Origin of the sequence: Arsenicibacter rosenii (genome assembly GCF_001870735.1) — a bacterium.
Classification (GTDB): domain Bacteria; phylum Bacteroidota; class Bacteroidia; order Cytophagales; family Spirosomataceae; genus Arsenicibacter; species Arsenicibacter rosenii.
The window spans coordinates 57672-115342 of sequence record NZ_MORL01000005.1 but is presented as its reverse complement, the minus strand read 5'-3'; the positions used below and the strand labels follow the sequence as shown (position 1 = coordinate 115342).

Below are 57671 nucleotides of genomic sequence, written 5' to 3'. Positions count from 1 at the left end.
GTCCGAATGTGATGCGGGGCTATGAACTCTATGTTATAGACGGGCAGCATATGGGCCTTATGCGGAACAGCCTGCGCTACCAGCTGTTCAACGTCCGTAAACAACTGTCCTGGGTGCCTGTCCGTCAGTTTAATACCCTGCCGCTTGCTGCTTACCTGACCTTATTCGGTGATCTGGGCTACATCCGCAGCAATGTAGCGGCGCAGTACGAAAGCCGGCTGGCTAATAAACTGTTGTATAGCACAGGGCTCGGTCTGGATGTGGTGACGTTCTACAATGTAGTAGGCCGGTTCAGTTATTCCGTTAACCGGCAGGGGCAGACCGGTATTTTCTTCAATGTAACGCGCTCGCTGTAGTTTACCATTCATCATGGCCCGGCTGCCAGTCCGGCCTGACGGGGGCCAGTCATCCTAATTTCGTGGAGGTGTGTTGGCGGGTCTGCTACTTTTGATCCGTCAATCAAGCACAACTGCCCTGCACCGATGTAGCCGCTCGCTAAAACACAGAGCCTCAGGCTCGTTTCTGATTCTCCGAATGCCGAATTTGCTTTTGCTCAAACAGTAATCACCGGATTACTGATCATTGTTGCGCGCACATTTTCCAACTAAACCACAAACACAATTACAATGGATTTTTTAGCCTTTGGCGGCATCCTGATCTGGTTGCCTGTCATTCTTATTGCCCTTGTGCTGTACAAATGGGTATTACGCTTTTTGTTCGGGATGGTCATTGTCCCGCAGGACCGGATTGGTCTGGTCACGAAAAAATACGTGCTGGTAGGCCCGAACCGGGAGTTACCCGACGGCCGGATTATCGCGACGAAAGGCGAAGCCGGTTATCAGGCGCAGACGCTGGCGCCTGGTTTATACTGGTGGATGTTTCCATGGCAGTATGGCGTCGATATGGAACCGTTTACGGTGATACCGGAAGGGAAAATCGGCTTAGTACTGGCGAATGACGGGGCCGAACTACCTACCGGTAATATTCTGGCCCGGAAAGTGCCCTGCGATAATTTCCAGAATACCGAACAGTTTCTGGCGAGTGGCGGGCAGAAAGGACGCCAGACCGGTGTACTGACGCCCGGAACATACCGCATCAACACCTATGCCTTTGCGGTAACGGTGGCGCCGATGACCGACATTAAGGAAAACATGGTCGGCATTATTACCACGCTGGATGGGGCTCCGCTGATGCCGGGGCAGATTGCCGGAAAACAGGTTGAGGGACATAATAACTTTCAGGATATTGACACATTTTTACAACATGGCGGTAATCGCGGCTTGCAGCCGCAGGTAGTTCTGGCGGGTTCTTATTACATCAATCAGTGGGCCGTACAGATTGAACAGATTCCGATGACACAGGTCCCGATTGGCCATGTGGGGGTGGTTATCTCCTATATCGGTGAAGAAGGGGAGGACCTGACCGGCGATACCTTTAAGCACGGGAATATTGTACAGAAAGGCTTTCGCGGGGTCTGGATGGAGCCGCTGGGCCCCGGCAAATATCCGGTCAATACATACACGATGAAAGTCGAAGAAGTGCCGACCACGAACCTTGTGCTGAACTGGGCCAATGCCCGGTCAGAAGCCCACGCACTTGACCGTAACCTGTCGACCATCACAGTCCGGTCGAAAGACGGTTTCCCGTTCAATCTGGACGTGGCGCAGATTATCCATATTCCGGCTAATGAAGCCCCAAAAGTAATTGCCCGTTTCGGGAGCATGACCAATCTTGTGTCGCAGGTACTGGAGCCAACCATCGGTAACTATTTCCGGAACTCAGCGCAGGATTCGGATGTGATATCGTTCCTCAGTACGCGTAAAGAGCGGCAGGAATCGGCCCGGGAGCACATCCGCAGGGTATTGGAAATCTATAACGTAAACGCCGTTGATACGCTGATCGGCGACATTGTGCCACCGGAAGCGCTGATGAAAACCCTGACCGACCGGAAGGTGGCGCAGGAAGAAGAAAAAACCTACGAAACACAGCGGATGGCGCAGGAAAAACGGCAGGGGTATGAACGGGAAACAGCCCTGGCCGAAATGCAGCGCGAAATCGTGAAGGCTCAGCAAAGTGTCGAAATTGCTGAGCGGACAGCCAATGCTTCGGTGAAGAAAAGTGAGGGTGAAGCCCGCAGTATGAAACTTCAGGTAGGAGCGGAGGCCGAGGCTACGAAGCTGCGCGCCGAGGCAGAGGCCGAAGCCACGCGCCGTCGTGCGGCCGCCGAAGCCGAGTCGACTAAACTCAATGCAGATGCCGAGGCCGAGCGTATTGCCAAAACCGGTACGGCCGAAGCGGAGAAGATTCTGGCCATTGGCCGCTCAACTGCCGAAGCCTACGAGTTGCAGGTGAAAGCCATGGGCGAAGAAAACTTTACGCGCTTTAAGATTACCGAAGAAATTGCCAGAGGACATATCCGCATCATTCCGGATGTGGTCATCAACGGCAGCGGCGGCAGCTCAACCGACGGGTCGCTGAGCGGTTTGCTGGGCATGAAGTTGCTGGAGTTGACGGAGACCCGTCAGCAAACGGCTGACATTCGCCGTGTCCCGATTGTACCGGCTTCGGAAAAGGAACCGAAAGAATAATATATCCACCCATTCTGGAGCGGGTTGGCCGGTCGGCAGCGATTGGTCAGCCCGTTTTTTATGGATACCGTCCTAACTGGATTAGTAGCTGTCTTAAAATCACTAAATCGGGATGATTAAACCGGAAGATTTTTATACTCGCAGTCCCTATTTTAGTGTGAGAAGCGATTAGCCCGTTAGTTACCTGATAATGCTCATCCCAATTGTCTGTTCTTGGATTAAACAGGCGGACAATATCATTCTCCAAAATAGTCGCAAAATCGGAACCTTTATGTTGGTTACAGTGAGGACAGGCAAGTGCAAGGTTGTCGAGGTCATTGCTACCGCCATGTTTAACCGGAATAATATGATCTATCTCAAAAGACAGAAATAAATCATCACTGTGAATACGACAGTACTCGCATCTTGAACCTGCACGTAATACAACCTGTTGCCGAACCTTTTCCGGAATAGATTGTCTCATTGATGTAAAATAAGCCGCGCTCTTGCTTTAGCAAGGCTGATGAAAATGTCCAGCCCTAAAAATCGTTCTAGTTCAGCGGATTCATCCGGCGTTATGCTACCTTCCTTTTTTTTAGAAATTAACGCCTCTACCTGAGCGGACATAGTAGATGAGGCTTTCAAATTAATTACTTTCTCTGGAGCCATCTGAGCAATCAGACTGGCAATATCTCCAAATGCTTCTGTTACACTCATGTATTTCACTTTGAGGGTCTACACAAATATACAACTATTGGAATGCGGATTGAATAGTGTATTTGCCTGATCCGGATTTAAAACCGTGCGATCCACTGGAGAAGTGACTCGGGTTTGAGGAAAAACCAGACGCTCAGCAGGGCCAGGCCGACAGCCAGGCCGGTCGCTATTGGTGAAACCGTTACAACAGGTGTCTCTTCAACAGGCGATGGCCGGAAAAAGAGCAGAAACGGAATTTTGAGGTAGTAAGCCAGCGAAATGACGGCATTCAGCAGACCCCAGCCAAACAGCAGGGCCAGCCATTTATTACCCGAAGCCTGAAAGGCTTCGTAAAGGGCCGAAAAGACCAGCAGTTTGGCCGTAAAGCCCACCGTGGGCGGAAGTCCCACCAACGCAATCATAACCACTGTCAGCGCAATGGACAGCAGGGGCTGACGGGCTCCTAATCCTGCCAGATCGGCAATGGCCAGGCGGCCGTTGTGTTGCCGGCTCAGTAAATCGATCAGGAAAAAGGCGGCCAGGTTGATGAACAGATAGGTGGCCATGTAAAAGGTTGTGGCTTCAAAACCGGTTTTGTTCAGGGCCACAATCCCCACAATCAGGAAACCGGCCTGGGCAATGCTGGAATAGGCCAGCAGGCGTTTGGCGTCGGTCTGCCACAAGGCCGAGAAGTTACCCAGCGTAATGCTGGCAATAGCCACAAACGCCAGCGGGCTCTGTATATCAAAGCCCAGAGCGGCATCGGGCAGGGCCGTAACGATACGCATCAGCACCAGCACAGTTGCCGCTTTTGGGGCAATTGAAAAGAAGGCCGCTACCGGAATCGGGGCGGCGTCATAGACATCGGGTGTCCAGACGTGGAAAGGCACCAGCGAAAGTTTGAACAGAAAACCCGCCATCGTGAGCAGTCCGACCGCCGCCACTACCAGCGGCTCGTTCCTGGCCAGCTCAATGCCGAAGGCAGGGCTGGTGATGTCGAGTGTGCCGGTGATGCCGTATAACAGCGACATGCCATAGAGCATAATGGCCGAACTGATGGCACCAAAGAGCAGGTATTTGATTCCGCCTTCGACGGCTTTGCGGGTTTTGGTAAGCGCCGTCAGCAGGTAGGAACTGATTGAAATTAATTCCAGGCTGAGATAAATCGACAATAGGTTGACCGACATCGTCAGCAAAAACGACCCGAGAACCGTGGCTAGCAAAAGCGGATACCATTCGGCCGGTAAACGGTCTTTCCGGTCCGGACTATCCGTAAGCTGATCGTAGCCGATAACGAGAACAGCGGCCAGTAAAACGATCAGTTTGTAAAAAGCGGCCTGATCGTCGGAGAACAGTAAGTGGAGAAACAAAAATCCCTGACGCGTGCCCTGAATGACCAGAAAACCGGCAATCAGTAAAAAAACGATGGTCAGACTGCTGAGCCAAAGGCGGACTTGCGCGGTTTTCAGGCGGAGCAATACCAACTCGGCAATCAGAATAGAACAAAAGGCAATAGTGAGCCACAACTCGGGCCGAAAACCACCGAGGCTGTTTAAAATGTCTTGTAGTTGGCTTAACAGCGGCAATGTATGACAAGTGAAACGTGAAAAACGAAGAGTGGTTTTTCTGCCACCACTCTTCGCCCACGAAAGTTAGAGAATACCTTCCCGTTTCGCCTGCTCTTCGTATCCGTGAAGTTGAACTGGTTTCTGCGATTTACGCAGCTTCATATTCAGGAATTCGACCATTAGCGAGAACGCAATGGCAAAATAAAGATATCCTTTCGGTACTGTACCAATTTCGGAGTTGAAAATAACAACTTCTGACAGGTGAGCCCCTTCGGCTATCAGCATAAAGCCGATCATAATCAGGAAGGCCAGCCCCAATACCTGAATACTCGGATGCTCATTGACGAACTTACCGACCGGGCCGGCAAAGAACATCATGATACCGATCGACAGAATTACGGACACGATCATGATCGTAATATTCTGGGTCAGACCTACGGCCGTCAGGATCGAGTCAATCGAGAATACGATGTTGATGATCGCGATTTGGGTAACCACACCCGAGATGGTGGCTTTACCGCCGGTTTGTCCGGGCTCCGGGGTTTCTTCGTGCCCTTCGAGCTTGTGGTGAATTTCGGTGGTTGCCTTATACAACAGGAACAGCCCGCCAACCACCAGAATAACGCTTTGGCCGGTGAAGCCGGCTTTGAACCAACCCAGGTCAACGTGTGTAAACGGCTCTGAGAGGGCAATCAGGTACGAAATACCGAACAGGAGCACTACGCGGAAAATCATGGCCAGCAGCAGGCCGATGTTCCGGGCTTTGGGCTGATCGCCGGCAGCAAGCTTATTGGCGGCGATGGAGATGAAAATGATGTTGTCGATACCAAGAACGATTTCCAGAAAGGTGAGCGTCAATAAACTGACAATGCCTTCGGCGGAAAAGAGATGGTCCATGTGTTTAGATGTTTCTTTATGAAAGGTTGAACGCCTTTTGTGTTGTTTGGACTGCAAACATCCGTTTAAATCGGATTGCCTGCAAACGTTTTAGATGAAAGAATCACCTGTAATGAAGAAAGGTTTGTTTATGGCCTGAGCGGTAAGGAGACCTCTGGTGGTAAACTATACTTACGTCTACGTTTCCTGTACCGTATATCCCCGAATTTGAGGATACAAAATCATAGAACTTCGGGAGGGAAAAACGCGGCATAAAGGTGGAGTTTTACAAAAAAAACAACTGTTATCTAACATACCCGGAGGATAAGGGTCCTGTTTGCTTTTGTTGATGTAACTATGGGATTGATCATTAACTATTAGTTTATCATCTTGCAAATCAATGAAATATATTCATCTTTATGCGCATTCTTGTTGCCGAGGATCATCGGATTTTACTGGACAGCCTTGCTTTGCTTTTAGCAAGTATCGAAGGCATTGAGGTCATGTCGAAACATACCAATGGCCGGCAGGTACTGACCGCCCTGGAGATTGAACCTGATATTGATTTAATCGTTTCTGACCTGCAAATGCCCGTTATGGGTGGTATCGAACTCACACTACAGCTACGGCAGCAGTTTCCGCACGTTCGTATCTGCCTGCTGACCGTTGCCGACGAGCCAAATGCGATTAAGGAGGCGATCCGGGCAGGAGCCGACGGGTATGTATTGAAAAGTGCCGAACGGGAAGAACTGGAAATGGCGCTGACCATGATCAGCAAAGGCGGTAAATTTTACAGCGACCAAGTGCTGAGGCTGCTGGCCAGTGAACCTAGTATAGAGTTCTCGCCTGATCTTGATAAACCGGCAACCATCACCTTAACCAAACGGGAACTGGATGTCTTACGGCTGATCGCGCAGGAGTATTCCGGAACCCAGATTGCCGATAAGCTCTTTATTGCCCCCTCGACGGTTGAAACACATCGCAAGCACCTGATGCAGAAGCTCGGCGTGCAGTCGACCATCGGTCTGGTGAAATACGCCATTAAATTTCAACTTATTTAAATAAATAATTCACTATTAACTCACTACAAAAATGCAAAACGAAGAAAATACGCAGGAAGAGACAAAACCAGAAGAAAAAGACGAAAAGTATGTTTATGTGAAGTTTCAAGGGCCTGCACGAATAGGAGTCGGCGAGAAAGGTATTTTAACCGCTACCTTACTTGATTATGATTCTTCAGGGAAAACGGTTGTGCTGCCATTGACCATTTCTTTCGCGGAAAATAACTATCCGGAAAACAAAGGTCAGAACAATGGCTGTTTTATTGATATTGAAAACTTAAGTCTGCATGCCCGACTAGAGGAGCATGTGGATTTTGATGCTTTCAGCAGACAATTTAGAGGCTCAGCCAGTAATCATATTTTAGAAAAGGTTGAAGGGGAGCAGTTGTTTTGTATGAATGCAACAAACCCTCCTACATGCAATAAAATTGAATCAGTACAGCAAGATTAACGGCACCATTTTACTCCTCCCCATTGACCTGAAACGTTTCAATGGGGATTTTTATATTTATCCAGGTCCCTTTTTCCAGAGGCTGTATAAAGGTAAGTATACCCCCTAATGTATCTAGCCTGGTTTGAATATTTTGTAAACCAATGCCCCGTTTAGGATGGTGCTGCCCCATGCCTATGCCATCGTCTCTGACTGATAAGTCGAGGCCTAAATTGCTTCTGATCAGGCTAATGATAATCCGGGTAGCCTGTGCATGTCTGATGGCATTGTTAATGAGCTCAAAGACAATGATATAAACATTGTACTCAATTTTTACAGGTAATCGGTCGTGAATACCAGTGATTGTCAGCGAAAACCGGAGTGGGGTACTCTGGTTAAGCTTATCAATCAGTGTTGTCAGCGTAGCGGGGAGTCCTTTTTGTTCGAGTTCGGCGGGTAGAATGTTATGAGAGATATTGCGTACTTCGGTGTAGGCGTTTTGAATGAGGTGTTTGACGTTTTGATAGATAGCTATTTCTGACTCAGGCAGATTTTTGGGGTTAATAGATTGCATACTCATATTTACAGCGCTGAGCAGACTGCTTAAGTTATCATGAAGCTCCAGCGCAACCCGCTTCCGTTCAATCGTTTGTCCTTTAAAAAGAGCGGCTTTTATTTCTTCGTTTTTCTGAATCAGTTCCAGGTTAGCATTGACCAGTTCTTTGGTGCGTTCGTCAACCCGGTTTTCCAGTGTTTGGTTAATGTCGGCCAGGTCTTTTCGGGCAGCTTCAATCAAAACCCGCTGCTGCTCGATTTCACGGTTTTTGGCCTGTAACCGTCTGTTGTTCCATAAGAGCAGAACTGCAAGTACAAGAATGATGATCAGGCCTGCCACAAGGCGTCTGTTACCGGATGCAAGCTGCTCGTTGTGGATTTCTGTTGAATAAAGCTTGTTTTGTTTCAGTAACAGTTCGTTCTGGCTTTGTTCATATTTATACTGAGCGCTCAGTCGTTCAATCCGTTGGTCGGTTGTTTCTTTAGCCAGACTGTCTTTCAGGACTATATAATGTTCATAGGCTGTGAGTGCGTTGCCCAACTGACCTGTGTTTTTAAAGATTTTATACCGTTGTTCTTCACTTTCAGCCAGTACTGTACCATTCCGTGTGTTTAGTGCAGTTTGTTTCGCTTGTCGGCAATAGTCCAGTGCCTGTGGCCATTGTTTCATACGAATGTACACGCCGGCAATATTGGCCAGAATATTAGCTTCTAAATTGGTACGGCCTGCAAGGTCAGTACCCCGTTGCTGGCGTATTACCAGCAATCCTTTTTTGTTGTAGGCAAGGGCTTGAGCCATATCCCCCATTTCTTTATAGACCCATCCGATTGCTTGTAACCCCTGGGCTTCATGCCACTGTAAGCGCTGCTTTCGGGCAAAGGAGTATAAGCTGTCATTGACTTTCAGCGCATCGGCCAAACGCCCTTGTTCACGATATATAGCGCCAAGGTCGTTGAGAATCGATGCCTGCGTATCGGCGTCAGGATGCTCACGTAAAACGACTAATCCCTGTTTACCAAACCTCAGGGCAACTTCATATTTCCCCAGTCCTAAGTACGCATGGGCTAATCCCCCGTATGACCGGGCTAGCCGTGTATACTGCTTTAATTTTTTGGCTAACGTCAGGGCTTTATAGTGTATGTCAATGCTTTGATAGAAGTTCCGGTTTGAGGAGTACAGATAACCGGCGTACAGATAGGCATATAGCAGGCCCCTGTCAAGCTTTTGGTGTTGACAGAATTTGATTAACTGATCGCTGTAATGCAACGAGGAATCCATGTTCAGCTCGTCATAGTAGATCATGAGCTCCTTCATGGTCAAATACAGAAGGGTATCACGGGTATGTCCGGGGCGTTGTTTGTGGAAGGTGGCTAAAACTCGTTTGAGACTGTCAGGACGGGGTGTTTTGGCAAATCCGTTGAGGGTCAGCAGGCAGAAAAAAAGTAACAGTTTTTTCATGAGCATGTGGGTTTCAGCAAACATACATGCTATCATTTATTTACCAAACAGAATATCCTTAAATTATAGGATATAAAATACTTATAATCAAGGATTAAGGTATGCAGGTAAGGTGATGAACTTTGAGGTAGAGTTACACAGCGGGTTTAGCGGCCTTCCGCCTTAATTGATACTACGTCAGGCGCTGATAAAAAACGGTACATTCTGCTTCTAACCTTTTATAGCTATGGATCAAATTTTAGTGAAACTGTTATTATACGGACTGCTCGGCCTGCTTGGGCAAGGCATTCGGGTGATTGTCGGGCTAAAAAAGCTACAGGAGAAATCCGTGGCTAATACGGCGGGAACGGTCAATGATGCCAAAGCTGAATTTGATCAGCACTTTGACAGCAAAAAAATATGGCTGTCGCTTTTTGTCGGATTTGTGGCTGGCTGCCTGGCCAGTTTATCACAGGATAATGAGCTGCCGACGAAAGAAGTACAACTGGCGATTATTACTGCCGGATATGCCGGTACCGATTTTATAGAAGGCCTGTTGAAAAAAGCTTTACCGAATCAGTAACTCCCAACGCAAACCATTGATCCCATGTTAAATCAATTTGACCCGCAACACCAGACCCTGCTCGAGGGCATTCAGGGCAATATCCTGAAATCACATGGCCGCCATCATACGGCTAACCTCTTTATCCGGTTTGCCGGGATGCCTGCATCAACACCTGAACTTCGGAAAGAGGCTAAAAAGTGGCTGAAAAACCTGGTGGAATCAGACACCGTAAAATCCGCTTATGAGCAACTTCGTACGAATGCGCTTTTCAAAGACAGCGGTGGCAAGATAGATACCGGACTTTTTGCCTGTATTCACATCAGCGCGGCTGGTTATCGGTTTTTGTTTGCGGACGATCCTGATTTAGATACTAAGCTGGTTTCAATTGATCCATCGTTTGCCATCGGTATGAAGGCACGCGTCGCTGAACTTAGTGATCCGGAGATCAATCAGTGGGAGGCTGGCTTTCAGCGTGATATTCATCTCATGCTACTACTGGCACACGCTAATCCGGAAGAACTGGATGTAGCGGTAGCAGCCGTTCAGGAAGATATTCAGTCGTTTGGTATTGTGGCAACCATTGAAACAGGAGAAGCAATCTTTAATGATGAAGGGGCAGGCATTGAGCACTTCGGATATGTTGACGGTGTCTCGCAACCTTTATTTTTTGAAGACGAGTGGAATGCCTATAAGGAAAACCATGGTATTTTTAAAAGTGACGATGAACTGAAGAATACCGCACTTATAAAATTTGACCCGCGGGCAGACATTGAGCTTGTCTTAACACAAGATGTCTTTGCGAACGACAAACACGCCTTGGGTAGCTGTTTTGTTTTCCGGAAACTGGAGCAAAACGTAAAAGGCTTCAAACAGGCCGAAGCAGATTTGGCAACCGGGTTAGGTTTGACAGATGAGGATCGGGAGCGGGCCGGTGCCATGCTGGTAGGCCGTTTTGAAGATGGAACGCCGGTTGAGGTTCGTGGCGAAGAGAAACTGATTCATGGGGCGGTATTTAATAATTTTGATTATGACCCGGCTGATGCATCACGCTGTCCCTACCATGCACACATCCGTAAAACCAATCCGCGATCTGGTATGCCTGCCGGTGCTGGTGGCATGCAACAGTCAAAGACACATATTATGGCTCGACGCGGCATTCCGTTCGGTAAGCGGAATGATGATCCGAATGACGGTATCATTTTTACCAAACCTGAAAAAGAGGTTGGCTTGTTGTTTATGAGCTATCAGGCAAGTATTGCCAATCAGTTTGAATTTATTCAGCGCTCCTGGGTAAATAATGAAGGCTTCCCGAACTTCAACCCCGATCCGCAGCATGCAGATGGTATTGATCCGGTTATCGGTCAGGGAAAGGGAAGCCGCGAAGGCGTATTATTCACCCAATGGAGTAATCCTGCCAGTGATAAACGAGCCTCATTCGGGCAGTTTGTGCACCTGAAGGGGGGCGAATACTTCTTCACTCCGAGTATGCAGTTTTTGAAAACTATCTTACCCCCTTGTTCATCAATTGAACTCCCTGCCTAAGTGCAGACAATTCTTGTATGCCATGAAAAAAATATTGTTATCCATATTCCTTATCTGCTACACGATTCTGTACGCATCAGGGCAATCATATGACTTCCAATCGCAGAGGTTCCAGAACATAGGACCTGTAAAAAATGGTAGTAGGGTTGTCTTTAAGGTAGAGAATATTAACACATTTCGCTATAAGGTAAACATAGAAGGTGCTAACGTGATATATGTAACATCAGTGCCTGTTGTGTTACAGCAATTATTCGGGCTTGAAGAATCGACGGAAAAAGCCGCTAAAACAACGGAAGGGGTTGCTGAAGCCACGGGTGCGAAAGAAGATATGGCAAGTCTTGCCAATAGCCTGGCTGGAGTGGCACCTGCTGCCGGTTTAAAGCGGGAAATGGATGTGTTGGTGAGTCTATGCAAAACTTTCATTGATAAGGCGTCGGCGGTTAATAAGATTATACTCAGAAGAAACGAGTTAATCATGGTCTCAAAACAAAAATGGCAAACCCATACTGATTTGTTGAGTGCAATGCCAGGTCCTGCTTTCTCCATAAGTAGTATGCACAACAGTATTCAGGAGTTCTGGAATACATATCAGACAGCCGAAACGCAATATGAAATAGCACTGGAAGAGGCTAAAGCTACTCCGTCTGAGGCGGATGATAAACGTATTGCAATGGCGCTGGAACGTTTTGAAGAAGGCTATCACAAAATAAATGATGACGAAAACCTGCTGAAAATGGCCAAAGATGTAGCCGTCTTACAAAACACACTGATCAATCCGGCAAATTTTATGGTAAGTTCGGCTCCTATCCAGGCAACGGGCGACTTTTTGACGTTTAAAGTTACGATAGAGCCCGTGGAGACTAATGCATTATTGCCCTACGAAGCTAAGCAGGTGGCAGAAGTTGAGATTCCGGTAAAAAGTGGATTGAAGATTGATTTCAGTGTAGGACCGGCGTTTTCTTTCGGCAGGAGAGCAAATTCTGAAAGTTATACGTTAACTGCAGTTGAAAGTAATACCTCGTTGAATACACTGAGAGATGCCACAACACAAAACAAAGTGGTGCCCGGGTTAGCGGCCATGATGCATATGTGTAGCCGGATAGGCAAAAACTTAGCAGTCGGCGGTATGTTTGGGGTTGGGACGAACTTTACAACGGATAATATCAAGGTGAGTTATTACGTCGGAATCTCGGCCGTTTTAGGAAAAGCGCAAAAGCTGATATTTAGCGGGGGAGCGAGCTTATTATGGGTAGATAAGCTAAAGGATTACTATAAAGCGGGAGATAGCTATGATCGTTCGCTTTCTACGGCTGATTTTGTCGAAAAAGTCTATCGTTTTTCTCCTTTTTTGTCTATTTCCTACAATCTTGCTAAAAAGGAGCCAGGAAATTAGGGGACTTTGGGGTTATTCAGGAAGACGAATTGATCGTGTGCTGCTTTGCAAAATAAGATCAATTCGTCTTCTACAACTACGTAAGAGCCGATTACTTTAAAATCGGCTCCAGCGCCGCGCGGTTTTCGTCGAGCCACGCGTGAATATCGGTGACGATCTCTTTGATACCGAGTTCGGGCTTCCAGCCGGTCAGGGCCGTAACCTTCGTATTGTCTGTGACGTACAACCGGATGTCGGCCGCCCGGTTTTCGGTTACCGATTTGATCGGGATGGTTTTACCCGTTACTTCCTGGCAGATTTGCGTCAGTTCCTGTAGCGAAGCACTGCTCTCAACACCGCCACCGGCATTCAGAATTTCACCGTTGATCGCGTCGATGTTGTGCAGCTGCCAGTCGATCAGGCGGTACAGGTCGGCTACGTGGAGCATGTCGCGGGTTTGTTTGCCCGTTCCGCCGTATCCGATGTAAGCCAGCGACTGTTCGAAATAATGCTTGGCAATCCAGAGTACCATGACGCCCTGATCTACTTTCCCCATTTGCCACGGACCCGTGATCACACCACACCGGTTGATGACCGTTTTCAGTCCGTAAAACTCATTGTATTCCTGAATCAGTAACTCCGAGGCCAGTTTCGTAGTACCGTATAGCGAACGCGCGCCGTCGAGCGGGAAATTTTCGGCAATACCTTTCGAAGAAACACCCGGCACCGGCTGATCATCTGTCAGTACAAAACGGGTATCCGCCTCTGAATAATTCAGGGTTTCAATCGTTTTGATCGGATAAATCCGGCTGGTCGACAGGAAGATAAAGTTGGCTTTATGCTTCAGGGCGTAGTTCAGGCAGTTGACCGTACCAAACAGGTTGGTGTTGATGAGATAGTCAGGGGTACCGTCCAGACCCGCCAGTACCGACGGTTCGGCCGAGGCTTCAATGACTGTGTCAACTGCCGGCAGTGAGTCAAAATCTTCTTTGCTCCGGATGTCGCCGTGCACAAACTCAACCCCGGCCTGTTTCAACCGCGCGATATTCAGCTCAGAGCCGCGGCGCTTCAGGTTGTCAAGCGCAAAGATCTGATAGTCGGGGTAATTTGTTTTCAGCGAGATCGCTAACGAAGAGCCCACAAACCCGGCCCCACCTGTGATTAGAATTTTCATACGATTATTGGGCAATTGAGCAATTGAGCGATTGAGCGAAAATGGTTTACCAGGTCACTCAATCGTTCATTCACTCAATCACAATTAGCTTTGGATGCGTTTGAGTTTAACATTTTCGACAGGGCGGATGATAAGCGGCACTTTCTCGATCTTCACGGAGCTGCTGTCGAGCCCGAACCAGCGGTCTTCCGACGTTGTAAAACTCTTGATAAAGAAATAAAGATTCATGATGATCTGCTCGCTCCACGGCAGGTCGTTTTCAAAAGAGAGGAATTTCTCCAGTACCACAAACCGGAAATCGCCAATGACGTTCTGACGGCTCAGCGACTCATACCGGCTGGTAATGTCTACCTCCTTGTTCCGCACCATGTCTTCGATTACTTTCCGGAAGAAGAGGTTAATCCGCTGTTCGACCCGGAAGCCCAGCCGGAAAGTGACCTTATAGGCATCGTCGGGTGCCAGAGTATTGACTTTATACTCCATCGTATACGGATCGTCGGTTGTATCAACGTGGACAAACCAGTAAATATCGGCCCGTTTCGGCCGTTTCTGGAAGATGGAGTAAATGATTTTTGACTCGATTTCCGATTGCCGGGCAGCGTTGCTCATAAAGACCAGGTGCGTCGCGTATTTCGGAATGCTGATGTCGCGGCTCAATTCCTTGATGGTCTGCAGATAGCTGTCAATCCGGACATATTCGGTCAGACGCAGCTTAATCTGGAACGAGCGCAGCCAGATGTACATGACGGCAGCAATCGTGGCCCCGATCACCAGCGACACCCAGCCGCCGTGCGGGAACTTAATCAGGTTGGCTACCAGGAAAGAGCCTTCAATAGACAGATAAACGGCCAGGAACAGGACAATGCCCCAGGCTTGAAACTTCTTCACATAGAGGTAGTAGGCCGTGAGCAGGGTCGTCATCAGCATGGTCAGTGTGATGGCCAGACCATAGGCCGCTTCCATGTTCGATGATTCGCGGAAATAGAGCGTAATGCCGACGCAGCCCATCCACAGTAACAGGTTTACGCTCGGTACATATAGCTGTCCTTTCTGAACGGACGGATACCGTAACCGTACTTTAGGCCAGAAATTCAGGCGGATGGCTTCGCTGATGAGGGTAAACGAACCGCTGATCAGGGCCTGGCTGGCAATAACGGTGGCCGATGTTGCAATAACGATCCCGAAGATCAGGAACCATTCCGGCATCAGTTCATAGAGCGGAATCCGGCCGTTTAGGTTTTGACCGTTTTGGGTAATCAGCCAGGCGCCCTGACCAAAATAGTTGATCAATAAACAGATTTTGACAAATACCCAGCTTACCCGGATATTGCCCCGGCCACAGTGACCCATATCCGAGTAAAGTGCTTCGGCCCCCGTCGTACAAAGAAATACCGAGCCTAACAGCCAGAACCCTTCCGGATGGCCGGTAAGCATTTTGTAGGCATAGTAAGGGTTGAGCGAATACAGAATGGTAGGGTCATCGAAGATGTGTATGACACCCAGCGTGGCCAGCATAGAAAACCAAACCAGCATGATCGGGCCGAATGCCGTACCGACAACGCTGGTCCCAAAGGCCTGAATCAGAAACAGGAATGTCAGAATGCCGATAACGATTGGTACTGTCGGAATATCAGGATAAAGAATTTCGAGACCTTCGACAGCGGAGGAGACGGAGATCGGCGGGGTAATGATGCCATCTGCCAGGAGCGCGGCTCCGCCGATCATGGCCGGTACCGTGAGCCAGCGGGCATGTCGCCGAACGAGCGCATAGAGTGCAAAAATACCACCTTCACCACGGTTATCGGCCCGTAAGATCAGGACCACATACTTGATGGTTGTCAGCATGGTAAGTGTCCAGAAGATGCAGGAGACGGCGCCCCGGACCACATCTTCATCAACAACATTGTTTGGCCCGACAATGGCCCGGAGGGTGTACAGTGGGGAGGTACCGATGTCACCGTAAATGATGCCCAGCGCAACCAGAATGCCCGCGCCCGATACGGTATCTAAATGTCTTTTATCTTCCATATTAGCGGATAGAGCCGGTCCCTGAATTGGTTAGGGCTACTGAAAAACGGGGCAAATATAGAGTTTGTTTAGATTATTAGAACGGGAAAGGGCGAAAGAGTATGTACAGGGGGTCTATTTTCTGTATGTCAATGTGTTGTTTGGCTTAAAAAAGGGTTTGCCAGAGCAAATACCCGTTCAGAACGATAATCACAACGGCGACAACCCACGCGATTACGGTCATCCATTTCGGATTGACGAACTCGCCCATTTTCAGGTGGTTACCCGTAAACTGAACGAGAGGAACTACCGCAAAACTCAGTTGCAGCGACAGGATAACCTGGCTGAATACCAGCAGTTCGGCCGTCCCTTTTTCGCCGTAAAGCAGGGTAATAACAAGGGCCGGAACCACAGCAAGCAAGCGCGTAATCAGCCGCCGCAGCCACGGTTTCAGCCGCAGATTCAGGAAACCTTCCATCACAATCTGACCCGCCAGCGTACCCGTCAGTGTCGAATTCTGACCCGATGCCAGCAAGGCTACCGCAAACATAATACTGGCCAGCTTAACCCCCAGCAGCGGGTCAAGCAAGTGGTAGGCGTCGGTAATATCGGCAATGTGCTGGTTACCGCTGGTATGAAAGGCCGCCGCCGACAGGATCAGAATCGCCGCGTTGATAAAAAACGCCAGGAGCAGCGAGACCGTTGAGTCGATAGTCGCGAATTTGATGGCTTTCCGCCGTCCGTCAACCGTCCGGTCGTAATCACGGGTCTGTACGATACTCGAATGCAGATACAGGTTGTGGGGCATTACGGTGGCACCCAGAATGCCGATTGCGATGTAAAGCATACCCGGGGTTGTTACGACTTCAGGGCGAGGCAGCAGACCACCGGCAATTTGTTGTAGGTCGGGCTTTGAGACGTAAATTTCGTATGCAAAGCAAAAGAAAATCAGGAAAATAAGACCGGCAACGATGCTTTCAATCACCCGGAAGCCTTTGTGTTGCAGGTAGAGCATCAACAGCACATCCAGTACGGTAATGCTGACACCGATAGAAAGTGGTAAGCCGAAAAGCAGGTTTAGGGCAATGGCAGAACCAATCACCTCGGCCAGGTCGGTAGCGGCAATGGCGATTTCGGCCAGCAGCCAGAGGATGATGGATACCGGTTTGCTGAAACTGTCGCGGCAGGCCTGCGCGAGATCCCGACCGGTAGCAATACCGAGTTTAAGGGCCAGATGCTGAAGCAGAATGGCAAACAGGTTGGAAATCAGAATAACTGACAGCAGCTTATAGCCGTACCGGGCGCCGCCGGCAATGTCGGTGGCCCAGTTCCCGGGGTCCATATACCCAACGGCAATCATCAGCCCGGGTCCGAGATAAGCCATCAGTGTCTTGAGAAACCCTGCATTCCGGGGAACCCGAATCGTACTGTGCACATCTGGCAACGAATGCATGGCATTATCTTGCCGCCAAGGTTTCATAGAGGTAAATACTAACTTTTAGAGTGCTTACGAATAATTGTCCGAAATATAGAATATTAAATTTAGACGCGCCTAAATTTTTTGTATGATTTTCTTAAAAACTAACTTTGTCAGCGAATTGTTTCAAAACGTTCCTAAGCAAGTAACAACCAATGCATTCGTTCACCGAAGAAAATTATTTAAAAATCATCTATGCCCTGTCGACGCGGCAGAACGGCGAGGTTACGACCAACGCCCTGGCAGAGATGACGGCAACCAAAGCAGCTTCGGTGTCGGATATGCTCCGCAAACTGGCGGATAAGCAGCTGATTCATTATAAAAAGTACCAGGGCGTACGGCTGACGGCAGAAGGCGAGCGGCAGGCCTTGCGGGTAATCCGTCGTCATCGGCTGTGGGAAGTGTTTCTGGTGCAGAAACTGGGCTTTGGCTGGGATCAGGTACACGATATTGCCGAAGAACTGGAACACATCCGGTCGGAGGAGCTGGTTTCGCGCCTGGATACCTTTCTGGGGAGCCCGCAATTTGACCCGCACGGTGACCCTATCCCAACCCCCGCCGGAACGATGCCTCAAATCGAATACCGTAAGCTGTCGGATGTCAGCGTAGGCGAGGAGGTAACCATCATGGGCGTCCTCGAACACTCGCCTGAATTTCTGCAACACCTCGACCGGAGCGGCCTGACATTGGGCTGTGCTGTTAAAGTTTCTGAAATAAGTTCGTTCGACAAGTCGGTTCAGGTGCACTTATCCAGCGAAAAATCGTTATTTGTCAGTTGCGAAGTAACGAGAAACCTCTTAGTCAATTAGGCTGATACACAATTCATGAAATTATTAGACTGGTATATACTCAAGCGTTTTTTACAAACGTATGTCTTTGTGGTGTTTGTGATTGTGCTGGTTGTTGTCATGATCGACTACACCGAAAAAATCGAAGATTTCCGGCAGCATAATGCCCCGTTCAGCAAGATTGTTTTTGACTACTACCTGAATTTTATACCCTATTGGGCGAACTACATCAGTCCGCTTATGGTCTTTATTGCCACGGTTTTTCTGACCTCACGGCTGGCTGCCCGTACGGAGATCATTGCTATTCTGAGTAGCGGGGTCAGCTTTGTGCGGCTGCTGGTACCTTACCTGATCGGGGCGCTGGTGCTGAGTGTTGTGACCTATTTCATGGTTAACTACCTCATTCCGAAGGCTAACAAGGTACGGATTGCCTTTGAATTACAGTATACCAAAGACCCGTATAACTTCTCGGGCCGGAACGTGCACATCAAGATCGCCCCGGATGTATATGCGTATCTGGAAAGCTACAACAACTACAACCGTACCGGCTATAAATTTACGCTGGAACGGATTGAAGGCAATCAACTGAAACAGAAACTGACCGCCGACCGTATTGAGTGGGACACCACCCGCCGGAAATGGGCAATGTATGACTATCAGATCCGGACAATCGATGGTATCAGGGAAACACTGCAACCGGGTACCCGCGCCGACACAACGCTGAATCTGAAACCGTCTGATTTTGAGAACGACTTCAACCTGTTCGAAACCTTTACCTTGCCGGAGCTCAACAGTTATATTGATTTGCTCCGGAGCCGTGGTGCCGACGGACTCGAAATTTATCTGCTCGAAAAATACGCCCGTGATACCCGGCCACTGGCCATTGTGATCCTGACCGTTATCGGCGTAATTGTGTCAGCCCGGAAAAGCCGGCGCGGGGTCGGCTGGCAGGTAGCCCTTGGGTTCTTTCTGGCCTTCGTTTATCTGCTGTTTTTCATGCTGGCCAAGGGCGTGGCCCAATCGGGGAATATGGACCCCTTGCTGGCGGTCTGGCTGCCTAATATTGTATTTACCTTCATTGGTGTAGTTTTGTACAAAACAATTCCAAGGTAACTCCTTTGTGCGGAGTGGCTGGTTGCGCCCGAACGGGTCAGCTACTCTGTATCACCCCTTAACCCCGTAACCCGTAAAGCTGTGAAACCAAAACTACTCGATTACCTGCATCTGCATTTTCTGGTTGTTATCTGGGGATTTACAGCTATTCTGGGCCTGTTGCTGGATCCGCTGAATGCACCGGCTGTCGTTGCTTACCGTACGTTGCTGGCTTCCATCGGCCTGGGGCTGGTTTTGTTTTTCCGTAAAAACGGAGGCTTTGCGGTGGCAGCGTCTGACCGCTGGCGGCTGCTGGCTACGGGAGCCATTATCGGGCTGCACTGGCTGGCCTTTTTCGGGGCGGCGCGGCTGGCCAACGCGTCGGTATGTCTGGCCGGCATGGCAACGGGGTCAATCTGGACCAGTCTGCTGGAACCGCTCCTGCTGCGGCGGCGCGTCCGCCCGGTCGAGGTGATTCTGGGTATTGTGGTGATGATCGGCCTTTATCTGATTTTCCGGTTTGCCTTTGACAAGGTTCTCGGGTTGTCGGTCGCTATTTTTTCAGCGATGCTGGCCGCGTTGTTTACGATCATCAACAGCCGGTTTGCGCAGCGTATTCCGGCACTGACTATGTCGTTCTACGAAATGACGGGCGCTTTCCTGACCTCCGGCCTTTTTCTGCTGGTGTTTTACGTAACGGTTATCCAGGATACGGGTAGCGTTAATAATGGTTCTGTAAATCAGCAGTTTGTGCCGATATTTGCCAGCCAATGGCTATGGCTGACGGTGCTGGCAGGGGTTTGTACGGTATACGCTTATACGGCCTCCATGAGCCTGTTGCGTAAATTTTCGCCTTTTGCTGTGAATTTGACCGTAAATTTGGAGCCGGTTTATGGGATTTTATTGGCTGTCCTGATTTTCAAAGATAAAGAACGGATGACACCGGGGTTTTACATCGGTACACTCGTTATCTTAGCCGCCGTTTTAGCCTATCCAATTATAATGAAAAGTGGAAAGCCGACCGCCGCGCATACCGACTGATCTGTTGCTGCGGGCTTTTCCATGACTAGATATGAAGCATCCGATTGTGCGCCTGCTGATGCAACTTGGCGCAGTGTTCCTGTTTCTGTTTGCGTACCTTCCGCTGCTGGTACTATCGTTCTATAACCATCCGTCTGCTGCCGATGATTATTGCTTTGCCGACACCGCAATCAAACATGGATTCTGGCAGGCACAGATTTTTTACTATGACGGATGGACGGGCCGTTATTTCTCCAACTTTCTCGTACATGGCACGCCACTGGTATGGGGCTGGTACGATGGATTCCGGCTCATTCCGTTGCTGGCGGTAACCGGCTTACTGGCATCCGTCTATTCATTGTTGAGCGAACTCCTGCGCGGGCAGTCAAAACAAACGCTTATTCTGTCGACTGCCATCCTGTTTTTTATCAGCATTGTCTCTTTACAAAGCAGTGTAGAGGCTTTTTTCTGGACAGCGGCGGTGGCTTCCTACACCGTACCGACCGCTCTGACGTTTTACCTCATTGCTGTTATTATCCGCTGGTACCGGCTGCGCGACGGGCTCATTAAGTCATTAACCGTTGTCTGGGCCGGGTTTCTGGTATTCGCCATTGTGGGGTCCAGCGAAACCAACCTGATTGTACTGGTGCTGTTCTTACTGGCCATTGTTGGTTATCGGTTACTGTTTCAGCAAAAGCTGGACTGGTTTCCTGGCATACTGATTATCGTATCCTTTATCTCGAGCTGGTTGCTGTTCCGGGCGGAGGGTAATGCCGTCCGGATGGGAGGAAATCCCCACGGCGGTGAGTTTATTAATTCCCTGGTGTCCTCGTTAGGCTGGCTGGGAATGTCGTTTGGGATGTGGCTGGTCAAAACGCCGGTTATACCGCTCTCGATTTTGTATGTACCGCTGGCATTGCGGCTGCTGCGGCCGGGTAGTCCGGTACGCTACTTGTTTCAGGTACCGGCCGGTGTTGTTACGCTGGTGTATGTCGGTCTGCTGGGTGCGCTTATTTTTCCGTCGTACTACGGCATTGGCCTGCCACCCGCTTTCCGGACCATGAATGTGTTTTATTATTTCGCTCTTTATGGCTGGTTCTATGTGCTGACAACCTGGATTTACTTTGCCAACCGGCAGAGCTGGCAGGTTGAGCGGTTTACCGTACCGGTCGGCGTACCGGTACTGATGGTAATCTGGGTCGGGGTGGCTATCTGGTTCAGCCAGCCGCTGAAACTGATGTATAATGACCTGCTGCGCGGGCATGCCTCTGCCTTCAACCGCGAAATGAACGAGCGCCACGAACGGTTGCTGCAGCCGGGCAAGGAAGTTAAACTGAAACCACTCAGCGTGCAGCCGCCGAGCTTATTTGTGGATGACATCAAAGAAGACCCTGAGTATCTCTGGAATCGTTGCCAGGCAGGTTATTACGGACATCAGAAACTGATCTTAGAGTGAAAACGTGTATCATTGTTCCCTGCTACAACGAGGCCGAACGGCTGCCAGTAACTGCCTTTCAGGAATATCTGCGCGATAATCCGGGCATACACATCTGCTTTGTGGATGATGGAAGCCAGGACAATACCAAAGCCGTATTGCAGCAACTGGAAGCAGCTATGCCGACGCAGGTAACGGCGCTTATTCTGCCGCAGAATCAGGGGAAAGCCGGTGCGGTCCGGGCGGGCATGTTACACAAGGCACCGGAATTATACGATTGTCTGGGTTATCTGGATGCCGACCTGGCTACTCCCCTCGATGCGATACAGGATCTGGAGGCGGTTCTGGCCGCTCAGCCTGGCCTTGACCTGGTTATGGGGTCCCGGATCAAGTTTTTAGGGACCGATATTCAGCGTGATACTTTCCGGCATTACACCGGCCGTGTCATTGCAACGTTTATCAGCAATATTCTCCGGCTTCCGGTTTACGACAGCCAGTGCGGAGCGAAACTGTTTCGCCGGCGGGTAGTGACAGCTCTTTTTCAGGAGGCCTTTTTAAGCCCGTGGCTCTTTGATGTTGAATTACTGGCCCGCCTGATTCAGATGCACGGGCGTCAGCACCTGTTGCGTGGTCACGTGGCCGAAATGCCCCTGCGGCAGTGGATCGAACAACATGACTCACGGGTGAAAATGAGTTATTTTTTCCGGTTGTGGTACGAGATGTACCGTATCCATCAGAAATACCGAACTTAACGTAATTACTTAACCATGAATCGTATTTACCGGACGCTTACCTATCCATCGATAACCTGGTTGCTGATCCTGTTGCCGGTCGCCGGATTTTTTGCCTATTTCTTTACCCTGCGTTTCGATATCCCCTGGTTCGACGAATACGAAAACATCCCTTTCTTTTTACAACAGTTTCTGGATGCAGACTCCTTTCAGGAGCGGATCGCTGCGTTGATCCGGCCAAACAATGAACACCGCGTTGTGTATGCCCGGCTGGTAGTGTTCGGGCAATATCTGCTCACAGGCGGCATCAGCTATAGCGGTCTGATGCTCTGGGGCAATCTGGGGCTGGTGGTAATTCTGATCCTGCTTTACAGTACCATCCGGCGGCTTGGGTTGCCGGTGGCTTATCTGCTGCCTGTCCCGCTCATGCTTTTCTCTGCCCAGAATTACCTGCTGACCTTTACCGCCATTTATACCCTGCAATATCTGGCCATTATAATGCTGGTTCTGGTGACGTTCTTTCTGCTGGCGCAGGACGGGACACGGCTGTCGATATCGCTGACCCGTCCGAAAGAGCGGCCGGTCTATTTTGTACTGGCCCTTGTGATGGGTTTTCTGGCTACGTTTAGCATGGGAAACGGTATTCTGCTTTGGCCGGCAGGGGCCGCTATGCTGTTCATTCAGCGCCGCTGGGTTCAGCTGGTCATCTGGCTCGTGATTGGTGCCGCCAGTATTTACCTGTATTTTCTGGGGTATCCGGTACAGCAGGGCAATGCCGAAGGCTTTGCGTATGTACTGAAACACCCGTTCCAGACCATCGCCGGTTTCCTGATTTTTGCGGGTAGTATTTTTGATTTCTTTCCGGCCTGGCCTATCGAAAAACGGGTACACCTGCCTTTTCTGGCGGGGTTGCTGGTGATTGCCTTCCTGGTTTTCTGGACTGTCCGGGTGGTTTTCCGTAAAGACCGCAACACGTCATTTTCAGATGTATTCCTGCTGGGCTGCGTTTTGTTTCTGCTGGCCAATATGGGGCTGATTGCTTTCTTCCGGATACGGTTCTATTTCGGCATGGTGCTGCATAGCTCTTACCGGACTTATTCGCTGGTGTTGTGGGCAGTTGCCTATGTTGCGTTGCTGCATACTGTGGCCACCTCAACCCGTATCAGTATGCAGCGGCAGGCACTCATCAACCGGTATTTGCTGGTAGGGCTGTTTGCGGTTTTTGTCTTTGTGAGTGGCTTTACCTACAAAACATACATTCCGGAAGCCGTGCAGCGCCGGTTACACATGCAGGGGCTGACGTATAACCAGCAGCATAACCGGATTGGTCTGGGTGGTACCCGTAATTCGGCACTGGCCAAATGGATTATCGAACTGACGGATGTCATGACGCAGCGGAAATGGTATACCTTACCCGAACCGGCCATTACCGCCGATGAAAAGAAAATCAATGGCATGGTGCGCGATACCATCAAGGCAACGCCGTATACAATCGAATATAAGCCGGATTATGTGGTCATGAGTAGTGATGAGGCGGGCTATACCGTTGACCGGCATACGGGGACGTACCTGATATTCCGTTCTGATCAGCACGCCTATGTTATGTTTGCCGAACCCAATAAACCCAAAGGCCGACACCCGTTCAGGGCTTTACCAGGCTGGTCGGCAGCCATGCCGAAAGCCTTGATTGAGCCGGGCCGTTACCGCATCGGGCTGTTCCGGATGGACAACGGAAAAGGATCTGTTCAGTACACCAACAAATTTGTGTCGGTCGATTGAGCAACGACCGGACTATTGTTCAGTCGGTAACTCATTGACCAGCAGAATCATAGTGTCTAGCATGTTGTCGATCTGCTCCGCACCGGCAATGGCATCGAATTGTTGCCGTAACTCCTGCATGCACTGCGTCAGCGCAATAAACAACGATTTGCCGCGGTCGCTCAGGTAGATGATACTTGAGCGGCTGTCGTTTTCATTCTTCTTCAGGTATATATAGCCGGAGGCTTCCAGTAAGCTTACCGTCTTACTCATCATCTGCTTGGTTACGCAGGCATGACGAGCCAGTTCGCTGTTTGTAATGCCCGCCTCTTCAATATGCGAAAGAAAAGACAGGTAACTTACCTTAAAGTCATCAAAGCCCAGTTCATGTAGCTTGCCTTCCAGAAAATTCGCCATGTAGCGCTTCAGACGCATCATTAAGCGGCCGAACGAGCGTTCGCGCAAAGACCGGTAATGCGCGAAATCATAGGAAATATTGGCTTCTTCGGAGATCATGGCCGAAAGATACTGTTTTAATGAGTTTTTAATTCAATTGTGCAACACAAAAGTAGTCAATTTGGTTGACTTGATAGTCAACTTGGTTTACATTTGCACCACAATAGTCAAACGAGTTGACTACCTATTAAGTTGCATAAGCATTAAAATTACTCGTATCAAACCAGCATAAGTAATGTCAACCGAACAAGCCAATCCTGTAAAGAAATATTTGCCACGGCTTATAGGGCTCATCGTTGTGGTCGCTGCCGCTTTTTATGGATTTCAGTCGTATCGATATAACCAGAAGTACGAAACTACCGACAATGCGCAGATAGAAGGCAATACCGCCCCGGTTCTGGCCCGGGTAGCAGGGTATGTACAACAAGTGTCTGTCGATGATTACGCGAACGTTTCGAAAAACCAGACACTGGTCGTGATTGATCCGCAGGAGTATGATGTCGCCTTACAGCAGGCTGAAGCTGATTATCAGCAGACACTGGCCGACATCCGGACGGCTCAGGCAGATTTGCAGACGGCTCAGGCCAATTTGCGGAATGTATCCCAGAATATGCGCGTCGCTCAGTCAAATGCCAGTGTGCAGGCTTCCCGCCGTGATAAAGCTCAGAAAGACCTGCAACGTGACCAGAACCTCTACAACGAACAGTCATTAACCCAGAAACAGTTGGAAGATACCCGCAGCAATGCCGATGTGCAGGGCCGTCAGTACGAAGCCAGTCAGCAGCAGATTGCCTTAGCCCAGACGTCGGAAGGCGTTGCCAAAGCAGGTATTGCCAAAGCACAGGCGGCCATTCAGAAAATGCAGGCCATGCTGAAAGTAAAGGAAGCCGCCGTGCAAAATGCCCGTCTCCGGGTTGGGTATACTAAATTGATGGCACCCATTTCGGGTAAAATCGGCCGGAAAAATGTGGTGGTTGGTCAGTATGTACAGCCGGGCCAGAACCTGTTCACCATTGTCGCCGACTCAACGTTCTGGGTAGTCGCTAACTTCAAGGAAACGCAGCTCGAAAAAATGCGGGTTGGTCAGCCGGTCGATATCAAGCTTGATGCGTACCCTGACCTGGACGTTAAAGGCAAAGTGGTTTCACTTTCAGAAGCAACCGGCTCTAAGTTTGCGTTGCTGCCTGCCGATAACGCCACCGGCAACTTCGTGAAACTGACACAGCGTGTGCCGGTGAAGATTGAAATTGAACATCCTGAGAAATACAAAAGCCTGCTCCGGGCTGGTCTGAGTACCGAAATCGCTGTACAGGTAGCCCAATAACCGATTGCGGCTATACAATTAACAGGCCGCAGGCTTCGGACTGATGGCTGAGAAAACACAACAACATGGCTCAACAAGGATTTCGCCGGTGGATTGTCGTACTGACGGTTGTATCGGCGGCTATCATGGAGTTGATCGATACGTCGATTGTGAACGTCGGGCTTACCCAGATGGCGGGCAACCTGGGCGTAACGATTGAAGACATTTCGTGGGTGGTAACCTCCTACGCTATTGCCAACGTAATCGTCATTCCGATGACCGGCTTTTTTCAGAACTATTTCGGCCGGAAAAACTATTATATCGCATCCATTATCCTGTTTACCCTTGCCTCGTATGCCTGCGGAATTGCGGATGACCTCTGGACATTAACCTTTTTCCGGTTTGTGCAGGGGGTAGGCGGGGGGGCGCTGCTTTCGACTTCGCAGGGGATTATGTATGACTCCTTCCCGCCCCAGCAGCGGCCGATTGCCTCGGCAATTTTCGGGATGGGTATCGTTATGGGGCCAACCCTCGGCCCGACACTGGGTGGTTTTATCATCGATAATTACCACTGGAGCTGGATGTTCTTCATCAACGTACCCTTCGGGATTTTAGCCACATTCCTGTGCCTTAACTTCATCGAAAAACAACCGCAGGAGCATAACATTGACCGCAGCAAAATCAGTATCGACCAGCTGGGGATTCTGTTGCTGGCCGTCGGGATCGGTAGTCTGCAATATGTGCTGGAGCGGGGTGAGGCCGACGACTGGTTTGATGATCATACTATTCTGATGCTGACCATTATGGCAGCCATTTCTATCCCGATGTTTATCTGGTGGGAGCTGAAAACCAAAAATCCGGTCGTTGATCTGCGCGTACTGAAAAACCGCAATCTGGCCATCGGATCAATTCTGGTATTTATCATCGGCTATGGGCTGTTTACGTCCATTATGCTGTTTCCGCTGTTTGTACAACGGATTATCGGCTACACGGCGACCAAAACCGGTAACCTGCTCATACCGGGTGGTTTCATTACCATCTTTATTTTCCCGGTTGTAGGCCGGGCGCTGGCCAACGGGGTGTCGCCACGGATTTTTGTCGCCATCGGCTATATCGCCTTCATTGCGTTCTGTTTTATGATGGCAGGCTATAACGAAAATGCTACCGAGGGCCTTTTTACAATTGCCCTGCTCGTTCGCGGGGTCGGGATGGCGTTTATCAACGCACCGCTGATCAATCAGTCGATTTCGACGCTGAAGCCGCAGGAACTGCCGATGGGGATTGCCTTTACCAACATGATCCGTCAGTTGGGCGGGGCGTTCGGGGTGGCCGTTACCAACACGTACATTACCCAGCGTTCGGCTGTTCATCGGGGAGACCTGGTGTCACACGTGCAGGCCGGCGACATGCTCACAACCGAGCGGCTTAATGCCCTCACGCAAGGTCTTATGTCCCGCGGCATGAATGCTTTTGACGCCGCTACGGCCGCATACCGTAACCTCGATCTCATTATTCAGAAACAGGCACTGATGATTTCCTATCTGGATACCTTCCGGCTGGCAGGTACCTTTTTTATCGTCACGTTTCCCCTGTTGTTTTTCCTGCAAAACCGGAAAATGGATCCGGCTGCCGCTAAAGCTGCGGCTGATGCAGCTCATTAAACAGAACTAACAGTTATGAACCGAATACACATAATCATAGTGTTTGCACTCAGTTCGCTGACAGCCGTCGCCCAGACACTGCCGGATGACTTACGGACATTGATGCAGCAGGCAAACACAAATTTTCCCCGCCTGAAAGAGCAGGAACAGCAGGTGAAAGCGGGTGAAATCCGGCGCGATATTGTCCGGACAACCTTACTGCCGACTATTCAGGGTAATGGCAGTTACCAGTACATCAACCCTGTACCACAGGCTACGTTTCCCATCAACGGACAGGATGTGGCGCTGAAGTTTGTGCCGCATCATAACCTGAACGCCAACATCGGCATCAACGTGCCGATCTATGACTGGGGGCGTACTAAAGAAGCAATCCGCAAAGCGCAGGATGATATTCTGCTGGCCCGCCATAGCCTGGAGCTGACGCAGCATAACCTGGGTTTCCAGGTGGCAGCGGCCTATTACGGTGTCGGTTTTCTGCAGAAAAGCCTCTCTGTTCAGGATTCGGTGATTCAGACGGCTTCGGCCAATATCCAGACCATTGTTAACCGCCTGCGGAACGGAGACGCGCTGGAGTTTGACGTACTGACCCAGAAGGTACGGCTGGAAACGGCTAAAAACCGCAAGGTAGACATCCAGAATCAGCTGGATCGCCAGTTGGCCCTGCTGACCTACCTGACCGGCAATCCGTCGCCGGTAATCGGACCGGATGCCAGGGAGTTCAGTACCATAACGGGGCCTTTGCCGATTGCAGATGCCCGGTATCAGGCAGCTTTGTCGGGTAATAAAGACCTCGTGATTGCGCAGGACCGCGTACGGCAGGCCGAATCAGAAATCCGGGCCAGCGAGCTGAATGGCCGGCCAACGCTTGGTTTCGGAGGAAATGTCGGGTTTAAAAACGGGTATATCCCCGACGTAAATACCCCGAAGTTTAATCAGGCCGCCGGGGTTTCGCTGGTTGTGCCCATTTATTCCGGCAAGCGTAATGCGTTGCAGACAGAGGCCGCACGGGTTAACCTGACGGCGAGTAAATACGCGGTCGAAAATGCAAATGCTCAGCTGAGACAGAGCCTGGCTCAGATTAATGCAGATATGAAAGCGTATCAGGCGCGGCTTCAGAACCTGGAAACACAGTTGTTACAGGCCGGTAAGGCGCTGGATATTGCGCGGGCCCGCCTGAAAAACGGCGTGATTACGGCAGTTGAATTAGAGAGTGCCGAAACGGGGGTCGAAGAAGCTCGTCTGACGCAATTGTCGGTTCAATACCAGATTTTGTTGTCTCAGCTGGAATTAAAACGATTGCTGGGCGAAGGTTTGTAAGTTTGTTCTGCTAAGCTCAACACGCAGCGGTTCGCTTAAGCCGTAACAGTATATTCACAAAATGTATGCTGTTACGGCGCGCTTGTTTTCGGGGACGCCAGAAGGCTCCGGAAGTCAGAATGCGGTCAGTGTTTTGTTAAAAAAGCTAAAATATACCTTTATACAGTACAACAAAGCACCGCATTTTCCTGTTACAGAATTAAAAGGTACATCAATAAAATACTAAAAACGGGAAAGTTATGAAAGAGAAGGTTATTGACATATTGTGCAATTTCGGAATTAACCGTAACGCTATAACTGATAATGTACATTTCACCCGTGACCTTGGCCTTGATAGTTTGGATACGGTTGATCTGATCATGCAATTGGAGCAGGAATTTGGATTGCGTATTCCGGATGAAGATTACCCAAAGTTAACGACATTGGCTGGTGTAACGCACTATCTGCAGCACGAGCAGCAAGTGGCCGAAATGGCCTGATATACCTGAAAGGGAGTCAAAAAGCGGCTGATGTTCCGAACGTCAGCCGCTTTTTGAGTTAAGGGAGACCGGTTCTCAGATTTCCATATTGACAAGCGTGTTGCCCCGCAGCACCGGAACCACATCATACAGGTCATGCTGTAAACAATAAGCAATGTCTTTGGAGATGCCAAGGCGCTGCAACCGGCGGATGTGTGAAGAGTTGGCGAGGTAGCTTAACAGGTCGCCTTTGCCCTGATTATACAATCGCCAAGCCATGATGGCACTGTCTTCCGCAATCATATAGTTTTCTTTCAGCCGCTCAATCAGTGCACCGGCAAACAGCGTGTCTTCCATGTTAGGGCGGCCTTTCCAGCCAGCACACAGCACAATAACGTCGTAAGGCTGTGATTGCAGATAATGGGCAATGGCGCCCAGATTCAGAAAGGAGCCCACCAGCACCTTTACTGCCGACCGTGATTTGGTAATGGCCAGAGTCCCGTTGGTGGTCGTCATGGCTACTTTCGTATTTTCCATCCAGCTTTCCATGTAGCTGAACGGAGAGTTATCCAGATCAAACCCGTCGACCTTCATGGCGTTCCGTTCGGCAGCGGCCAGATAACCGCGCTCCTGTAGCGCCCGGCACTCTTCTACCGTTGCCACCGGCACGATGCAGGAAACACTATGTGCAAATGCCGTAACCATACAGGAAGTTGCCCGGAATACATCGGCGACAACTACAATTGCATTATCAATTTTATGAAGGTGTAATAAGTCCGGAGTAAGACAAACGTCAATGTTTTTCATTCAGAGGGAGACAGTAATTGTAGGCGCTGATCTGCTTGTTTAGCCGGACAGCGCCTGGTTTTCGTCAACAAAATTATCTAAAATCGGCTGAGGTTCCTACGGGCCAACCGCCCTTTTATACGGCTGAAGTCCGGTTCTTGCCAACTGAAGGATAGCCTGGTTGTCCGGTTAGCCGATTACGTGTATTTTTAACAAAGACTCAGACTTGTAGAAACCTGTACTCTTGGAAAAACTGAACGATAAATGGCTGCGTTTAATCGGTATACCGTTGGTTGAACTGTCGACCAACCTGCTGTACCTGGAGCAATACCACTATGACTGGCGCATCTACCTGCGCACCAGTTTCTGGGGAATGGTGTACATTTCGCTGCTGTGGGAATGCTTTACCCGCTGGCTGCGCTTTGTCCGGTTACGGTATACGCACATTGATCAGACGCGGCAGCGCATTCTGATTACGTTTCTGGGCTATTTCATGATCGTTACCATTGCCCAGCTTGGTGTGGTGTCGCTGTTCGGGCTGCTGGGAATTGCCGGTGTACCGATTACGATCGATGTATACCTGCAACAGCTGATCGGCGGTTATCTGGTGCTGCTGGTGGTTGGGGTCGCCTACGAGGTATTGTACTATTTTGCCAAACTGAAAACCGCGCTTGTAGAAGCCGAAATGGCCAAAAAAGTCAGTTTACAGCATCAGTATGATACGCTGAAGGCTCAGGTAAACCCGCACTTCCTGTTCAACTCGCTCAACTCGCTGTCGATTCTGATTGAGGATGAACCGGCAAAAGCGTCGGAGTTTCTGGATGAACTCTGTACGGTTTACCGGTATCTGTTACAGGCCAACAGCAAACCGACGACATCCGTACGGCAGGAAATCGGGTTTATCACATCGTTTTATAAACTGCTGCAGGTACGGTACGGGGAGGCTATTCAGCTCCACATCGCCGTTGATCGTACCGTACAGGAGGCCGGGCAAATGCCGCCGCTGACATTGCAGACACTGGTCGAGAATGCTATCAACTACAATGTAGTGACCCCGAAAACGCCGCTGGTTATCCGGATCAGGAGCGATGAAGCCGGGCAACTGATTGTCGAAAACACCATCAACCGGAAGACCCTCCGCATGAATCCGGGCCGGAATAGTCTGGTCGATTTAATTTCGCAGTTCCGGTTGCAGGAGTTGCCGGATCCGGTTATTATTGACAATGAGTTTATTTTTTCGGTCACGATCAATCCGGGCCTGAACCGTAAAACCAGTACGCTGTTCAAAAACCAAACATCCATGTTTCTGTGAATGCTGCTTCTGCGCTGAGGTATACCCGTCTGGACACCATCATGCAGGTGGTTGTGCTGCCTGTTTATGTGATTGGCATGAACTGGCTGCTATTGGGTGCCGTATACTGGCAGAGCTGGCGGGTATGGGCCGGCGCAACCGTGCTGGCAGGGATGTTTTCGTTCGGCAACTGGCTGCTTAACAATATACAGGCCAACTGGGTACGTGACCGCTTTTCGGCCTATTCACAAATTCTCGGCCGTAGTATCGTTATGGCCATCTGGCTTTGTCTGCTGGGAGCTGGCTTTACGGTCGGCATGTACAAAACCTTCATTTGGTTTGGTTTTACAGCTTACGACGGGCAGCGGCTTCAATATAGTATTTACTTTCAGGTGATTGTGATCCTGATCATACTGGCCATACATGAAAGTATTTTTGCCTTCGATGAGTGGCAACAGACAGTAACCGAAACCGAACGGCTGAAAAAAGCACGGCTGCAAAGCCAGTTCGAAAGCCTCAAGCAACAAATTAACCCCCATTTCTTATTCAATTCGCTGAACACCCTGTCGGTGCTGATCGAAGATTCGCCGAAAACAGCATCGCGGTTTCTGGACGAAATGAGCCATGTATACCGTTACCTGCTGCGGGCAAATGAAGAGGAACTGACTGAACTGAGAACTGAGCTGGCGTTTGTACGTTCGTACGTATACCTGTTGCAAATCCGGCATGGTGACGGGTTTGCCGTTCGCGAACAGATTAGTGATGCCTGGATGGACTACCGGATTGCTCCCCTGACGCTTCAACTGTTAGTGGAAAACGCCGTTAAGCACAACGTGATTCTGCCGGAACAGCAGTTGGTGATCACGATGACCGTAGGCGATGACGGCCTGTTACGGGTGCAGAACAACCTTCAGCGCAGAGCCGTGCCGGTGGTCTCTGATCGTGTCGGTTTATCCAACATTGTGGCCAAATACCGGTTACTGGGCGATCGGGAAGTGCAGGTGGTTGAAGCCGAAGGGAATTTCAATGTCGTTATTCCGCTGCTGGAGCCGGAAAAACACTGAAGCCGGCCCTACAGCCGGCTTCAGTGAAGGATTATCGTCCGGCACGCCGCCGCAGTTCATCTCGTTTGAGCGTAATCAGATGGCCGATCGGATTCCCGTTGCGGTAAGTGACCACCCGCAGGGTAACCGGCCCCTCGGGCAGCTCAACCGGTTGTGTAAATTTAGCCGAATGGCTGTCGGGCATTGTATCATCGATGGTATAGTAGATGTCCAGTCCCGGAATTTCTGACTCCAGAATCAGAGTCAGTTTTTCATCCTTAACCGTTGTCCGGACAATCGCGTCGTAAATGGCTTTTGAGTAGTTGATATCGGCTATATCGGCGCGCTCAAAGCGGTTTTCAACGCGCTGCACAAAGTTTTCCCAGTTCTTCACGGCTTTTGGTGACCAGAATACTTCGGACAGGGCCCAGGCGCGCGGATAGGTCATATACTCAGCATAGCGGAGGGTCGGGATCTGCTCCGTCCAGAGGTTCCCCTGACCACCCAGAATGTATTTCGGATCAACGCCGTCTGGGACCGGATCAAAGCTGTATGCCCGTTTCATCCGCAGGCTGGCATAAATCGGCGGGTCAATGGTATTCTCGCCCTGGTTATAGTCGAGGTAAGCAAAGGTGGTCGGTGTCATGACTACATCATGTCCCATCTGGGCGGCCTCGATGCCGCCTTTGATGCCCCGCCAGCTCATGACCGTTGCTTTCGGCGAGATACCGCCTTCCAGAATTTCGTCCCAGCCCAGCAGTTTTTTGCCTTTGGCATCCAGAATTTTCTCGACGCGGCCCATAAAATACCCCTGCAGGTCTTCTACGTGGCGGATACCCAGCTTTTTCATCAGGGCCTGGCAACCCGGATTCTGTGCCCAGTACCCTTTATAGCACTCGTCGCCCCCAACGTGAATATAGGGGTTCGGGAATAAGGCTGCGATTTCGGTAAAGACCTTGTCCAGAAAGATATAGACATTTTCATCGGACGGGTTCAAGGTGTTTTCTATGAGCATTTTAAACGTACCGTTGCCATACCATTCCGAGAAGGCTGATCCCGGATTTACGCGTACGGTCGTATCCTTTGTGCAGCTAAGTTCGGGGTATGCTGCCAGAATGGCCATGCTGTGGCCGGGCACATCAATTTCCGGAATAATCGTTACGTTGCGGGCCTGCGCATACTGAATGATTTCCTTTACGTCGTCCTGGGTGTAGAAACCACCGTAAGGCGTTGGTTCACCGGCTTTCGGTCTGGCCCGTTCGCCGAAATGCCCGGCCCGGGCTACCCGCCATGCACCAACCTGCGTCAGTTTCGGCAACGATTTAATTTCCAGCCGCCAGCCGTTATCATCCGTCAGGTGCCAATGGAGTGTGTTGAGCTTGAGCTGGGCCATCTGGTTGATGTACCGTTTTACTTCTTCTTTGGTAAAGAAATGGCGGCTGACATCCAGCATCAGGCCCCGCCAGCCAAAGCGGGGATAGTCGGTGACCGTAACGGCCGGTACGGTCCAGCTGGCTTTGGTCAGTTTGTTGCTTTCAATTTCTTTTGGCAACAGTTGCACCAGCGTCTGCATACCGTAGAAAAGCCCCGCCGGTTCGTTGGCCGAGATGGTAATGTTTTTAGGGGTTACTGTCAGCGTGTACCCTTCCTTTCCTAGCTGAGCAGCAGGCGTGCTGTTCAGGTTGAGGTGAATGTGGCCTTTATTACCGGCCTGTGCCCTGAATCCGTAGCCGGTAGGGGTATTGAGTTTTTCCGTCAGCATGTTGGCTACCACCTGCGCTTCAGGTTTGTTGTAGCTGATAGCCGAGGTTTTACTCAGCACAAAGGAACCCGTTGCGGGCTGAACCGAAACGGGTTGGGGAATGAGAGAAATGGAACTGGTTTGGGCTATGGCCTGAAAGCCGGTAAGCACAGAGGCCAGCATAAGGGCAATGATACGCATAGGCTGCACGTGGTTTTGTTGTGTTAAGGGATAGGAAGAAGATACGCTTCCTGGTGTCGCCGAAAATAGATTGAGGAGCTAATTTACAGTTTTCAGATGTAGAAAAGGCCGGTTGTCTCTAACGGACGATCATAAAAAAGCCCCGGCTCAGTGCTGAGCCGGGGCCATATCTGGATAAGGCCGTTAATAGGCCCGGACGAGTTTTCCTTCCATGAAGTTGACAAACGCCTTGTTTACCACCCGGTTACCGCCCGGTGTCGGGTAGTTGCCGGTGAAATACCAGTCGCCCGAATGGTTCGGACAGGCTTTGTGCAGGTTGTCAACGGTTTGGTAAACCACGGCCAGCTCGGCTTTCAGGTCTTTCGGGCGAACGATGTCGGCAATCTTCTCCGAAATCTCTTCGTCGGTAAACGGCTCAAACAGGGCGTTTACGTAGTTGTTCGCTTCGGCATTTCCTGATTCGATGGCCGCTACGCATTCCGCATACACTTCATCCATCAGGTGTTCCATGCTGCGTTCTTTCAACAGGGCCAGTACCGCGCGGAACGCCACAAACTCCTTCACTTTCGACATGTCGATGCCGTAGCAGTCAGGGAAGCGGATTTGCGGAGCCGACGACACAATGATGATCTTTTTAGGGCCTAACCGGTCGAGCATCCGCAGGATACTCTTTTCCAGTGTTGTGCCCCGGACAATCGAATCGTCCATGACCACCACATTATCCTTGCCTTTCTTGATTACCTCAAACGTAGTATCGTATACATTCGACACCATGTCGTCGCGTTGGGCTTCGTCGGTAATGAATGTCCGCAGCTTGACGTCCTTCGACACCAGCTTCTCAATACGCGGGCGGAAGGTCAGAACCCGGTCGAGTTCCTCTTCGAACAGGATACCGTCCATAATCGCCTTCTTACGCTGCTTCGCCAGGTGATCTTCCAGTCCTTCGACCATCCCGAAAAATGCGGTTTCCGCCGTATTCGGGATATACGAGAAAACGGTGTTTTCGAGATCGTAGTTGATTTCTTTCAGGATCTGGGGCACGAGCAGACGACCCAGTTGTTTGCGCTCGTTATAAATGTCCGGATCAGTTGCGCGGGAGAAGTAGATGCGCTCGAATGAGCAGGAGCGTTTTTCAATCGGCTTGATGAATTCGTACTCACCGTATTCGCCATACTTGTCAATGATAAGCGCGTGGCCGGGCTGAATCTCCTTAATCTGACTGTAATCGATGTTGAACGCCGTTTTTATAGCAGGTTTTTCGGAAGCTACCACCACCACTTCGTCGTCGGCGTAGTAGTAGGCAGGGCGGATCCCGGCCGGATCCCGTGCAACGAAGGCGGCTCCGTAACCTGTCATACCCGCCATCGCGTATCCTCCGTCAAAATCGCGGCAAGACCGGTGAAGGACACGCTGCAGGTCCATGTTATCTTCGATGATGTCCGACAGGTCGGGATTTTCGTAGATACCTTTGAACCGGTCAAAGACGCGTTGATTCTCTTCGTCGAGGAAGTGCCCGATCTTTTCCATCACGGTCACCGTATCAACCACTTCTTTGGGATGCTGTCCGAGTGAAACCAGCTTATTGAAGAGCTGGTCAACGTTTGTCATATTGAAGTTCCCTGCTACGACCAGATTCCGGCTTCTCCAGCTGTTTTGCCGAAGCATAGGGTGACAGTTCTCTATCTCGTTTGCGCCGTGGGTTCCGTAGCGCAGGTGTCCCATCCAGACTTCGCCGGTAAACGCCACGTTATTCTGCAACCACTGAGCATCCTTAAATTGTTCTTTGCCTTCTTTGGATGCTTTCTTAAACTTTTTGTTAATCTTCTGAAAGATTTTCGCAACGGGCTGTTGATCAACGGATCGGTATCGGCTAATGTACCGGTGACCGGGTGAAACGTCAATCTTGATATTGGCTACTCCCGCTCCATCCTGGCCCCGGTTAACCTGTTTTTCCATCAGCAGATAGAGCTTATTGACAGGATAAAGCGGGGTTTTGTACTTATCGATGTAGTACTGGTACGGCTTGCGGAGCCGGAGGAGGGCAATACCGCATTCGTGCTTAATAGCGTCGCTCATGAAGAAGATCGCCGAAGCGAAGTTGGTTTTCGTTGTTAGAGAATGAACGCTTCCGTTCGTCCGATAGTTCGGGGAACATTAAGACAAAGTTAGGTAACAGGCGGGATTTATCGCTCTTTCGGTAACAATAACCCGGGGCCGTTCCCTATTTTTTTTATTGTTACCGGATGGAGGAAAATTCTATATCCGAAAAATCCAGTAGTTAATTTCCGGGGGAGCTTACAGTTTACTTAGTTTTTCACCGGCGCGCAATAATGTCTCATCATCCTTGGCAAAGCAAAACCGCAACAGCTTATGATCGGTCTGGTCGTGGTAAAAAACCGATACCGGAACCGATGCCACGCCGATTTCGTGCGTGAGGCGGATGGCAAGGTCATAATCGTATTCATCCGTAATCTGCCGGTAGGAGAGAAGCTGGAAAAAGCTCCCCTCGGCGGGGGTGTAGGTAAACCGTGAACCCTGAATCGCTGACAAAAACAGATCCCGTTTGGCTTCATAGAAGGCGGACAGGCTTTGGTAAGGCTCCGGGTGCTTCAGAAAGTCGGCGAGAGCGTACTGAACAGGCGTAATGGTGCTGAACGTAACATACTGGTGAACCTTCCGGAACTCGCGCGTCAGCTCGCGGGGGGCCAGGCAGTACCCGATTTTCCAGCCCGTAACATGATAGGTCTTACCAAACGATCCGCAGACGAACGTGCGCGCCTGTAAGACGGGATGAGTCATCAGAGAATGGTGTACCCGGCCGTCAAACAAAATGTGCTCGTATACCTCGTCGCTCACAAGGAAAATATCCTTATCCTGTACAATCGCTGCCAGCTCCTCCAGGTCAGCGCGGGTCCATACGCGTCCGTTCGGGTTCTGGGGCGTATTAACCATGATCAGCCGTGTTTTATCCGTAATCCTGCTCCGGACCTCCGCCCAGTCGACCGAAAAATCGGGCGGACTCAGCGGGATGTAAACCGGTATGCCGCCCGCCAGCTCAATGGCCGGGACATAGCTGTCATACACCGGTTCGAACAGAATGACTTCGTCGCCCGGCCGGATTACCGTCGTAACCGCCGAAAAAATAGCCTCCGTTGCGCCTGAGACAATCGTCACTTCGTCGTCAGGATGATAGGCTATACCGTAGCAGTCCGCTGTTTTCTGCGCCAGTGCCTCACGTAGTTTGGGCACGCCCGACATCGGGGCATACTGGTTGTGGCCGTTCAGGTAATGACCGACCAGGGCCGTCAGTTCAGGCGAGCAATCAAAGCTCGGGAAGCCTTGCGAAAGGTTTAGTGCGCCGGTATCGAGCGCCAGTTTCGACATAACCGTAAAAATGGTTGTGCCGACGTTAGGGAGTTTAGATTGCATTGTATCGGTAGCGCGGAACAGGACTCCGCGCCGTCGGTAAAAGAAGAATAGTCAGTTATTGGTCAGCAGTTCGAAATCTATGGAGTCGGAAAATCAACGGCATAGTACAGGTTCTCCAGCAGGATTGCACAATCGTCGATGGCAACATATTCTTCTTTGCCTGTATAAATATGTGTCAGCCACTCGGATTCATTGAGCTTTTTGTGGACGTCAACCCGCTTTTTATCTGAGGAAATCAGGATATACTCGCGGAAAGACGGAAGGGTACGGTAGCAGTCAAATTTTTCTGTACGGTCATAGGAAGCCGTTGATTCGGAAAGTACTTCGACAATTATCTCAGGGTTAAGCAGTGCATTAAGACCGTATGCGTTTTTTTCATAAACAGGTTTTCCGCATACAATGACCAGATCAGGGAACGTGTATTTGTCACAATCTTCAATTTTAATGAGTTGATCACTGTTGAATAAGACGCAGCCTTTTTGCATCAGACAATCCATTAGCCGGTAGGTAACATTGCTGATGATAATATTATGAGCGGGTTGTGCGCCGGCCATAGCTACAATTTCGCCTGCGTTGTATTCCAGCTTTGTGCCTGATTGGTGGAGTAAGCTGAAATAATCGGCCAGTGATGTAAGCGTCTGCGTCGCCATGATGGATGGGGTTTAATGTTTATCAAAAATAACGCTTTGGGTAAACGTGTAAAACAGGCTTTCGCCTATTGCACACGTTTACGTCGCGGAATATATGCCACGCTACATAACTTACTGCCGTGCGGTACCGAATTTAGTGCCGAAAAAGTCATCTTTATTCCAAACCGGGCGGGTCGGCGACTGACTGGTCAGGTAGCCAATCAGGAACTGAAGCTGTACGTGCCGGGCAGCGGCCGAAAAGTCAAACGGCTGGTTCATGTCGTCCTGCGGCGAGTGATAGATCGTAGCCCGCCAGTCGAGATTCAGCTTCAGGCCATCCAGCTGTGGATTGCCGGTCTGCGAGCCGCTTTTGACAAATAAGGCCGGAATGCCCTGCCGGACAAAGCTGAAATGGTCACTCCGCATAAAGACGACCTGCTCAGGCATCGGATCGGGTGAAACGGTGATCCCGAGGTATTTCGCAGCAGCCGTTACTTCGTTGTTCAGGCTGGAGTGTTGCGCTCCATAGGGCACAATGTCGAGCAGCGGGTGGAAAAAGAACGGCATATCGAGCGTCAGGTTGGCCACCATTTTGTCTTTGGGCACGGTCGGATTACTGGCGAAATAGTCAGAACCAAGCAGGCCCATTTCCTCACCCGTTACGCCTACGAACAGAATTGACCGCTTCGGGGCTTTCGGGAGCAGCGTAAACAGCCGTGCGGCTTCAAGATTAATGGCAATCCCCGATGCGTTATCATGTGCACCGTTATAGATCGAGTCACCTTTGACCGGCCGGCCGATGCCCAGGTGATCGAGGTGGCAAACGTAGACCACATATTCATTTTTCAGGACCGGATCGCTGCCAGGTAACAGCCCGATTACGTTATAGCCCATAATCGTCTGCGGACTCAGGGTTTCAGTATGCATCCGGACGGTCGCGTTGAGGGGGAAGGCCTGCGGCGTATTCCGGTGGGCAATGGCAACGGCTTCCTCAAAGTTTTTTGACGTACCGACAAACAGCGAGCGGGCGGTCGAATCACTGAAGGAGGCACTGCCGATCAGCTGCGGAAATGTGCGCTGCGGATTACCCTGGTTGTCCATCCACTTAAACACACCCTGACGGGCGCGGGGCGCGGCGGATTCCACACGGGCCCGGACATCGCTCGGCAGACTGAAGGTAATAACACCGACTGCGCCGTGGGCGGCCGCATTTTCCGGTTTCGACGATGAGTAGTAGGCCCGCTGGTTCGACGGGAAAGAAGTCGGAGCACCGTTGAAGTAGGCCACAATCTTGCCTTTTACGTCGATGCCTTTATAATCGTCATAACCCAGTTCGGGAGCCGTTACGCCAAAACCGACGAAAACCACCGGTGCCGAAACATCGGCCGACGGCTGGTTGAAATTAGGGCTCAGGATAAAGTTTTTGCCGTAAACGAGGGTCCGTTCGCCGGCTTTCGTCTGTATCTGGAGGTTGCTTTTCTGTTCATCAACCTGCCACTGCCGCAGGGGGACTTTTTGCAGGTAGGTATTGTTCTCCCCGGCCGGTTTCAGACCAAGCGCTTCAAACTGAGCTTTAACGTAATTGGCGATCAGTGTATAGCCACGCGTGCCTGGTTTACGACCTTCCATGACATCATCGGCGATAAACGTCATGTGGGCGCGGATCGCTTCCGGGCGCACGGCCGCCGCTGCCGTTTTGGCTTCGGCGGGAATGGTAAGGTCCTGCGCAGACAGGGGTGTAGTACCGGTTAAAAAGACTGTGGCCAATAAGGCACCCAGCTGTTGATGAGCCTTTTTTAAGGAAAACATGTATGATCAGTTAAGCAAAATGAGCCGTAAAACAGAGACGAAAATAGCCCATAAGCCGCGATTTTACATCGTCTGTCCTGACGATTTTGCGTCGCGGTGTTCATAAACTTCCGGAGATGCCCCTGCCTCCCGTGGAAACCTGCTACTTTTGCAGAAAACGGACGTAAACAGATGAAACGATACCTACTTTGCCTTAGCCTTGCTGTGTTGGCAGGCGGCAGCGTATTGATAAGCTGTCAATCAAAAAAGGAATCAACGCAGGTTGCCGACTCCACCGCCACCGCCGAACCCGCTGCCGAAGTGACGGTCTCCGGGCGGCTTGATAGCCTGGGGGTAACCACTGAAGGCCATTGGCGGGGCATTTCACTGGGCGACTCACTGGCCCGGGTTCAGAAGATCGAAAAGGCTGAGTTGTTTGAAACCGAGCCGGACCACGTTGGCTATTCGGTCGAATTCCCGAACCTGGAATCGATGGATGTGCTGTACTACCACAAGGGCCAGCCACTGGTGTCAGGCATTGTCGTTGATCTGTACCTGAATACGGCGCAGTCGGTAAAAGCCTACAGCAGTGACCTGACCGGTTATTTTACGGCACGGTATGGCAAACCGGCAACGGAAGACGGAATGACGGTCTGGACTACCCCGAAGCAGGAAAAAATAAAGCTGAAAGACGTATCAACCGGTAAGGATTTTGGCCTCAAAATCAGAATTGGCGAGACACCGAAACCAAAAACAAACGCCTGAAAATGAAAAAGCGCCGCCTTAACCGGGCGGCGCTTTTTCTGCTTTATGTCATTGGCTTATACTTTGTAAACCCAGCCGAATGAGTCGTCTGCCTTACCGGTACGAATCGCATCCAGTTGCTCTTTCAGTTTCAGGGCAATGGAATCCGACGGTGCATGTTCGGGCAGCATATAGTCCTGACCGTTAAAACCGATGAGTGAGTACGGCGATACCACGACAGCCGTACCGGCACCGAATGCTTCGGTCAGACGGCCGTTTCCGATCCCTTCTACGACTTCGGCAATAGATACTTTCCGTTCTTCTACCTCAATACCCATCGTTTTGGCGATCTTGATCAGCGTATCCCGCGTAATACCGCGCAGAATGGAGTCGGAGAGAGCAGGTGTTACGAGCTTACCATCAATAACGAACATAATGTTCATGGTGCCCGACTCTTCGATGTATTTGTGTTCGACAGCGTCTGTCCAGATCAGCTGATCATAACCTTGCTGCTGAGCGAGTAAAGTCGGATAAAGCGAGCCGGCGTAATTGCCTGCGCATTTCGCAAAACCCGTACCACCCGGGGCCGAACGGATATAATCGGTTTCCACTTTCAGCTTCGGCGGATTACTGTAATACTGACCAACCGGACAGGTGAAAATGCAGAACCGGTATGTTTTTGACGGTGCCACACCCAGGTAGGTGTCGGTCGCAAACATATACGGACGAATATACAGCGAGCTGCCCGGCGTCGACGGAACCCAGTCGGCGTCTACGCGTAGCAACGCCTCCAGACCACCCATAAACACATCTTCCGGAAGCGTTGCCATGCACATACGGTGCGCTGACTCGTTCATCCGTTTGACGTTATCCAACGGACGGAACATGAGCACTTCTCCGGCTTCGTTCTTAAAGGCTTTCATGCCTTCAAAAATGGCCTGGCCGTAGTGTAGCGACGATAGGGCAGGGCTAAGGGTGAAATTATCGAATGGAACGATTTGTTGATTCTGCCATTGGCCATCGACAAAATCCGCCACAAACATGTGGTCTGAGAAGTGCTTGCCGAAGGGTAGGTTGTTGAAGTCAACCTCCTGAATGCGGGAGCGTTCGGCCTTCCGCAACTCGATCTGCAATAAGTCCGTTGTCATGCTAATAATTGTTTTGTCACTTTTGTAAGTGATAAAGGCAAAGGTAAGAAAAGTGATTGGATAACAAGTTTATTTATGATAAAAACCAAAACTATACCAAACTTTTAACCAAATGCTCCTTTTGCTAGTTAGGTAGGGTACGTTATGCTAATGAATTATGTCTGGTTTTCCACCTGATAATACCACCGATCCCTTTGATCATGCGTCTGTGCGCTATTTGCGCCAGCTGCTGGAAGTTGCCCATCCGGCTGATGAGCCTTATGTACTGAATGATACCGAAAGCCGGCTGATCCGTCTGGTGACGATCCAGACCACGGTGATGGCTTCTCTTTTCAGTTTTTGCTGTATGCTGGGCTGGTATATGCCGCATCAGGCATTTCCTTCGTTTTTTGCCGTGGTCGAGTTTACAGTGCTGAATGCTGTTGTCAGTTTACCTATGGTATCAGTCTTATACGCTATTCTGCTGGCTTATGTGCTGATACAGCTGGTGGCAGGAGTTAACAGCTGGGCTGTCCGGAAAATAATGGATACGTGTATGTTTCCGCGGGCTTACGATGCACAATATGAACAGCATCTCCGGACACTGGAAGCAACGACCCGTTTACGGGGTATGACCGGTTTCTTCCGGTTTGGTCTTAAACCGTACCTTAACATACCCCGCTGGGGCATGACATTATACATTACGGTGAACATGGGCTGGGCGGCGCTGTGTCTGCTGGCAACATATGGACTTGTTCGTTTATCAATACCGTTCGCCGTTCAGGAACAGGTCCTTTTTGTGGCAGGGGCCGCCATCCCGGCGTTCTGGCTGAGCCGGGCCTCCCGTCAGATCATTCACGAAACCAAAGTCCGGGTGATGGCTCCGTTGACCATTCGTGAGTTTGTGGATGAGTTATACATGCAGTGGGCGCAACACACTGATTTCCGCCGGTTGATTGTTGAAGTACTGGCCTACAGCGAAACGCTTACCCGGCAGTACAGCTACGCGAACCTGTTACTGACAGAAACTATTCTGCACCGGTTCAAACTGGAAAACACCGTCACCAATCATTCATTGCTTCAGGAGATGGCTTTGCTGCCCAAAGAGGTACGTTGCGGGCTGGAGCGGCTCGTCATTTTCGGATTTGTCATTGACGGCGATCTGTCGGGTACTGATCGTAACAAGCTCGGGCAACTGGCCGATAACAACTTCCTTACTCACTCTGCGTCGCAGATCAGCGACATACTTCACCAATATACAGACGGCCACGGGCTTTGGGTCTAGTCCTGTTTTGGCTGAATTTGTTGGCAGGATTATTCATGCTGCTGAGAAACATGTAGTCGTTTTTCTTTTTATCCGCTATCGTTTTGTGTTCTGGCTGACAGGCTGCATTACCCATAATCTGATTCTTAAATAGGCCATAGAGTGAATGAGTCTGGCTCGGTATTTGATATGCAACATATGAGATATACTTGCTTATTGAATACTGATCAAAAGAACTCATGACTGCATGTGAACGTTTACGTTATCAGGCCCCGGGAATTATTATATTCGTATGCCTTTTATATGTATTTACAGGTATACGCGTTTATGCGCAATCCTGTACCATTGCTGTAAAACCAACCGTTTCGGGATGTTACCCGGTAAATGGTGCGAGTAAGGCTACCATAAGCGTTGAAGTAGCCTGGCAAAACCCGCCCTCCGGAAATATTGTCGTCCAGTATGCGGGCCAGAGCCGAATCATAACGCCGGGTGTTATCCAGGTAGATTACGGGTTTCAGGTTGGTGTGCAGAGCCAGACCATCGTTTCGCCGCAAGTAGTGGCGTTTGACGTAGATTTGGCGTCGACGGCCTCCGGGCAGACAGTGGCCGCCTCTTTTACAAGCGTATCCGGATGTTCAGCCGTTAGCGGCGGAATTACGTTGCCGGCGGCCTGTCAGCCGACAGTTTGTGTTGCCGGGCAACCAGGAGGAACCGTCTGGAATGATTTCAATGCCGATGGCAGGAAAGACATCGGTGAATCAACCGGTGTTCCTGATGTGACCGTGAAGGCCTACGATTGTTCGGGCGCTTTAGTTGGGACAACTACCACAGATGCCTTTGGTAAGTATGTCTTTTCATCAATTGCTCCTTCAGCTTATCCCTTACGGATTGAGTTTACGGATCTGCCCTCGTATGTTGGTCAGGGAACATTAGCCGGATCCGACGGCCGGACGACGGTACAATTCGTTGATGCGGCTGATTGTACGATTGATTTGGGGGTGTTAAATCCGGCCAATTACTGCCAGAGTTCGCCCATGGTATACGTTTCCTGCTTTGTAAACGGTGACCCGTTACTGGCCGGAACCGCAGCTGGTTCGGATGCGGTTGTCAGTTTCCCCTATTCTGCAAGTGGCGTACCTGGTTTGCCTTCCGGATATACTCCGCCCAATCACCTGGCCAACGCGTCGGAAGTAGGTTCAATTTGGGGCAATGCCTATAACAAATTCACGAAAAAGATTTTCATGTCGGCAACGCTACGCCGGCATGCTGGTCTGGGGCCGATGGGCCTTGGCGGTATTTATATACTTGATGTCACGAATCCTGCCGCTCCCACAGTAAGTCAGTTTGTCAATGTAACAGCACTGGGAGCGGTGATTGATAATCCGTCTGACCCGGTTCTGTCCAACGTTGCCCGTGGTCTGGATGCCGGCAAAACAACGCCGACTCATGACCCTGGCACGCTGAGTCAGATTGGCCGTGCTGGTATCGGTGATTTAGACATCAGTGCCGATGGCAATACGTTGTGGTTTGTCAGTCTGCATGATAAGAAACTGTATTCAGTGGATATTACGGCTTACAACGCAGATGGAGTTACCAAACCGACTGCTGCCAATACCCGGTCATTTGCGATTCCTGATCCGGGCTGTACCGGTGGTACGTACCGGCCATATGGTCTGGCCGTGAAAGATGGCGACGTGTTTGTCGGTGCGGTTTGTGATGCCGGTGTTTCGCAGAATAAATCAGATATGCGGGCATATGTATATAAGTGGGATGGAACCGCCTGGACAACTGTATTTGATTTTCCGCTGACATATCCTAAAGGTTTTCCGGATGCGAATGGCAGTATCATTAACCGGACAGGCTGGTATCCGTGGACAGATGACTGGGCCACCTATACGGCTGCGTTACGGACCATGGGGACAGATCATTATTCCTTTGTGTACCCAATGCCCATCCTGTCAGATATTGAATTTGATATTGATGGAGCGATGATTCTGGCCTTTGCCGATCGTGCTGGTTTTATTGGAGGTAACAGGAATTATTCACCTGATATTAATAATACAACGCAGTTCTACAATAATACGGCTGGCGGAGATATTCTGAGAGCTTTTTATGCTAATGGGACATATATTCTGGAAAACGCTGCCAAGGCTGGTCCGGCGGTCGGGTATGGACCTGCCAATAACCAGGGACCAGGTTTTGGTGAGTTCTATAATGAAAACCTTGTCTACCAGTATAATGGCAGTTCGCCGCTGATCGATCATGCCGAAACGGTTTTAGGGGCACTGGCTATCCGGCCGGGCTCAGGCGAGGTGCTGGTGACGGCTATGGATCCTCTGGGATTTGATACGCCTGCAAACTATTCCTACAATCCGTTTGATATCGGAGGTGTGATCCATGCAAACAATACCACAGGACAAAAAAACAGCGGATATGCTGTTTATCAGGGACGAATAGACTCCGGACTCTTTGGCAAAGCAGCCGGTTTAGGCGATATCGAGCTGGGATGCGACGTACCGGAATATATCGAGATCGGTAACCGTGTCTGGGTTGATAGTAATAAAGATGGTGTGCAGGATCCCTGTGAAAAAGCACTGGCTGGTATCAACGTTGCCTTGTATCAGGGGAGTACACTGATTGCCAGTACAACCACAAATGCTGCCGGTGAATATTACTTCAATAATAATCCTGTAAGCAGTACCGTTGCCGGAACCACATCCACAACGCTCATCCAGCCCAACACGGCCTATACCCTTGTTTTTGGTGTTAACGGTCAGTTTGCGGGTGGTATTTTGACAAAAGACAACGGTAAATATCAGTTAACCACTGCCAACTCAAGCGTAACGAGTGCCAGTGATTTAAACGATTCGGATGCAGTAATTGCTACGGTAGCGGGGATAACAGCGCCTGCTGTTTCTCTTACAACCGGTACAGACGGTTCGGTAAACCATACAATTGATGCCGGCTTTATCTGCCTGACAACGGCTGTTACCAGCGTCAGTACGGTAAAGGCCACGTGTTCAAACATTACCGCTAACAGCGATGCCGAGATATTGCTAACGGGTATTCAGAACGGCGATAAGGTATTTTTAGTAGCGGCAGGCAGTTCTGTACCAAGCTACACTGCTACGGGTAGTCAGCCGGTCAGCGCGTCGGCGGCTTCGTTTACCGGCTTAGCAAATCCGGCCTCATCGACCGGACAAAGCTATAGCGTCGTGGTGTACAACGGCCCGTGCTGCTATACGGTACTGACCACGGTGTTGCCACAGCAGGTGTGTGTATGTTCTCTGTCAGCTACCGTAACACCAATGGTGTGTAATTCACTGAATAATCAGTACAGCATTTCGGGAACAATCAGTCTGACCAATACGCCTGGCGGAACCGCTGTTATCACTGATGGGACCTACTCGGAGACATTGGCCATCGGTGCTTCAGCAACTTCGGTTGCCTATTCGCTGACAGGCCTTGAGTCTGGTACCGGATCGCATACGGTAGTCATAACACTGGCAGGCTGTAGTTCGGCACTCGCAACTTATAGTGCTCCGGCCAGCTGTACCATAGCACCATCGCTTGTGTTAACTTCAGCAACCATCTGTTACGGCAGTTCGGCCACCCTGACCGCATCAAGCTGTATTGGCACAGTAACGTGGTCGAATGGCACGACGGGTAACAGCCTGACAACGCCGGTTCTGACCCAGACAACGAATTATACAGCGACCTGTACGACCCAGACCGGTTCAACGACCTGGGCCGTTGGTGTGGCCACAGTAATGCCACAGCCGGTGCTGAGTCTGGCGGCCAGTTCAACAAACGTGACGGTGGGTACACCGGTCAGCCTGTCAGCCATCGGCTGTGGGGGCACGGTGACGTGGTCGACGGGAGAAAACACCGCCACCATCAGCGTGACACCATCGCAGACCACACAAACTTACAGTGCCACGTGCGTGACGGGTCCGGGCTGCTTAACGACGGCCACCATCACCGTCAACACCCAACCGGCAGCGAGTCTGGTGGTGGTATCGGCGACGGTTTGCTATAGTTCGGCGGCGGTATTAACGACAACGGGCTGCAATAACGGGACAGTAACGTGGTCGAATGGCACGACGGGCAACAGCCTGACAACGCCGGTTCTGACCCAGACAACGAATTATACGGCGACCTGTACGACCCAGACCGGTTCAACGACCTGGGCCGTTGGTGTGGCCACAGTAATGCCACAGCCGGTGCTGAGCCTGGCGGCGAGCGCCACCAACGTAACGGTCAACACGCCGGTGAGCTTGTCGGCCATCGGCTGTGGGGGCACGGTGACGTGGTCGACGGGAGAAAACACCGCCACCATCAGCGTAACGCCGTCCCAGACCACACAAACTTACAGTGCCACGTGTCTGACGGGTCCGGGCTGTCTGACGACGGCCACCATCACCGTCAACACCCAGCCAGCGGCGAGTTTAGTGGTGGTATCGGCGACGGTATGCTCCGGCAGCAGTGCCACCCTGACGGCTTCGGGCTGTGCCAACGGGACAGTAACGTGGTCGAACAGTACGACGGGTAACAGCCTGACAACGCCGGTTCTGACCCAGACAACGGCTTATACGGCGACCTGTACCCCACAAACGGGCCCGGCTTCTTCGGCCGTTGGTGTGGCCACGGTCGTTTTACCGGCCAGCCTGACCATCAGCCGCACCTCGGCCGCCAGTTCAACAGCCATTACCGTATCCGTACGCGGCTGCACCAACGGGAGCCTGACCTGGTCAACCGGCGCGGCTGACAACGGCAAAACCAGTATCATCGTACCGGCAGCCGTTAGTAGTCAATATAGTGTTACCTGTGTGACGACCCTGGGTTGCCGTTCTACGGCGCAGGTATCGGTGGGTAGTGCCAATACCAATGATTTAATAGTGGCTGATGCGATGGTTTGTCAGGGACAAAGCGTGACCTTGACCGCTACCGGCTGCACCGGCTCGCTGAGCTGGCTGGGCAACGGCATCAACGGGCAGACGACCGCCAGTGTGGTGGTGACGCCTACGCAGACACAGGGCTACACGGCCATCTGTACCACCGGAGCCAACAGCGTCGAAGTGGCCGCGCAGGTGACAGTGGTGGCTGTCCCCGGTGTCACTCTCACCACCGGTAGCCTGACCGTTGCCAGCGGCAGCGTGGTGAGTCTGACCGCCTCAGGCTGTACCAGCGGCCAGTTGCAGTGGAGTATTGCCGGCGCCAGTGGTAGTGTGGCATCGGCCACCGCCAGTCAGGGAACGAATGTCTATTCGGTGTCCTGCGTAGTGACGCCGACCTGTAGCGATGTTAAAAGTGTAACGGTGACGGGTATTTCGGGTGCGCCGATACTGAACCTGGATAAGGTCGTAAGTGCCTCACGGGCGCAGGTGGGCGATGTGATCAGCTATACGGTGATGATAAGCAACACGGGCAATGCGGCGGGCTATAGCATTTTGGTAAACGATGTGCTGTCGTCAGGGCTGACCATCTTGCCCGCGTCGGTAAGTACCAATGCCGGGACGTATTCGGTGTTTTCGAATCAGTGGAGTGTCGGGCAGCTGAATGGCGGGACTGTAGCCACATTGACTTATTCGGTGAGTATCACGGCAGACGGTGTGCTTTACAACACGGCGTCGATGCCGGGCGATACGGCCAACGTATGCACGAGTGTCCCGATCCGTGTCTGCAAGGACTCGGGCTACCAGATCCGGCTGAATGCGCCGGCAGGGTATAGTCTGTACCAGTGGTACTTCAAGCCCGTGTCGGGTGTGGAGACAAAGGTATACGAGGGGGCTCTGGGCAGCTACACCGCCACGCAGGCAGGGGAATACCGTTTAGTGGTGAATGCGCAGGCGGCGTGCCCTGACCAGTCCTGCTGCCCGATCATCATCGAAGAGCAGGAGGTGACCTCGTTTACGGTGGTGCCAACGGCGCCAACATGTGCAGCGTCGCAGGCCAATGCCGACGGTCAGCTACGGGTGACGGGTCTGGGGGCAACGCCGGGGATGTATCAGTATGCAGTTTCGGAAGGGACGAGCTTCACGGTTGCAACTCCGACGCTGACTGCCGTACCGCCGAACGGGGTAGTGGCGACGGGCCTGTCGGGCAATAAGTCGTATACAGTGCGGATTTACGACGCCTTGGGTTGCTACCGCGACCAGACGGTACTCCTGCCCGACACCTGTCAGTGCCCGCCGGCCGTCTGTATTCCGATTTCGGTGAAACGGATAATCCGTTAATTTTAAGTCGTATCAACGAAAAACGCAGGCTCATCACCTGCGTTTTTCGTTGATACTGGTTGAACGGAATGCTTACAGATCTTCGCCCCCTTTAAACAGATCTTCGTGATCTTTCAGGAACGGATGGGCAAATACATCAGCGCCGTTGTAGGTATGCCGTACCGGCTCTTCGTCCGGCTTTTGGCGGTGATGGCGATAGGCATTCTGCGAGGAATAATGACAAACAAATGATTTACGGGTCAACGCCGGGTTATTAATTGCATCGCCACCGTGTGCGAGGGCTGCGTGCCAGAGCAATACATCCCCTTTTTTAATCAGAAGCGTCTTGCGTTGCTGGCCAAGGGCCGTACAGTTTGCTTCGATAAACCGGGCAAAATCGTTTGGATCCCGGGCAGACTGACCATTAAAGAAAATACCGTTACCGAAATTAAATTTCTGATTGGTATGTGAGCCGGGGTAATAAAAAAGCGGTCCGGAATCGATGTGAATGTCTTCCATCGCTATCCAGGCCGCAGCCAGATGGCTTGGATTTTCAGATACCACATAGGCAAAATCCTGATGCGTTGCCTGCTGACTGCCATACTTAAAAAATAAGCTTTGCATCGCAATGACACGATCACCGAAAACCGCTTCCAGAAAAGACGCAATGCTTTTATGCAGCATGATTTTTTTGGCGGCAACCGAGCTATTGTGAAAGTCAATTACTTTAATGTATTGCCCATTGATTACGTTCTGAGGCAGGTCTTTGGCTATCTGAACGGAACGGCCCGTGTATTCAGGCAGGTCTACCTGGATTTTAATGGCGTACTTATCATTGTTGGTAAAGACCTCCTCAACTTCACTCCAGAGCATATCCAGCCAGCTGTCCGGAATCGCTTTTTCCAGAATAACATAGCCGTTTTCTTTCCAGAACTGAAGCTTCTCCCGCAGGTCATACGGGAAGTCATTTTTGCGTCCGTATTGCCTGATAAAAGCATCTATGTCAGCCTCTTTTTTATCGATCCAGGGAAGGGTACGGTATTCGAAATCCGTAAGGGGTTTAGGCTCAGGGCGGAGTACGCGCTTAAGTGCGGTTTTCAGTGTTGCTATCAGACTCATCTTCTTATTTCGCTAGAGATTGGCTTTACAAATTATTAAAATAAGATGATACAGCGCTTATATGTACATTATTTAGTAGGTTTTTTTAGTAAATGGCTTGTAATTCTGGTCATGATTCTTTTGACGCCACGGATTCAGGTCGTTCCTGCTCAGCTTTACGCGTAATTCTGACCTCATGAATACGCTTATGATCTGCCTTCAGTACATGAAAGGTAAGCCCCTGCGTACTGATTTCTTCCCCTTCGCCAGGCAAATGATTGAAAAGCGCGAGGAGTAAACCACCCAGCGATTCGCTGCCTTCCCGGATATCATCAAAAAGGGAAAGATCAATGTCGAGTGCGCGGCAGACATCCGATAAGGCGGTTTTACCTTCAAAAATAAAGGTGTGATCATTGATCCGGCGAAAAGGAGCCAGTTCTTCGTCATCGAACTCATCGTTGATGTCGCCCAGAATTTCTTCGATAATATCCTCCAGTGTTACAAGGCCCCGGGTTCCGCCGTATTCATCGACGACAATGGCCAGATGCACCCGTTTTTTCTGAAAGTCCTGAAGCAGGTCATCAACTTTTTTTTGTTCGGGAATAAAAAAGGCAGGACGGATCAGGTGTTGCCATGAGAAATCATGGTCGGCATTGAGGTGCGGAAGCAGGTCTTTAATGTAAAGAATGCCTTCGACCTGGTCAATGCTTTCCTTAAATACCGGAATACGGGAATACCCCGACACGTTGATCCGTTCCATGAGTTCGGTGAAGGTAAAATTAAAATCGACCGCTGAAATATCGACCCGGGAACGCATAACCTGACGCGCGGTCAGGTTGCTGAAGTTGACAATGCCTTTAATGATTTCGCGCTCTTCGGCCGTTGAGTCGCTGCCGGCCAGATCAACGGCCTGATTCAGTTCTTCGACCGACACCCGGTAGCCGCGGCGCTGGATGCGTTTATCAATCTGGTTGCTGAGGTTGACAAGCAGAATCGAGAAGGGCTTAAATAAAAACAACGCGAGTTGGGCCAGCGGAGCCGTCTGACGGGCGACCGTAATGTTGTTCTGGCTGGCATACAGCTTTGGAATAATCTCACCGAAAAGAACGATGGCCAGCGTTGTCAGCAGGGTTCCGCCAATGAGCCACCAGGCCGATGCCTTCAGGTGCTGGGCTGTATGCCAAGTCAGATAGGTAACAATAACGACGATGGCGATATTGAAGGTGTTGTTAAGGATAACCAGAGAAGCAAGCAGCCGGCGTGGTCGTTCGAGCAGCCGGGCAATCCGTTTGTCAGCGGGATCAGTGCTTTCCCGGCAACTGTTACGGTGTTCAGGAGTGAGGGTAAAGAAGGCCGCTTCGGTGGCTGAAGCTAAACTGGCCAGCACCAAAAGTAATAGCAACAGGGCCGCAAACAGGCCATATTCGTTGAAGTAGGTGCTCCAGCTGGCATCGGCTGCTGGTAACACCTGTCGTATCGACGGGTCTCCCGGATCCATTCAGGTTGTATTTGGTTCACACTGATTTCAGGTCCGTATACAACACTTCAGGCCGTCTGGATAATGACCGGCCTGAAGTTGTTGTATACGGACAACGTACTAGAAGGGGAGATCGTCGTCTCCGCCGTTGTTTTCAAAAGGTACCGGTTCGGGCTGTCGTCTCGGGGCTGGTGACGGAGCCGGAGCCGGAGCTGGTCTGGCCGCCGGTGCAGCCGGCTGGCTCTGGCTGGCCGCTGCCGGTTGTGCCGAATAGGCGGGGCCTGTTGACTCGCTGCCTTCGGCCGGATTCCGGAGCAGCGTCATACCGGTGCCCCGTACCCGTACACCGGTACGCTGAACACCGTCTTTATCCTGCCAGGTTTCGCTGCGCAGTTTCCCCTCGATATATACCTGATGGCCTTTGCGCAGGTATTGTTCGGCAATTTTTGCCAGATTATCCCATAACTCGACCCGGTGCCATTCGGTTTGCTCCACACGCTCACCATTACGGTTTGTGTATGCTTCGGTTGTGGCGATATTAAAACGGGCAACTGTTGAGCCTCCGTCAAGATAGCGGATCTCCGGATCACTTCCCAGATTACCGATTAAAATTACTTTGTTAACACCAGCCATATCTGTTGTTTTGTCGTTAATATATGAAAAAACTGCGTGGCACAGAGAGATTAAAGATACGCCGAAAAAAAGACTTATCCAAGCTGATTCTGAAGATAATTCGTGATCAGAACCGGCTTTGGCAGTTGCTCGGCTGCCGCCGGGGTAAACCATGAAAAACCGTCAGGTAGCCTTTCTGACGCCTCATACGGAACAATTAGTTGATAAAACCAGCCTCTGATACGTTGGTGTGACAAAAGTTGTACCAGCTTTACCGGATGGCCCTGCGCGACTGAAATTGGCAGAATGAATGACAAATTTTCAGGTAAGGAGAGCTCCCGCAGGCTTTCTTTCGGCTCATCGGTTTCAATCAGGTAAAAGTCGTACAGGTTCTGCCAGACATCACGATCGGTACGTTCCCGCATAGCCAGCTGCAGCCCCTGGTCAGGGTGCAGCCGCGTCAGTACGATATACGTAAAGAACCGTTCGCGGACGGCTGCTTTTTTGCTCTTAACGGGAAGCAGATGCTGCCGGCCGGTCTGAAAGGCCACGCAGTGTGCATGCACCGGACAGAGCAGGCAGTCAGGCGCAACAGGCGTACACTGAATCGCACCGAACTCCATGATAGCCTGATTATAGGTAGCCGGGTCATTGGCGGCCTGAATCAGCTGCTGAGCCAGCGTGGCAAAGGTTTTCCGTGCCTGAGTCGTGGTAATGTCTTCAGAAATGCCGAAAACCCGTGCCAGCACGCGGTAGACGTTCCCGTCAACGACGGCAACCCGCTCACCGAAGGCGAAAGAAGCAATCGCTGCGGCCGTATAGGCGCCGATACCTTTTAATTGTAACAGACTTTGGTAGGTATCCGGGAACTTACCGGCCCGTTCTGTCGTAATCTGACGGGCTGTCTGATGCATATTGCGGGCCCGCGAGTAGTAGCCGAGCCCTTGCCAGAGACGTAAAATATCCCGTTCATCGGCTTCGGCCATCGCCCGTACGTGCGGATAGGTATTTAAAAAACGTTCGTAATAGGGAAGTCCCTGAGCAACACGGGTTTGTTGCAGAATTACTTCTGAAAGCCAGATGGCGTAGGGGTCGCGGGTGTGCCGCCACGGCAGGTTTCGTTTATGCCGTTCATACCATGCTTCCAGAACCGGCGCAAAAGTGTCTTGAACGGTTACCTCGTTGGGTTTATTGTCTGATTGCCAATCCAAAATAAAATAAAAAATGTGATTAAAGACGGAAAAACACGAAAACCTTACTTTTAATTTCTAATGGAAAGCCATACCTTTGTACTCCCATTTTTGACACCTGATTTTTCAACAACTCAGTAAACGTTAAAGTTTTAGAAAGTCGTGACGAAAGCAGACGTAATCGCAGAAATTGCCGAAAAAACCGGAATTGACAAAGCTGAAGTAGCGCATACTTTAGAATCGTTTTTTACGGTAGTAAAAGAGTCGCTGGCCAAAGAGGAGCCGATTTATGTGAGAGGGTTTGGCAGCTTCATTAACAAGAAGAGAGCTAAGAAAGTAGCCCGGAATATCTCTAAAAATACGGCTATGGTTATCGATGAACACTTTATCCCGAGCTTCAAGCCGGCTAAAGTATTCGTAGAGCAAGTGAAATCAAGTGTAAAATCAGGCGTAGCTGCTGAATAAGCGCCGCCGCGTTTTGCACAGAACCTGGTTCTCTGATCGGGAACTGCTTAAGGGGCTGAAGGCGTTTGTGAATTAAATAGTGATCAATGAACAAATCCATTCTTCTTGTTGTCGTAGTAGCTTCAGCACTTACGGTTGGGTTATACAGCCTGCCGAAAGTGGCTGTCCGTAATGAAGACAAAAAGCTGGGTGGTCGTGTGACGGATCAGGTTTCATCACAGACGCCCTCAGACTCAAAGGCTTCGGAAATGCCTTCAGCCGCCCACAATGCCCCCCTTGCTCCTGAGCAGCAAAAGCGTGTGGATGAGCTGAAACAAAAACTGGCCACTGCCGGTGAAACGCAGAAAGAAGCCGTAACCGGCCAGCTGATGGCAGCCTTTAAAGAGGCCAGCCGGTATGACAGTGCAGCCTACTATGCCGGTAAACTGGCAGAAAGTATGCCCAATGAACGTACCAATCTGGTGGCAGGAGATGCTTATTTCGAAGCGTACGGTTTTGCCGTTGATGATCAGAAGTCTGCCTATCTGGGTGAACAAACACGCGCTTTCTACAAAAAAGCACTGGATGCGAATCCGGATCTGCTGACGGCGAAAGCCAATATGGCCATGACCTATGTCAGTACGCAGACGCCGATGCAGGGTATCATGCTCCTGCGTGAGGTGTTGCAGCAAGATCCGACAAATGAGCTGGCTCTGTTTAATCTGGGTCTGTTGTCAATGAAGTCGGGGCAGTATCAGCGCGCAATTGATCGCTTCCGGCAGATTCTGACCAATAACCCGGCCAGCCGCAAAGCGCAGTTTTATTTAGGTATCAGCCTGGCAGAGGCCGGGCAGAAAGAAGAAGCCCGGAAGGTCCTTGCTAAGGTAAAGACCCAGGAAAAAGATCCACAGGTTCTGGCCGCTGTTCGTGAATACGAAGAGCGCTTGAAATGAAGCAGTACGCGGAAGCGTAAATGAATAATGAGTGATGTATAATGAACAATGACAGGTATATGCCACATTATGTCAGGTTACATGAACCATTATTCCTCCTGAAGCGCTGCTGAAAGATAACGGGCTAATCGGGTGATTAGCCGACAATTGTTACATATTTAACCTTAAGACACGTATGCCTTGCGGTAAAAAAAGAAAGCGTCATAAGATCGCGACCCACAAGCGGAAGAAGCGGCTTCGGAAGAATCGGCATAAGAAAAAATAATGAGCAGTAGCAGTGACAGGAGCAGGTTGAGACGGCTCACTGCAACGGCAAGCTGCTACGCATATAAGAAGCCCCGTATTCAACGCGCGGCTTCTTCTTTTTTATTAAGACATGCCATCCTTAATCGCGTCTTCAACTTGTGAGCAATGAATTAGTTATTAGTTCAACTCAGAAAGGCGACCGGATTGCTCTTTTGCAGGACAAACGCCTGCAGGAGTATCACGTCGAAGAGTTGGACAGCAGCTTTACGGTTGGTGATCTGTACTTAGGAACAATTAAGAAACTGTCGTCGGGCCTGAACGCCGCGTTTGTCGACGTAGGCCACGAAAAAGACGGGTTTCTCCATTATCAGGACTTAGGGCCGAATATCAATTCGCTTAATAAGTTTACTAAGGATATTATCGCCAAGCGCGCCAATACCGGCCGGCTCAACAATTTCAAATTAGAGCCGGAAATCGAAAAAATCGGCAAAATCGATAAGGTGCTGGCAAAGGGAGCGCCGATCCTGGTGCAAGTAGTTAAGGAACCCATATCCACGAAAGGCCCGCGCCTTTCCTGTGATATATCGATTGCCGGGCGTTATCTGGTACTCGTGCCATTTGCTAACTCGGTCAATATCTCAAAAAAGATTACTGACCGCGCTGAACGAACCCGCTTGCTCAGACTGATGTCGTCGCTGAAACCTCAGAACTTTGGGGTCATCGTACGGACAGTGGCACAGGGACGGGAAGTGGAAGAGCTGGACCGTGACCTCCAGAACTCACTTGATAAGTGGGAAACGGCTATGCAAGCCCTCCGCGAGGCTAAACCCCGCGACCGGGTACTGGGTGAAATGAACCGCGCTTCGTCAATCCTGCGCGATATGCTGAACGAGTCGTTTGACAGTATCACCGTCGACACGCGGGAGGCCTTTGACGAAATAAAGCACTACATTCACACGATTGCGCCGGAAAAAGAGAAAATCGTAAAACTCTATTCCGGCAAGAGTAAAGTCTTCGAAGCCCTCGGGCTCGAAAAACAGATCAAATCCCTCTTCGGCCGGTCGGTGAGCTTACCCGGAGGCGGTTATCTGATCATCGAACATACAGAAGCCCTGCACGTCATCGACGTGAACAGTGGCAACAAATCGAACTCCGAGGAAGACCAGGAGGCCACGGCCATCAGCGTGAACCGCGAAGCCGCCAAAGAAATTGCCCGACAGCTGCGCCTGCGCGATATGGGAGGCATTATTGTGGTGGACTTCATCGACATGAAGCGGGCCGAAAACAAGAAATTGATTTATGACCTGATGCGGGATGAAATGAAATTCGACCGCTCAAAGTTCACCATCCTGCCGCTGACTAAATTCGGGCTTATGCAGATAACGCGCCAGCGCGTTCGCCCCGAAATGAACGTCGCAACCCGTGAGGTTTGTCCGACCTGCGGCGGAACCGGCACTATTCAGGCCAGTGTGCTTGTTACCGACGTAATCGAGAATAATCTCGATTATATCCTGACCCGACAAAATGAGCGTGGGATAACCGTGATTTTACATCCGTTCCTGCATGCTTACTTTACCAAGGGCTGGATTCGTTCGCGGCAATGGCAATGGTACTGGAAGTACAAAACCTGGGTTAAACTGATTCAGGATAGTTCGCTGGGTCTGATGGATTTCCGGTTCCTGCACAAAACAGGCGAGGAAATCGAACTTAGTGCTCAGGTTATCTAGTCTCTCCGAAGAAAATAGAAGCGGCCGCCGGGACATTCGTCCCGGCGGCCGCTTTGTTCTATACACTATGCCGGTCATTTACCCGGAAATGACCGTGCCAAGCAACTTCGCAATTTCTACGTCGACGCGTTTGTAATGCATGTACTCGACCAGCAGGTGGTCCTGTTCTTCGGGACTGCTGGTGTCGGACAGGCGGCGTTTAATGGCGTACATCCGTTCTTCGGCCATCATTTTTTTGATGCGCAGAATGTTGGTGTAGGCCAGATCCGACAGAATCTTCAGCTCATCCTCCGTCGGCACGTGGATTTCGTGCTTTTGC

Annotated in this window: 46 protein-coding genes (2 of these 46 cut by a window edge); 25 read left to right on the top strand and 21 right to left on the bottom strand. The window is 50.6% G+C overall.

Annotation, left to right across the window (positions count from 1 at the left end):
- Together BLX24_RS11585 and BLX24_RS11580 are read left to right on the top strand one after the other, a co-directional pair.
- Positions 1 to 356: the final stretch of a BamA/TamA family outer membrane protein gene (locus tag BLX24_RS11585; protein ID WP_229201773.1), read on the top strand. The gene continues 1090 nt to the left of window position 1, outside the view; only the last 356 of its 1446 coding nucleotides appear in the window; its start codon lies off the left edge, out of view; its stop codon occupies positions 354 to 356.
- A gap of 270 nt (positions 357 to 626) precedes the next feature.
- A complete protein-coding gene (locus BLX24_RS11580; protein WP_071503312.1) occupies positions 627 to 2588 on the top strand; it encodes an SPFH domain-containing protein in 1962 nt (653 codons plus the stop codon).
- Between the two features lie 58 nt (positions 2589 to 2646).
- Here BLX24_RS11580 and BLX24_RS31670 read toward each other — a convergent pair whose 3' ends face one another.
- From BLX24_RS31670 to BLX24_RS11560, 4 genes are all read right to left on the bottom strand, one after another.
- Positions 2647 to 3051 (bottom strand): HNH endonuclease, encoded by a 405-nt coding sequence (locus BLX24_RS31670; protein WP_083421932.1) that lies wholly within the window; start codon positions 3049 to 3051, stop codon positions 2647 to 2649.
- Entirely contained in the window at positions 3048 to 3284 is a 237-nt protein-coding gene (locus BLX24_RS11570) for a hypothetical protein (protein WP_071503310.1), read from the bottom strand. The genes BLX24_RS31670 and BLX24_RS11570 overlap by 4 nt, the downstream gene beginning before the upstream one ends.
- A 77-nt stretch (positions 3285 to 3361) precedes the next feature.
- Positions 3362 to 4849, bottom strand: coding sequence for an NADH-quinone oxidoreductase subunit N (locus tag BLX24_RS11565; RefSeq protein ID WP_071503309.1), 1488 nt, complete (start codon positions 4847 to 4849; stop codon positions 3362 to 3364).
- Positions 4850 to 4915: 66 nt separating this feature from the next.
- A complete protein-coding gene (locus BLX24_RS11560) occupies positions 4916 to 5728 on the bottom strand; it encodes a TerC family protein (RefSeq protein WP_071503308.1) in 813 nt (270 codons plus the stop codon).
- A 398-nt stretch (positions 5729 to 6126) separates the two neighbouring features.
- On the opposite strand from BLX24_RS11560, the gene BLX24_RS11555 reads away from it, so the two are divergent.
- Positions 6127 to 6768: a response regulator gene (locus BLX24_RS11555; RefSeq protein ID WP_071503307.1), complete on the top strand. Its 642-nt coding sequence runs from the start codon at positions 6127 to 6129 to the stop codon at positions 6766 to 6768.
- Positions 6769 to 6799: 31 nt separating this feature from the next.
- On the top strand, positions 6800 to 7219 hold the full coding sequence (locus BLX24_RS11550) for a hypothetical protein (RefSeq protein WP_071503306.1): 420 nt from the start codon (positions 6800 to 6802) through the stop codon (positions 7217 to 7219).
- Positions 7220 to 7229: 10 nt separating this feature from the next.
- Here the strand turns inward: BLX24_RS11550 and BLX24_RS11545 are convergent, their stop codons facing one another.
- Positions 7230 to 9212 carry a tetratricopeptide repeat-containing sensor histidine kinase gene (locus tag BLX24_RS11545; RefSeq protein WP_071503567.1) on the bottom strand — a complete coding sequence of 661 codons (1983 nt, stop codon included), beginning with the start codon at positions 9210 to 9212 and terminating at the stop codon, positions 7230 to 7232.
- A gap of 226 nt (positions 9213 to 9438) precedes the next feature.
- Between BLX24_RS11545 and BLX24_RS11540 the strand changes: the two genes are divergently transcribed.
- Genes BLX24_RS11540 through BLX24_RS11530 form a run of 3 tightly spaced genes read left to right on the top strand, consistent with a single transcriptional unit; the run spans position 9439 to position 12691 of the window.
- Positions 9439 to 9774, top strand: coding sequence for a hypothetical protein (locus BLX24_RS11540; RefSeq protein ID WP_071503305.1), 336 nt, complete (start codon positions 9439 to 9441; stop codon positions 9772 to 9774).
- Positions 9775 to 9798: 24 nt separating this feature from the next.
- Positions 9799 to 11298 (top strand): Dyp-type peroxidase, encoded by a 1500-nt coding sequence (locus BLX24_RS11535; RefSeq protein WP_071503304.1) that lies wholly within the window; start codon positions 9799 to 9801, stop codon positions 11296 to 11298.
- 22 nt (positions 11299 to 11320) lie between these two features.
- Positions 11321 to 12691 carry a hypothetical protein gene (locus BLX24_RS11530; protein WP_071503303.1) on the top strand — a complete coding sequence of 457 codons (1371 nt, stop codon included), beginning with the start codon at positions 11321 to 11323 and terminating at the stop codon, positions 12689 to 12691.
- Positions 12692 to 12782: 91 nt separating this feature from the next.
- On the opposite strand, the gene BLX24_RS11525 is transcribed toward BLX24_RS11530, so the two are convergent.
- The 3 genes from BLX24_RS11525 to BLX24_RS11515 form a co-directional block, all read right to left on the bottom strand.
- Entirely contained in the window at positions 12783 to 13844 is a 1062-nt protein-coding gene (locus tag BLX24_RS11525) for an NAD-dependent epimerase/dehydratase family protein (RefSeq protein ID WP_071503302.1), read from the bottom strand.
- Between the two features lie 84 nt (positions 13845 to 13928).
- A complete protein-coding gene (locus BLX24_RS11520; RefSeq protein WP_071503301.1) occupies positions 13929 to 15872 on the bottom strand; it encodes a KUP/HAK/KT family potassium transporter in 1944 nt (647 codons plus the stop codon).
- A gap of 145 nt (positions 15873 to 16017) precedes the next feature.
- Entirely contained in the window at positions 16018 to 17331 is a 1314-nt protein-coding gene (locus BLX24_RS11515) for an Nramp family divalent metal transporter (protein WP_071503300.1), read from the bottom strand.
- 152 nt (positions 17332 to 17483) lie between these two features.
- On the opposite strand from BLX24_RS11515, the gene BLX24_RS11510 reads away from it, so the two are divergent.
- The 6 genes from BLX24_RS11510 (at position 17484) to BLX24_RS11485 (ending at position 24173) form a co-directional block, all read left to right on the top strand.
- Entirely contained in the window at positions 17484 to 18137 is a 654-nt protein-coding gene (locus BLX24_RS11510) for a metal-dependent transcriptional regulator (protein ID WP_071503299.1), read from the top strand.
- Between the two features lie 15 nt (positions 18138 to 18152).
- Complete coding sequence (locus BLX24_RS11505) at positions 18153 to 19229, top strand: LptF/LptG family permease (protein ID WP_071503298.1); 1077 nt, start codon at positions 18153 to 18155, stop codon at positions 19227 to 19229.
- 81 nt (positions 19230 to 19310) lie between these two features.
- Complete coding sequence (locus BLX24_RS11500) at positions 19311 to 20249, top strand: DMT family transporter (protein WP_071503297.1); 939 nt, start codon at positions 19311 to 19313, stop codon at positions 20247 to 20249.
- 31 nt (positions 20250 to 20280) lie between these two features.
- Positions 20281 to 21684: a DUF6056 family protein gene (locus tag BLX24_RS11495; protein ID WP_071503296.1), complete on the top strand. Its 1404-nt coding sequence runs from the start codon at positions 20281 to 20283 to the stop codon at positions 21682 to 21684.
- Positions 21681 to 22415 carry a glycosyltransferase gene (locus BLX24_RS11490; RefSeq protein WP_071503295.1) on the top strand — a complete coding sequence of 245 codons (735 nt, stop codon included), beginning with the start codon at positions 21681 to 21683 and terminating at the stop codon, positions 22413 to 22415. Before BLX24_RS11495 ends, BLX24_RS11490 begins: the two co-directional genes overlap by 4 nt.
- Before the next feature lie 15 nt (positions 22416 to 22430).
- On the top strand, positions 22431 to 24173 hold the full coding sequence (locus BLX24_RS11485) for a hypothetical protein (RefSeq protein WP_071503294.1): 1743 nt from the start codon (positions 22431 to 22433) through the stop codon (positions 24171 to 24173).
- A gap of 12 nt (positions 24174 to 24185) precedes the next feature.
- Here the strand turns inward: BLX24_RS11485 and BLX24_RS11480 are convergent, their stop codons facing one another.
- Positions 24186 to 24668, bottom strand: coding sequence for a MarR family winged helix-turn-helix transcriptional regulator (locus tag BLX24_RS11480; RefSeq protein WP_071503293.1), 483 nt, complete (start codon positions 24666 to 24668; stop codon positions 24186 to 24188).
- 175 nt (positions 24669 to 24843) lie between these two features.
- Between BLX24_RS11480 and BLX24_RS11475 the strand changes: the two genes are divergently transcribed.
- The 4 genes from BLX24_RS11475 (at position 24844) to BLX24_RS11460 (ending at position 29368) form a co-directional block, all read left to right on the top strand.
- Complete coding sequence (locus tag BLX24_RS11475; RefSeq protein WP_071503292.1) at positions 24844 to 25932, top strand: HlyD family secretion protein; 1089 nt, start codon at positions 24844 to 24846, stop codon at positions 25930 to 25932.
- A 65-nt stretch (positions 25933 to 25997) separates the two neighbouring features.
- Positions 25998 to 27572, top strand: a complete 1575-nt coding sequence (locus BLX24_RS11470; protein WP_071503291.1) for a DHA2 family efflux MFS transporter permease subunit — start codon at positions 25998 to 26000, stop codon at positions 27570 to 27572.
- Positions 27573 to 27587: 15 nt separating this feature from the next.
- Positions 27588 to 28889 (top strand): TolC family protein, encoded by a 1302-nt coding sequence (locus tag BLX24_RS11465; RefSeq protein WP_071503290.1) that lies wholly within the window; start codon positions 27588 to 27590, stop codon positions 28887 to 28889.
- A gap of 239 nt (positions 28890 to 29128) precedes the next feature.
- The gene (locus tag BLX24_RS11460) at positions 29129 to 29368 is read left to right on the top strand and encodes an acyl carrier protein (protein WP_071503289.1); all 240 of its coding nucleotides are present in this window, start codon (positions 29129 to 29131) and stop codon (positions 29366 to 29368) included.
- Between the two features lie 75 nt (positions 29369 to 29443).
- Here the strand turns inward: BLX24_RS11460 and BLX24_RS11455 are convergent, their stop codons facing one another.
- Positions 29444 to 30154 (bottom strand): 2-phosphosulfolactate phosphatase, encoded by a 711-nt coding sequence (locus tag BLX24_RS11455; protein ID WP_071503288.1) that lies wholly within the window; start codon positions 30152 to 30154, stop codon positions 29444 to 29446.
- Between the two features lie 223 nt (positions 30155 to 30377).
- Here BLX24_RS11455 and BLX24_RS11450 point away from each other — a divergent pair, with 223 nt between their 5' ends.
- The gene (locus BLX24_RS11450) at positions 30378 to 31445 is read left to right on the top strand and encodes a sensor histidine kinase (protein WP_071503287.1); all 1068 of its coding nucleotides are present in this window, start codon (positions 30378 to 30380) and stop codon (positions 31443 to 31445) included.
- Positions 31442 to 32488 carry a sensor histidine kinase gene (locus BLX24_RS11445; protein WP_083421931.1) on the top strand — a complete coding sequence of 349 codons (1047 nt, stop codon included), beginning with the start codon at positions 31442 to 31444 and terminating at the stop codon, positions 32486 to 32488. The genes BLX24_RS11450 and BLX24_RS11445 overlap by 4 nt, the downstream gene beginning before the upstream one ends.
- Before the next feature lie 31 nt (positions 32489 to 32519).
- Here the strand turns inward: BLX24_RS11445 and BLX24_RS11440 are convergent, their stop codons facing one another.
- The 5 genes from BLX24_RS11440 to BLX24_RS11420 form a co-directional block, all read right to left on the bottom strand.
- Positions 32520 to 34409, bottom strand: a complete 1890-nt coding sequence (locus BLX24_RS11440; protein WP_071503286.1) for a beta-N-acetylhexosaminidase — start codon at positions 34407 to 34409, stop codon at positions 32520 to 32522.
- 183 nt (positions 34410 to 34592) lie between these two features.
- Entirely contained in the window at positions 34593 to 36485 is a 1893-nt protein-coding gene (locus tag BLX24_RS11435; protein ID WP_071503285.1) for an amidophosphoribosyltransferase, read from the bottom strand.
- 219 nt (positions 36486 to 36704) lie between these two features.
- Positions 36705 to 37838 (bottom strand): methionine aminotransferase, encoded by a 1134-nt coding sequence (locus BLX24_RS11430; RefSeq protein ID WP_071503284.1) that lies wholly within the window; start codon positions 37836 to 37838, stop codon positions 36705 to 36707.
- Positions 37839 to 37915: 77 nt separating this feature from the next.
- On the bottom strand, positions 37916 to 38488 hold the full coding sequence (locus BLX24_RS11425) for a Uma2 family endonuclease (protein WP_071503283.1): 573 nt from the start codon (positions 38486 to 38488) through the stop codon (positions 37916 to 37918).
- A 111-nt stretch (positions 38489 to 38599) separates the two neighbouring features.
- A complete protein-coding gene (locus BLX24_RS11420) occupies positions 38600 to 40276 on the bottom strand; it encodes a M28 family metallopeptidase (protein ID WP_071503282.1) in 1677 nt (558 codons plus the stop codon).
- Between the two features lie 171 nt (positions 40277 to 40447).
- Here BLX24_RS11420 and BLX24_RS11415 point away from each other — a divergent pair, with 171 nt between their 5' ends.
- On the top strand, positions 40448 to 41020 hold the full coding sequence (locus BLX24_RS11415) for a hypothetical protein (protein ID WP_071503281.1): 573 nt from the start codon (positions 40448 to 40450) through the stop codon (positions 41018 to 41020).
- A 56-nt stretch (positions 41021 to 41076) separates the two neighbouring features.
- Here the strand turns inward: BLX24_RS11415 and BLX24_RS11410 are convergent, their stop codons facing one another.
- On the bottom strand, positions 41077 to 42147 hold the full coding sequence (locus BLX24_RS11410; RefSeq protein ID WP_071503280.1) for a branched-chain amino acid aminotransferase: 1071 nt from the start codon (positions 42145 to 42147) through the stop codon (positions 41077 to 41079).
- Between the two features lie 157 nt (positions 42148 to 42304).
- Between BLX24_RS11410 and BLX24_RS11405 the strand changes: the two genes are divergently transcribed.
- Positions 42305 to 43411, top strand: coding sequence for an LBF_2804 family protein (locus BLX24_RS11405; protein WP_071503279.1), 1107 nt, complete (start codon positions 42305 to 42307; stop codon positions 43409 to 43411).
- Between the two features lie 503 nt (positions 43412 to 43914).
- On the top strand, positions 43915 to 49626 hold the full coding sequence (locus tag BLX24_RS11400; protein WP_218160689.1) for an SdrD B-like domain-containing protein: 5712 nt from the start codon (positions 43915 to 43917) through the stop codon (positions 49624 to 49626).
- Between the two features lie 72 nt (positions 49627 to 49698).
- On the opposite strand, the gene BLX24_RS11395 is transcribed toward BLX24_RS11400, so the two are convergent.
- The 4 genes from BLX24_RS11395 to mutY form a co-directional block, all read right to left on the bottom strand.
- The gene (locus BLX24_RS11395; RefSeq protein ID WP_071503277.1) at positions 49699 to 50724 is read right to left on the bottom strand and encodes a phytanoyl-CoA dioxygenase family protein; all 1026 of its coding nucleotides are present in this window, start codon (positions 50722 to 50724) and stop codon (positions 49699 to 49701) included.
- Positions 50725 to 50833: 109 nt separating this feature from the next.
- The gene (gldE, locus tag BLX24_RS11390) at positions 50834 to 52201 is read right to left on the bottom strand and encodes a gliding motility-associated protein GldE (RefSeq protein ID WP_071503276.1); all 1368 of its coding nucleotides are present in this window, start codon (positions 52199 to 52201) and stop codon (positions 50834 to 50836) included.
- A 99-nt stretch (positions 52202 to 52300) separates the two neighbouring features.
- Entirely contained in the window at positions 52301 to 52813 is a 513-nt protein-coding gene (locus tag BLX24_RS11385) for a single-stranded DNA-binding protein (protein ID WP_071503275.1), read from the bottom strand.
- A 74-nt stretch (positions 52814 to 52887) separates the two neighbouring features.
- Complete coding sequence (gene mutY, locus BLX24_RS11380) at positions 52888 to 54003, bottom strand: A/G-specific adenine glycosylase (protein WP_071503274.1); 1116 nt, start codon at positions 54001 to 54003, stop codon at positions 52888 to 52890.
- A gap of 141 nt (positions 54004 to 54144) precedes the next feature.
- Here mutY and BLX24_RS11375 point away from each other — a divergent pair, with 141 nt between their 5' ends.
- The 3 genes from BLX24_RS11375 to BLX24_RS11365 all read left to right on the top strand — a co-directional run bounded on the left by BLX24_RS11375 (position 54145) and on the right by BLX24_RS11365 (position 57352).
- The gene (locus BLX24_RS11375) at positions 54145 to 54447 is read left to right on the top strand and encodes an HU family DNA-binding protein (protein ID WP_071503273.1); all 303 of its coding nucleotides are present in this window, start codon (positions 54145 to 54147) and stop codon (positions 54445 to 54447) included.
- An 86-nt stretch (positions 54448 to 54533) separates the two neighbouring features.
- Positions 54534 to 55379 (top strand): tetratricopeptide repeat protein, encoded by an 846-nt coding sequence (locus BLX24_RS11370; protein WP_071503272.1) that lies wholly within the window; start codon positions 54534 to 54536, stop codon positions 55377 to 55379.
- 404 nt (positions 55380 to 55783) lie between these two features.
- Positions 55784 to 57352, top strand: coding sequence for an Rne/Rng family ribonuclease (locus BLX24_RS11365; protein ID WP_083421930.1), 1569 nt, complete (start codon positions 55784 to 55786; stop codon positions 57350 to 57352).
- Between the two features lie 78 nt (positions 57353 to 57430).
- Here the strand turns inward: BLX24_RS11365 and dnaG are convergent, their stop codons facing one another.
- A protein-coding gene (dnaG, locus tag BLX24_RS11360) for a DNA primase (RefSeq protein ID WP_071503271.1) crosses the window boundary here: on the bottom strand, positions 57431 to 57671 show its end. 1868 nt of this gene lie beyond the right edge of the window; only the last 241 of its 2109 coding nucleotides appear in the window; the start codon falls outside the window, past its right edge; the stop codon is at positions 57431 to 57433.

Coding starts and splice junctions, on each gene's coding strand:
- BLX24_RS11480 (WP_071503293.1), bottom strand. CDS start 24,668: ATGATCTCCGAAGAAGCCAATATTTCCTATGATTTCGCGCATTACCGG.
- BLX24_RS11495 (WP_071503296.1), top strand. CDS start 20,281: ATGAAGCATCCGATTGTGCGCCTGCTGATGCAACTTGGCGCAGTGTTC.
- BLX24_RS11570 (WP_071503310.1), bottom strand. CDS start 3,284: ATGAGTGTAACAGAAGCATTTGGAGATATTGCCAGTCTGATTGCTCAG.
- BLX24_RS11550 (WP_071503306.1), top strand. CDS start 6,800: ATGCAAAACGAAGAAAATACGCAGGAAGAGACAAAACCAGAAGAAAAA.
- BLX24_RS11460 (WP_071503289.1), top strand. CDS start 29,129: ATGAAAGAGAAGGTTATTGACATATTGTGCAATTTCGGAATTAACCGT.
- BLX24_RS11535 (WP_071503304.1), top strand. CDS start 9,799: ATGTTAAATCAATTTGACCCGCAACACCAGACCCTGCTCGAGGGCATT.
- BLX24_RS11580 (WP_071503312.1), top strand. CDS start 627: ATGGATTTTTTAGCCTTTGGCGGCATCCTGATCTGGTTGCCTGTCATT.
- BLX24_RS11410 (WP_071503280.1), bottom strand. CDS start 42,147: ATGACAACGGACTTATTGCAGATCGAGTTGCGGAAGGCCGAACGCTCC.
- BLX24_RS11540 (WP_071503305.1), top strand. CDS start 9,439: ATGGATCAAATTTTAGTGAAACTGTTATTATACGGACTGCTCGGCCTG.
- BLX24_RS11430 (WP_071503284.1), bottom strand. CDS start 37,838: ATGCAATCTAAACTCCCTAACGTCGGCACAACCATTTTTACGGTTATG.
- BLX24_RS11510 (WP_071503299.1), top strand. CDS start 17,484: ATGCATTCGTTCACCGAAGAAAATTATTTAAAAATCATCTATGCCCTG.
- BLX24_RS11555 (WP_071503307.1), top strand. CDS start 6,127: ATGCGCATTCTTGTTGCCGAGGATCATCGGATTTTACTGGACAGCCTT.
- BLX24_RS11370 (WP_071503272.1), top strand. CDS start 54,534: ATGAACAAATCCATTCTTCTTGTTGTCGTAGTAGCTTCAGCACTTACG.
- BLX24_RS11440 (WP_071503286.1), bottom strand. CDS start 34,409: ATGCGTATCATTGCCCTTATGCTGGCCTCTGTGCTTACCGGCTTTCAG.
- BLX24_RS11470 (WP_071503291.1), top strand. CDS start 25,998: ATGGCTCAACAAGGATTTCGCCGGTGGATTGTCGTACTGACGGTTGTA.
- BLX24_RS11465 (WP_071503290.1), top strand. CDS start 27,588: ATGAACCGAATACACATAATCATAGTGTTTGCACTCAGTTCGCTGACA.
- BLX24_RS11515 (WP_071503300.1), bottom strand. CDS start 17,331: ATGAAACCTTGGCGGCAAGATAATGCCATGCATTCGTTGCCAGATGTG.
- gldE (WP_071503276.1), bottom strand. CDS start 52,201: ATGGATCCGGGAGACCCGTCGATACGACAGGTGTTACCAGCAGCCGAT.
- BLX24_RS11525 (WP_071503302.1), bottom strand. CDS start 13,844: ATGAAAATTCTAATCACAGGTGGGGCCGGGTTTGTGGGCTCTTCGTTA.
- BLX24_RS11435 (WP_071503285.1), bottom strand. CDS start 36,485: ATGAGCGACGCTATTAAGCACGAATGCGGTATTGCCCTCCTCCGGCTC.
- BLX24_RS11405 (WP_071503279.1), top strand. CDS start 42,305: ATGTCTGGTTTTCCACCTGATAATACCACCGATCCCTTTGATCATGCG.
- BLX24_RS11425 (WP_071503283.1), bottom strand. CDS start 38,488: ATGGCGACGCAGACGCTTACATCACTGGCCGATTATTTCAGCTTACTC.
- BLX24_RS11560 (WP_071503308.1), bottom strand. CDS start 5,728: ATGGACCATCTCTTTTCCGCCGAAGGCATTGTCAGTTTATTGACGCTC.
- BLX24_RS11415 (WP_071503281.1), top strand. CDS start 40,448: ATGAAACGATACCTACTTTGCCTTAGCCTTGCTGTGTTGGCAGGCGGC.
- BLX24_RS11395 (WP_071503277.1), bottom strand. CDS start 50,724: ATGAGTCTGATAGCAACACTGAAAACCGCACTTAAGCGCGTACTCCGC.
- BLX24_RS31670 (WP_083421932.1), bottom strand. CDS start 3,051: ATGAGACAATCTATTCCGGAAAAGGTTCGGCAACAGGTTGTATTACGT.
- BLX24_RS11485 (WP_071503294.1), top strand. CDS start 22,431: ATGAATCGTATTTACCGGACGCTTACCTATCCATCGATAACCTGGTTG.
- BLX24_RS11385 (WP_071503275.1), bottom strand. CDS start 52,813: ATGGCTGGTGTTAACAAAGTAATTTTAATCGGTAATCTGGGAAGTGAT.
- BLX24_RS11530 (WP_071503303.1), top strand. CDS start 11,321: ATGAAAAAAATATTGTTATCCATATTCCTTATCTGCTACACGATTCTG.
- BLX24_RS11545 (WP_071503567.1), bottom strand. CDS start 9,212: ATGAAAAAACTGTTACTTTTTTTCTGCCTGCTGACCCTCAACGGATTT.
- BLX24_RS11520 (WP_071503301.1), bottom strand. CDS start 15,872: ATGGAAGATAAAAGACATTTAGATACCGTATCGGGCGCGGGCATTCTG.
- BLX24_RS11505 (WP_071503298.1), top strand. CDS start 18,153: ATGAAATTATTAGACTGGTATATACTCAAGCGTTTTTTACAAACGTAT.
- BLX24_RS11475 (WP_071503292.1), top strand. CDS start 24,844: ATGTCAACCGAACAAGCCAATCCTGTAAAGAAATATTTGCCACGGCTT.
- BLX24_RS11455 (WP_071503288.1), bottom strand. CDS start 30,154: ATGAAAAACATTGACGTTTGTCTTACTCCGGACTTATTACACCTTCAT.
- BLX24_RS11420 (WP_071503282.1), bottom strand. CDS start 40,276: ATGTTTTCCTTAAAAAAGGCTCATCAACAGCTGGGTGCCTTATTGGCC.